Origin of the sequence: Modestobacter sp. Leaf380 (genome assembly GCF_001424485.1) — a bacterium.
In the GTDB taxonomy this organism is placed as follows: Bacteria; Actinomycetota; Actinomycetes; order Mycobacteriales; family Geodermatophilaceae; genus Klenkia.
In genome coordinates this window covers 1-57,311 of record NZ_LMQC01000023.1, presented here as the reverse complement: position 1 = coordinate 57,311, position 57,311 = coordinate 1, and the positions used below count along the sequence as shown (strand labels likewise).

General features: G+C 72.4%; 54 protein-coding genes and 2 pseudogenes (1 of these 56 running past the window's edge). 30 read left to right on the top strand and 26 right to left on the bottom strand.

Annotated elements, in window-relative coordinates; translation table 11 throughout:
* The 5 genes from ASG41_RS20675 to ASG41_RS20655 form a co-directional block, all read right to left on the bottom strand.
* A protein-coding gene (locus ASG41_RS20675; protein ID WP_055767983.1) for a DUF6153 family protein crosses the window boundary here: on the bottom strand, positions 1-357 show its 5' portion. 84 nt of this gene lie to the left of the window's left edge; the window shows 357 of its 441 coding nt (coding positions 1-357); its start codon is at positions 355-357; its stop codon lies off the left edge, out of view.
* 189 nt (positions 358-546) lie between these two features.
* The gene (locus ASG41_RS20670; protein WP_055767986.1) at positions 547-1,215 is read right to left on the bottom strand and encodes a zf-HC2 domain-containing protein; all 669 of its coding nucleotides are present in this window, start codon (positions 1,213-1,215) and stop codon (positions 547-549) included.
* Positions 1,212-1,703, bottom strand: a complete 492-nt coding sequence (locus tag ASG41_RS20665) for a sigma-70 family RNA polymerase sigma factor (protein ID WP_055767990.1) — start codon at positions 1,701-1,703, stop codon at positions 1,212-1,214. Before ASG41_RS20665 ends, ASG41_RS20670 begins: the two co-directional genes overlap by 4 nt.
* A 108-nt stretch (positions 1,704-1,811) precedes the next feature.
* Positions 1,812-2,501 carry a hypothetical protein gene (locus ASG41_RS20660; protein WP_055767993.1) on the bottom strand — a complete coding sequence of 230 codons (690 nt, stop codon included), beginning with the start codon at positions 2,499-2,501 and terminating at the stop codon, positions 1,812-1,814.
* A 720-nt stretch (positions 2,502-3,221) separates the two neighbouring features.
* A complete protein-coding gene (locus tag ASG41_RS20655; protein ID WP_255353019.1) occupies positions 3,222-3,653 on the bottom strand; it encodes a DUF305 domain-containing protein in 432 nt (143 codons plus the stop codon).
* Between the two features lie 510 nt (positions 3,654-4,163).
* Here ASG41_RS20655 and ASG41_RS20650 point away from each other — a divergent pair.
* From ASG41_RS20650 to ASG41_RS23315, 7 genes are all read left to right on the top strand, one after another.
* A complete protein-coding gene (locus tag ASG41_RS20650) occupies positions 4,164-4,430 on the top strand; it encodes a metal-sensitive transcriptional regulator (protein WP_055767999.1) in 267 nt (88 codons plus the stop codon).
* Positions 4,431-4,454: 24 nt separating this feature from the next.
* Entirely contained in the window at positions 4,455-4,754 is a 300-nt protein-coding gene (locus ASG41_RS20645) for a rhodanese-like domain-containing protein (protein WP_235495286.1), read from the top strand.
* A gap of 81 nt (positions 4,755-4,835) precedes the next feature.
* The gene (locus ASG41_RS20640) at positions 4,836-6,212 is read left to right on the top strand and encodes a rhodanese-like domain-containing protein (protein ID WP_055768002.1); all 1,377 of its coding nucleotides are present in this window, start codon (positions 4,836-4,838) and stop codon (positions 6,210-6,212) included.
* A gap of 201 nt (positions 6,213-6,413) precedes the next feature.
* Complete coding sequence (locus tag ASG41_RS20635) at positions 6,414-6,980, top strand: rhodanese-like domain-containing protein (RefSeq protein WP_055768004.1); 567 nt, start codon at positions 6,414-6,416, stop codon at positions 6,978-6,980.
* Positions 6,977-7,753, top strand: coding sequence for a sulfite exporter TauE/SafE family protein (locus ASG41_RS20630; RefSeq protein WP_235564954.1), 777 nt, complete (start codon positions 6,977-6,979; stop codon positions 7,751-7,753). Before ASG41_RS20635 ends, ASG41_RS20630 begins: the two co-directional genes overlap by 4 nt.
* Before the next feature lie 390 nt (positions 7,754-8,143).
* Positions 8,144-8,407, top strand: coding sequence for a type II toxin-antitoxin system Phd/YefM family antitoxin (locus tag ASG41_RS20625; RefSeq protein WP_056300237.1), 264 nt, complete (start codon positions 8,144-8,146; stop codon positions 8,405-8,407).
* Complete coding sequence (locus ASG41_RS23315) at positions 8,404-9,351, top strand: type II toxin-antitoxin system RelE/ParE family toxin (protein ID WP_082557182.1); 948 nt, start codon at positions 8,404-8,406, stop codon at positions 9,349-9,351. The genes ASG41_RS20625 and ASG41_RS23315 overlap by 4 nt, the downstream gene beginning before the upstream one ends.
* Here ASG41_RS23315 and ASG41_RS20620 read toward each other — a convergent pair.
* Positions 9,332-10,288, bottom strand: a complete 957-nt coding sequence (locus ASG41_RS20620; protein ID WP_056300002.1) for an alpha/beta hydrolase — start codon at positions 10,286-10,288, stop codon at positions 9,332-9,334. The two genes, ASG41_RS23315 and ASG41_RS20620, sit on opposite strands and share 20 nt — an antisense overlap.
* A gap of 305 nt (positions 10,289-10,593) precedes the next feature.
* Between ASG41_RS20620 and ASG41_RS20615 the strand changes: the two genes are divergently transcribed.
* The 3 genes from ASG41_RS20615 (at position 10,594) to ASG41_RS20605 (ending at position 13,386) form a co-directional block, all read left to right on the top strand.
* The gene (locus ASG41_RS20615) at positions 10,594-11,979 is read left to right on the top strand and encodes an MmgE/PrpD family protein (RefSeq protein ID WP_056300000.1); all 1,386 of its coding nucleotides are present in this window, start codon (positions 10,594-10,596) and stop codon (positions 11,977-11,979) included.
* Between the two features lie 163 nt (positions 11,980-12,142).
* Positions 12,143-12,976: a hypothetical protein gene (locus ASG41_RS20610; RefSeq protein WP_200939160.1), complete on the top strand. Its 834-nt coding sequence runs from the start codon at positions 12,143-12,145 to the stop codon at positions 12,974-12,976.
* Between the two features lie 104 nt (positions 12,977-13,080).
* Positions 13,081-13,386: a hypothetical protein gene (locus ASG41_RS20605; protein ID WP_056299994.1), complete on the top strand. Its 306-nt coding sequence runs from the start codon at positions 13,081-13,083 to the stop codon at positions 13,384-13,386.
* A gap of 22 nt (positions 13,387-13,408) precedes the next feature.
* Here the strand turns inward: ASG41_RS20605 and ASG41_RS20600 are convergent, their stop codons facing one another.
* From ASG41_RS20600 to ASG41_RS20585, 4 genes are read right to left on the bottom strand one after another with little or no spacing between them, the layout of a single operon-like run.
* Complete coding sequence (locus ASG41_RS20600) at positions 13,409-14,386, bottom strand: ketopantoate reductase family protein (protein ID WP_056299992.1); 978 nt, start codon at positions 14,384-14,386, stop codon at positions 13,409-13,411.
* Between the two features lie 28 nt (positions 14,387-14,414).
* Positions 14,415-15,206, bottom strand: a complete 792-nt coding sequence (locus tag ASG41_RS20595; protein ID WP_056299989.1) for an HpcH/HpaI aldolase/citrate lyase family protein — start codon at positions 15,204-15,206, stop codon at positions 14,415-14,417.
* 34 nt (positions 15,207-15,240) lie between these two features.
* Complete coding sequence (locus ASG41_RS20590; protein WP_056299986.1) at positions 15,241-16,692, bottom strand: aldehyde dehydrogenase family protein; 1,452 nt, start codon at positions 16,690-16,692, stop codon at positions 15,241-15,243.
* Positions 16,693-16,727: 35 nt separating this feature from the next.
* Positions 16,728-17,582, bottom strand: a complete 855-nt coding sequence (locus ASG41_RS20585) for an SDR family NAD(P)-dependent oxidoreductase (protein WP_056299983.1) — start codon at positions 17,580-17,582, stop codon at positions 16,728-16,730.
* Between the two features lie 213 nt (positions 17,583-17,795).
* On the opposite strand from ASG41_RS20585, the gene ASG41_RS20580 reads away from it, so the two are divergent.
* From ASG41_RS20580 to ASG41_RS20560, 5 genes are all read left to right on the top strand, one after another.
* Positions 17,796-18,824, top strand: a complete 1,029-nt coding sequence (locus ASG41_RS20580; RefSeq protein WP_056299980.1) for a zinc-binding dehydrogenase — start codon at positions 17,796-17,798, stop codon at positions 18,822-18,824.
* 37 nt (positions 18,825-18,861) lie between these two features.
* Positions 18,862-20,370 carry an aldehyde dehydrogenase gene (locus ASG41_RS20575; RefSeq protein ID WP_056299978.1) on the top strand — a complete coding sequence of 503 codons (1,509 nt, stop codon included), beginning with the start codon at positions 18,862-18,864 and terminating at the stop codon, positions 20,368-20,370.
* Between the two features lie 32 nt (positions 20,371-20,402).
* Positions 20,403-21,230, top strand: coding sequence for an IclR family transcriptional regulator (locus tag ASG41_RS20570; protein WP_056299975.1), 828 nt, complete (start codon positions 20,403-20,405; stop codon positions 21,228-21,230).
* A 155-nt stretch (positions 21,231-21,385) separates the two neighbouring features.
* The gene (locus ASG41_RS20565; protein WP_082557180.1) at positions 21,386-22,063 is read left to right on the top strand and encodes an aspartate/glutamate racemase family protein; all 678 of its coding nucleotides are present in this window, start codon (positions 21,386-21,388) and stop codon (positions 22,061-22,063) included.
* 25 nt (positions 22,064-22,088) lie between these two features.
* Positions 22,089-23,342: a four-carbon acid sugar kinase family protein gene (locus ASG41_RS20560; RefSeq protein ID WP_056299968.1), complete on the top strand. Its 1,254-nt coding sequence runs from the start codon at positions 22,089-22,091 to the stop codon at positions 23,340-23,342.
* A 92-nt stretch (positions 23,343-23,434) separates the two neighbouring features.
* Here ASG41_RS20560 and ASG41_RS20555 read toward each other — a convergent pair whose 3' ends face one another.
* A complete protein-coding gene (locus ASG41_RS20555; protein ID WP_056299964.1) occupies positions 23,435-23,962 on the bottom strand; it encodes a cupin domain-containing protein in 528 nt (175 codons plus the stop codon).
* Between the two features lie 68 nt (positions 23,963-24,030).
* Positions 24,031-24,426 carry a nuclear transport factor 2 family protein gene (locus ASG41_RS20550; protein WP_056299961.1) on the bottom strand — a complete coding sequence of 132 codons (396 nt, stop codon included), beginning with the start codon at positions 24,424-24,426 and terminating at the stop codon, positions 24,031-24,033.
* Between the two features lie 204 nt (positions 24,427-24,630).
* Between ASG41_RS20550 and ASG41_RS20545 the strand changes: the two genes are divergently transcribed.
* The 3 genes from ASG41_RS20545 to ASG41_RS20535 are packed head-to-tail and all read left to right on the top strand — an operon-like array spanning position 24,631 to position 28,556.
* Complete coding sequence (locus ASG41_RS20545) at positions 24,631-26,076, top strand: sugar porter family MFS transporter (RefSeq protein ID WP_200939159.1); 1,446 nt, start codon at positions 24,631-24,633, stop codon at positions 26,074-26,076.
* Positions 26,077-26,136: 60 nt separating this feature from the next.
* Positions 26,137-26,904, top strand: coding sequence for a glucose 1-dehydrogenase (locus tag ASG41_RS20540; protein WP_056299956.1), 768 nt, complete (start codon positions 26,137-26,139; stop codon positions 26,902-26,904).
* Between the two features lie 59 nt (positions 26,905-26,963).
* A complete protein-coding gene (locus ASG41_RS20535) occupies positions 26,964-28,556 on the top strand; it encodes an AMP-binding protein (protein WP_056299952.1) in 1,593 nt (530 codons plus the stop codon).
* 33 nt (positions 28,557-28,589) lie between these two features.
* Here the strand turns inward: ASG41_RS20535 and ASG41_RS20530 are convergent, their stop codons facing one another.
* The 5 genes from ASG41_RS20530 to ASG41_RS23825 all read right to left on the bottom strand — a co-directional run bounded on the left by ASG41_RS20530 (position 28,590) and on the right by ASG41_RS23825 (position 34,738).
* Positions 28,590-29,537: a zinc-binding dehydrogenase gene (locus ASG41_RS20530; protein WP_235564984.1), complete on the bottom strand. Its 948-nt coding sequence runs from the start codon at positions 29,535-29,537 to the stop codon at positions 28,590-28,592.
* A 67-nt stretch (positions 29,538-29,604) separates the two neighbouring features.
* Positions 29,605-30,138, bottom strand: coding sequence for a cyclophilin-like fold protein (locus ASG41_RS20525; protein WP_157519591.1), 534 nt, complete (start codon positions 30,136-30,138; stop codon positions 29,605-29,607).
* Between the two features lie 185 nt (positions 30,139-30,323).
* Complete coding sequence (locus tag ASG41_RS20520; RefSeq protein WP_082557178.1) at positions 30,324-32,345, bottom strand: transglycosylase domain-containing protein; 2,022 nt, start codon at positions 32,343-32,345, stop codon at positions 30,324-30,326.
* Between the two features lie 90 nt (positions 32,346-32,435).
* On the bottom strand, positions 32,436-34,082 hold the full coding sequence (locus ASG41_RS20515) for a hypothetical protein (RefSeq protein WP_056299939.1): 1,647 nt from the start codon (positions 34,080-34,082) through the stop codon (positions 32,436-32,438).
* The gene (locus ASG41_RS23825) at positions 34,079-34,738 is read right to left on the bottom strand and encodes a class I SAM-dependent methyltransferase (protein ID WP_200939158.1); all 660 of its coding nucleotides are present in this window, start codon (positions 34,736-34,738) and stop codon (positions 34,079-34,081) included. The genes ASG41_RS20515 and ASG41_RS23825 overlap by 4 nt, the downstream gene beginning before the upstream one ends.
* 208 nt (positions 34,739-34,946) lie before the next feature.
* Here ASG41_RS23825 and ASG41_RS25335 point away from each other — a divergent pair, with 208 nt between their 5' ends.
* From ASG41_RS25335 to ASG41_RS20495, 3 genes are all read left to right on the top strand, one after another.
* Complete coding sequence (locus ASG41_RS25335; RefSeq protein WP_056299935.1) at positions 34,947-36,191, top strand: sensor histidine kinase; 1,245 nt, start codon at positions 34,947-34,949, stop codon at positions 36,189-36,191.
* Positions 36,188-36,835, top strand: a complete 648-nt coding sequence (locus ASG41_RS20500) for a response regulator transcription factor (RefSeq protein ID WP_056299933.1) — start codon at positions 36,188-36,190, stop codon at positions 36,833-36,835. Before ASG41_RS25335 ends, ASG41_RS20500 begins: the two co-directional genes overlap by 4 nt.
* A gap of 139 nt (positions 36,836-36,974) precedes the next feature.
* A complete protein-coding gene (locus tag ASG41_RS20495; protein WP_157519589.1) occupies positions 36,975-37,550 on the top strand; it encodes a lipocalin-like domain-containing protein in 576 nt (191 codons plus the stop codon).
* Here ASG41_RS20495 and ASG41_RS20490 read toward each other — a convergent pair.
* The gene (locus tag ASG41_RS20490) at positions 37,505-38,956 is read right to left on the bottom strand and encodes an aldehyde dehydrogenase family protein (protein WP_056299930.1); all 1,452 of its coding nucleotides are present in this window, start codon (positions 38,954-38,956) and stop codon (positions 37,505-37,507) included. The two genes, ASG41_RS20495 and ASG41_RS20490, sit on opposite strands and share 46 nt — an antisense overlap.
* A 4-nt stretch (positions 38,957-38,960) precedes the next feature.
* On the bottom strand, positions 38,961-39,704 hold the full coding sequence (locus ASG41_RS20485) for an SDR family oxidoreductase (RefSeq protein WP_056299927.1): 744 nt from the start codon (positions 39,702-39,704) through the stop codon (positions 38,961-38,963).
* A gap of 875 nt (positions 39,705-40,579) precedes the next feature.
* On the opposite strand from ASG41_RS20485, the gene ASG41_RS20475 reads away from it, so the two are divergent.
* The 5 genes from ASG41_RS20475 (at position 40,580) to ASG41_RS20455 (ending at position 48,073) form a co-directional block, all read left to right on the top strand.
* Positions 40,580-41,644, top strand: coding sequence for an ABC transporter permease (locus tag ASG41_RS20475; RefSeq protein WP_056299921.1), 1,065 nt, complete (start codon positions 40,580-40,582; stop codon positions 41,642-41,644).
* 263 nt (positions 41,645-41,907) lie between these two features.
* Positions 41,908-43,014, top strand: coding sequence for a substrate-binding domain-containing protein (locus ASG41_RS20470; RefSeq protein WP_162245590.1), 1,107 nt, complete (start codon positions 41,908-41,910; stop codon positions 43,012-43,014).
* An 85-nt stretch (positions 43,015-43,099) separates the two neighbouring features.
* Positions 43,100-45,622, top strand: coding sequence for an ATP-binding cassette domain-containing protein (locus ASG41_RS20465; protein ID WP_082557174.1), 2,523 nt, complete (start codon positions 43,100-43,102; stop codon positions 45,620-45,622).
* Between the two features lie 40 nt (positions 45,623-45,662).
* Positions 45,663-46,583: an SMP-30/gluconolactonase/LRE family protein gene (locus ASG41_RS20460; RefSeq protein WP_056299916.1), complete on the top strand. Its 921-nt coding sequence runs from the start codon at positions 45,663-45,665 to the stop codon at positions 46,581-46,583.
* Entirely contained in the window at positions 46,580-48,073 is a 1,494-nt protein-coding gene (locus ASG41_RS20455; protein ID WP_200939157.1) for an aldehyde dehydrogenase, read from the top strand. Before ASG41_RS20460 ends, ASG41_RS20455 begins: the two co-directional genes overlap by 4 nt.
* Before the next feature lie 103 nt (positions 48,074-48,176).
* Here ASG41_RS20455 and ASG41_RS20450 read toward each other — a convergent pair whose 3' ends face one another.
* Positions 48,177-49,106 carry an NAD(P)-dependent oxidoreductase gene (locus ASG41_RS20450; protein WP_056299913.1) on the bottom strand — a complete coding sequence of 310 codons (930 nt, stop codon included), beginning with the start codon at positions 49,104-49,106 and terminating at the stop codon, positions 48,177-48,179.
* 264 nt (positions 49,107-49,370) lie between these two features.
* Between ASG41_RS20450 and ASG41_RS20445 the strand changes: the two genes are divergently transcribed.
* Positions 49,371-50,237 carry an NAD(P)-dependent oxidoreductase gene (locus tag ASG41_RS20445; RefSeq protein WP_056299908.1) on the top strand — a complete coding sequence of 289 codons (867 nt, stop codon included), beginning with the start codon at positions 49,371-49,373 and terminating at the stop codon, positions 50,235-50,237.
* 45 nt (positions 50,238-50,282) lie between these two features.
* On the opposite strand, the gene ASG41_RS20440 is transcribed toward ASG41_RS20445, so the two are convergent.
* On the bottom strand, positions 50,283-51,296 hold the full coding sequence (locus ASG41_RS20440; RefSeq protein WP_056300224.1) for a zinc-binding dehydrogenase: 1,014 nt from the start codon (positions 51,294-51,296) through the stop codon (positions 50,283-50,285).
* A 134-nt stretch (positions 51,297-51,430) separates the two neighbouring features.
* Between ASG41_RS20440 and ASG41_RS20435 the strand changes: the two genes are divergently transcribed.
* Positions 51,431-51,853, top strand: coding sequence for a universal stress protein (locus ASG41_RS20435; protein WP_056299907.1), 423 nt, complete (start codon positions 51,431-51,433; stop codon positions 51,851-51,853).
* Positions 51,854-51,876: 23 nt separating this feature from the next.
* On the opposite strand, the gene ASG41_RS23820 is transcribed toward ASG41_RS20435, so the two are convergent.
* The 5 genes and pseudogenes from ASG41_RS23820 to ASG41_RS25545 all read right to left on the bottom strand — a co-directional run.
* Positions 51,877-52,017: a hypothetical protein gene (locus tag ASG41_RS23820; RefSeq protein ID WP_157519587.1), complete on the bottom strand. Its 141-nt coding sequence runs from the start codon at positions 52,015-52,017 to the stop codon at positions 51,877-51,879.
* 325 nt (positions 52,018-52,342) lie between these two features.
* On the bottom strand, positions 52,343-52,651 hold the full coding sequence (locus ASG41_RS20425; RefSeq protein ID WP_056299891.1) for a hypothetical protein: 309 nt from the start codon (positions 52,649-52,651) through the stop codon (positions 52,343-52,345).
* A gap of 23 nt (positions 52,652-52,674) precedes the next feature.
* A pseudogene (locus ASG41_RS25555) lies at positions 52,675-54,066 on the bottom strand (aldehyde dehydrogenase family protein); the annotation flags it as partial.
* Between the two features lie 230 nt (positions 54,067-54,296).
* Positions 54,297-54,398, bottom strand: coding sequence for an acyl-CoA/acyl-ACP dehydrogenase (locus tag ASG41_RS25550; RefSeq protein ID WP_082557196.1), 102 nt, complete (start codon positions 54,396-54,398; stop codon positions 54,297-54,299).
* Positions 54,399-54,546: 148 nt separating this feature from the next.
* Positions 54,547-55,827: pseudogene (locus tag ASG41_RS25545) on the bottom strand (acyl-CoA dehydrogenase family protein); the annotation flags it as partial.
* 113 nt (positions 55,828-55,940) lie between these two features.
* Between ASG41_RS25545 and ASG41_RS20415 the strand changes: the two are divergent.
* Together ASG41_RS20415 and ASG41_RS25330 are read left to right on the top strand one after the other, a co-directional pair.
* Positions 55,941-56,660, top strand: a complete 720-nt coding sequence (locus tag ASG41_RS20415; RefSeq protein ID WP_056299887.1) for a hypothetical protein — start codon at positions 55,941-55,943, stop codon at positions 56,658-56,660.
* A gap of 22 nt (positions 56,661-56,682) precedes the next feature.
* Positions 56,683-57,111 carry a DUF4190 domain-containing protein gene (locus ASG41_RS25330; protein WP_056299883.1) on the top strand — a complete coding sequence of 143 codons (429 nt, stop codon included), beginning with the start codon at positions 56,683-56,685 and terminating at the stop codon, positions 57,109-57,111.
* The last annotated feature ends 200 nt before the right edge of the window (positions 57,112-57,311 follow it).

The window sequence follows — 57,311 nt, the reverse complement described above, 5'->3', positions numbered from 1 at the left end:
AGCTGCGCGGGTGTAGATCGTCCCGAGTCGACGGTGGGCCAGCCACGCGGCCAAGGCGGCCAGCACGGCACCGACACCGCCGGCCAGCACCGCCAGGCACACCATCAGCGCATGCGCTGCGGAGCTGTGCCCATCGGGCTGATCGGTGGAGTGACCGGCATCCACGTCCGGCATCGCCGCACCCGCGACGACCAGCCCCACGACGGAGCCGGCAGCCGCGGTGGGCGAGTGAGCGGTGGCCGCCGACGTGTGGGTAGACGCACCGGTCATGGCCGAGTCAGCAGCAGCGCAACTGAGGCCGTGCATGGTGAACACCGCGACCAGCAGCAGCAGCGTCCACAGCAGGCGAGCCCGCATGACACCTCCACCACTAGACCGGATACCCCACCAGGGTAGGCAGACGATCGCCCTACCCGCGTCACGACCATCAGTTGCCGCCCGTTTCGGACGGTCCGCATCGAGCTGTTCTCGGTCCTGTGCAGTCGTGACGCAGTGCGCGATGAGCTGGGTTGTCAGATACCCCCGGGGGTAATTAGGTCTGAGGCGTCAGCGGGAGGTGAGAACTCGACCCTCTGGGCCCACCACGCTGATCGTGTCGATCTCTGTGTAGGGAATCGATGAGGCGCCGCGGACTTCGATTGCTCTGGCCGGGGTGGCCGACCAGGTGGCCGCCTGCTCAGGTACTCCGCCTCCCGATCTGGTCACTTCCAGCACGAACGGCCCACCGTCGGGGAGTCCAGACACCCTCACGGTGAGGGCAGTGCCCCAGGGCATGTCGACCAGTGACACATCGCCATCCGCCTCCGAGAGCCCTGTTGCGCTCAACGACACGATGGAGGCCGGTGCCGGGGTCTCCCGGACGGCGGCGGTCCCCACCGCGGCCAGGGCAGCCACCGTCGCGGCGATGACCCCCGTACGCACCATGCTGCTGCGACGGCGGCGCCGCCGGTCCTGCCCGACACCGTCGAGCAACCGGGGGAGCAGCCCTTCCAGTCCCTCACCGGGCGGGGTGCTGGGCGCACCGTCGTCCCACGGCGCGCTTCCTGCGGGAAGGCGGCGGAGGAGGCCGGGCAGGGGCGCGGATCGACTCAGCTCTTCACGGCAGGTCTCGCAACGGCTCAGGTGGTCCTCGAGATCGCGGCGGTCGCCGGTGCCGAGACCACCCAGAACGTAGGCCCCCAGCAGCAGCCGCAATTCCTCATGGCGGTCGGTCACCGGACGACTCCCATCTCTTCGAACACCGTGCGCAGAGCCCGGACGGCGTAGTAGCTGCGGGACTTGACGGTGCCCTCGGGAACACCGAACAGCAGGGCGGTCTCAGCCACGGTGCGCCCCTCGTAGTGCAGCGCGCGGACGACGTCCCGGTGTTCAGGGGTCAACTTCGTCAGCGCGGCCGCGACCAGCCACCCATCGACGGCGGCATCGATGTCCTCGGCTGAGGGGACGGCTGCCAGGAACTCGGCATCGTCGACCAGCCGCGGGCGGCGCGAGGCCGCACGCCACTGGTCGGTGAGCACGTTACGAGCCACAGTGAGCAGGTAGGGCCGAGGATCCCCGCGCCCCACGGTCAATGCGTCCATGTGCCGCCAAGCCCGCAGCAGGGTCTCCTGCACGACGTCCTCGGCTCGCTGTTCATCGCCGTCGACGTAGCGCATCACGAACCGGTGGATCGCAGCAGCGTGATCCCGGTAGAGAGCGCTCATCAGCTGCCGTTCGGGTTCGGCACCCCGCTGGACGTCACGGTCTCTCACGGTCTCGGTGATCCGGTCGCCGGAGTGGGCGGCCGGACCACCGAAGGGCCTGAGGGGGAGTCAGGCGGGAGCACCGTTGATCCGGAACTGCACGCGCTCGACGTTGGAAGCCAAGCCGATGGCCTCCAGGTCCCGACGGTCGACGTCCCCATCCCCGTCGGCGTCCTGGACGACGCCGGGGGCGTCATCGAGAATCCCGTTGCCGTTGAGGTCCCCGACCACGGCGACCGTGAGGATCGCATCCACGTTCTGGCCGGCGATCGGGGCACCCACGATCCAGGTGTCCCGGATCTGGGCACTGCCGTCGGTGTCGCGGTCGGTCACACCGGTCAGGTTGAACAGGTTGGCCAGGTTGGTCCCGGGACCGGAGAAGCCTGGGAGGGTGCCATTGGTCGTGGACACGAGCACGACCAGGCCCGGCAGCCGATCGTCCTTGCCCGTGGAGAAGGTGCCCGGGAACGGCGGGATGTTGTTGTGCCCGGCTGGGCCCGTGAGCTGAGCGCCGGTGTAGCCGGCCTGGGCCAGACCGCCGTCGTAGTCCAATCCGAGGTCGACCATCCAGCCGGCCCCGGCGACCCCCACGTTGTCCCGGTTGGTCGGGGACTCGACGGTCAGGCGCACCTCACGCGGACCGTTGCCGTTGCCGTTGCCGTCTGCCGACGCCGCGGTCAGGCCACTGACCGCTGAAACCGCCAGCGCCGACACGGTCAAGGCGACGACAGCCGTCGTTCGGGAGGGGCGGATCTTCACGGGGTCTCCTCATGCTCGTCCGGCGGCTGATCCGCCGGTCACTCTCAGGTGCACGACAGATCCCGCCTCCTGGTTCACCCTCGGCCCAGACCAATTCCGTGTCAGTGCCTGCCGGATCACCTCGCGATCGAGGAGCCCCCTCAGAACCCAGGCGATGAACTCTGTCTCGACTGCGACGACGGTGTTGTTGTGATCGTCACCTTCCCCTCCTTCGACGGCTGTCCCAACTGGCAGCTGGTTCTCCAGCGGACCAGGGAAGCCCTCACGAGGCCGGGGACGAGGCAACCTCCTCACACCTGCAGCAGGTGACCACCCCCGAGCAGGCTGCCCCTTGTGCTTCCCGCGGCTTCCCGACGATCCTGATCGGCAGCGTGGACCCGTGCGCCGACCCCACGGCCCCCGTCGGGTTGGCCTGACGGCTGTACCTGGGCTCGGCGGTGCTCGAGCAGCTCGCCGAGCACCGACGAACCTGGCAGCTGCCTTCAGGGCGGCACGCTGACCGCGAGTCCCCTCTCGCGCTTCGCCGGGAGAACGCGCCGTTGAGAACTCGGTGGGCGCTCATCGGGCTGTCCACTGGATGGCCGCTTCCGTGACTGCGGATGTCGAAGCGCCAGGAGTTGTGGCCCTGAGGACGCGGCCGCGATGACTGCAGCACGGTGCCATGGGTGGCTGGTGTGACGGGGGCTGCACCGAGCTGGACGCAGCCCCCGCCCGGGTCAGCTACTGAGTGGACAGGCCTTCCAGCAGCTGTTCCATCTCGGTGATCTCAGCACCCTGAGACGCCGTGCTGTCCTGGGCGAGCGCGATGGCCTGCGGGTCTTCACCCTCGGAGATCTCGGTTTGGGCCATGCCCAGTGCGCCGGTGTGGTGCTCGAGCGTCATCTGCAGCCACATGCGGTCGAACTGCACACCGCTGGCCGCTTCGAGGGGGAACACGTCCTCCTCGCTCATCATCCCGCCCATGGCCGAAGCGTCCATGCCGGACATCTCGCTCTCGGCGCGGTCGGCGCCCCAGGCCTCCAGCCACCCGTTGAGGGTGTCGATCTCGGGTTCCTGAGCAGCCAGGATGCGGGCTGCGAGGTCCTGGACGTCAGGGTCGGTGGAGCGGTCGGCGACCAGGTCGGCCATCTCCACGGCCTGCTCGTGGTGCAGGACAGGGCCTGGGCGTGAAGGGTGAGGGCAGGTCGAACACGCGACGCCGGGCCCCGGACAGGGCACGGGTGTCAGGTGGTTCGGCTCAAACCCTCAACACGCACAGTCGGTTGAGCTCAGGGGTAGGTGCGCAGGCTGTAACGCGGTCGACGACGGCACGAGGCCGTGCACAGAGAACACAGCGGCCAGCAGCAGCAGCGTCCACAGCAGGCGAGCCCGCACGACACCTCCACCACCGGACCGGATACCCCAGCGGGTACCCACGGTGACACGCGGGCCGTGCGGTGCTCACGCACCAGGAGGCGCCCTGGCTCGTCGAACAACATCACCGAGGCTGCGGGTGAGGCGGCGGCCGGACACAGCCACCGTCGGACAGCACGCTCCGGGGTGACCACGAAACTCCGTTCTCGGACGGTCCGTGGCAAGTCGTGTGTGGTCCTGTGCAGTCGTGACCCACTGCACGACGAGCTGGGTTGCTAGGTACCCCCGGGGGTATCTACAGTCTGAGGCGTGAACATCCCCCAGGGCGAGCTCGCCGACGTCGTGAAGCGCCTGAACCGCATCCAGGGCCAGATCGGCGGCATCGTGAAGATGATCGAGGACGGCCGCGACTGCGCTGCCGTGGTGACTCAGCTGGCGGCGGCTTCGAAGGCGCTGAACAAGGCGAGCTTCGCCGTCGTCAGCACCGGCATGCGGTACTGCTCGGTCAACTCGGCCCCCGACGAGCGCGAGGTCGACCTGGCGCAGCTGGAGAAGCTGCTGCTGTCCCTGGCCTGAACCACCCCACAACGAGGAGGCACCGTGCAGATCGCCCAGCTCACCCCCGCCCAGGTCGCTGCTGATACCGGCAGCACCGTGGTCGACGTCCGTGAACCCGACGAGGTCGCCACCGGCGCGATCGCCGGCAGCACCGCGATCCCGCTGGGACAGCTGGCCGCCCGGGTCGGCGAGCTCGACCCGACCGCCCCGGTCATCACCGTGTGCCAGAGCGGGCGGCGCAGCCAGCAGGCCGCCGAGGCCCTGGCTGCGGCCGGTCTCCGCGTGAGCAACATGGCCGGCGGCATGAACGCCTGGCGAGACGCCGGCCTCCCCACCGCCTGAGGCGCCTCCCGCTCGTCGCCAACAGTTCCTCAGCAGAACCGTCAGATACCCCTACCCCGTACCGTATGCAAGGAGACAGCCGTGCAGATCGACGTCATCGAGACCACCAGCCTGGGCGACCGCAGCTACCTGGTCAGCGAGGCCGGCACCGGCATCGTCATCGACCCCCAGCGCGACATCGACCGCGTCCAGGACCTGGTCGCCCGACGCGGGGTGACCCTCACCCACGTGCTGGAGACCCACGTGCACAACGACTACGTGACCGGTGGCCTCGAGCTGGCCCGGGTCACTGGGGCGGCCTATCTCGTCCCGGCTGGCGACGACGTCGCCTACGAGCGGGTCCCTGCGGCCGACGGTGACGTGCACAGGGCCGGTGACCTGCAGATCACCGTTGTGCACACCCCCGGGCACACCCACCACCACGTCTCCTACGCCCTGTCCGGCGCCGATGGTGAGGTGCAGGCGGTCTTCACCGGCGGTTCCATGCTCTACGGCTCGACCGGGCGCACCGACCTGCTGGGGGCCGAGCACACCGGCACCCTCACCCATGCCCAGTTCCACTCGGTGCGGCGCCTGGCCGCCGAGCTGCCGGCAGGCACCGCGGTGTTCCCCAGTCACGGGTTCGGCAGCTTCTGCGCCGCGACCCCGACCAGCGGCACGTCGTCCACGATCGAGGAGCAGCGATCGGTGAACCCGGCGCTGACCCAGGACGAGCAGACCTTCGTCGACGAGCTGATCGCCGGGCTGGGTGCCTACCCGGCCTACTACGCCCACATGGGCCCGATCAATGCCGCTGGCCCCGCGCCGGTGGATCTGTCGACCCCCCGGGTGGTCGACGCCGAGGAGCTGGCCGGCCGGCTGGCGGCGGGGGAGTGGGTTGTCGACCTGCGCACCCGCACCGCCTTCGCCGCGGGGCACCTGCCCGGGGCGCTGAACTTCGAGCTGGGCGACAACTTCCTCACCTACCTGGGCTGGCTCTACGACTGGGACGCCCCGCTGACCCTGATCGGGGACAGCGCGGAGCAGGTCGCCACCGCCCGCCGGGAGCTGGTCCGCATCGGGGTCGACCGGATCGCCGGTGCCGCTGTGGGCACGCCCGAGGACCTCGCCGCTGATGCCGACCTGGGGTCCTACCCGGTCAGCGACTTCGCCGGCCTGGCCGCCCAGTTGGCCGAGCACCCCGACACCGTCGTCCTCGACGCCCGCCGGGACGACGAGCGGGCCAGTGGTGGGGTCCGGGGATCGGTGCATGTGCCCATCCACGAGCTGCGTGACCGGATGGGCGAGATCCCCGGCGGGGAGGTCTGGGTCTATTGCGGCTCGGGCTACCGCGCCTCGATCGCCGCGTCGCTGCTGGCCCGGGCCGGACGTCGTCCGGTGCTGGTCGACGGCGGCTACGGCGACCCCGAGACCGGATCGGCCGCTGCGGGCCTGCACACCGAGTCCGTGGCGGTCTGAGATGTGCCGCGCGACCACGTGTCGCACCTGCGGGAAGACCACCTGGGCCGGTTGCGGCCAGCACGTCGACCAGGTCATGCGCGGGGTGCCCACCGGACAGCGCTGCCCCGGCCACGCCGCCGAGCCCCGTGAGCCCGGGCGCCTGCGCCGACTCCTCAGCCGCTCCTGATCCACACCCACTGCCGAGAGGACAAACGCCCCATGACCAGCCCCACCCTGATCGCCCCTACCGAGGTCGCCGCCACCACGGCCACCGTGGTCGACGTCCGCACCCCGGCGGAGTTCGAGACCGCCCACATCCCCGGCGCAGTCAACGTGCCCCTGCCCCTGGTGCAGGCCCACGCCGACACCCTGGCCGACGCCCTGGAGGGCCCGGTCGTGCTGGTGTGCCAGGCCGGATCGAGGGCCCGCACCGCGCACGACGCGCTGGCCTCGGCCGGCGCTGAGCAGCTGGCCGTGCTCGAGGGCGGCACGAACGCCCACACCGCCGACGGCCACACCGTTCGCCGGGGGAAGCAGCGCTGGGCTCTGGAGCGTCAGGTCCGCCTGGTCGCCGGCACCATCGTCGCCGGCAGCGTGCTGGCCTCGATCCGGTTTCCCCGGGCCCGCTTCCTCGCCGGCGGCATCGGGGCCGGCCTGGCCGGGGCTGCGGTCACCGACACTTGCGCCATGGGTGCCGCCCTGTCCGCGCTGCCCTACAACCGCGGCGGGACCCCGGTGCACCTCGACGACGTGCTGCAGGTGCTGCGCACCGCCACCACCCGGTGATCGCCGCAGCGATCGGCCTCGGCCTGGTCATCGGCGCCCTCGTCGGACTCCTCGGCGGGGGCGGGTCGATCCTGGCCGTGCCCGCCCTGGTCTACGTCGTCGGACAACCGCTGCCCCAGGCCGTAGCCACGTCGCTGCTGGTCGTCGGCATCACCGCCGTCGTCGCCCTACTGCCCCGACTGCGCGCCCGCCAGATCGCGTGGCGCATCGCCATCGTGTTCGGAGCAGCCGGGGCGGCGACGGCCTTCGCCGGAGCGGCGGTCAACCGGCTGCTGCCCGACGACGTCGTCCTGACCTTGTTCGCGGCCCTGATGATCGCCGCAGGCGTGCGGATGCTGCAGGACAAGCCCGCTACCGGGGCCGCGTGCGCCACCGACCACGGGACCGTCAACTGGCGGCGCTGCCTGCCCCGCACCATCGCCGGTGGTCTCGTCGTCGGGTTCCTCACCGGCCTGCTCGGCGTCGGGGGTGGGTTCCTCATCATCCCCGTGCTGGTCATCGTGCTCGGCCTCCCGATGACCACCGCGATCGGCACCTCACTGGTCATCGTGGCCGTCAACAGCGCCGCCGGGTTCGCCGCCCACGCCGGCGAGGCCCCCATCGACGTGCCCATCACCGTCGGCTTCACCGCCGCCGCCGTAATCGCCGCACTCGTCGCCGGACGACTGGGCGCCGGCCTGGACACAGCACGACTCAAGCGCTGGTTCGCCTGGCTGGTCTTCGCCGTAGCGGTCCTGGTGCTCGGCCAAGTCGTCGTGAGCCTCGTCCGCTGACCATCTCAGCCGGCGTCCGCAGACCTGGACGTAGCGGCTCTCGGCATCGTGACACTGCGTGACCAAGAACGGGTGCCGCAACTGCGTTCCACAACCGCCGGTTTGTGAGCCGCTGGACGGACGTTCGAGCAGTCACACAAACCCGCAGGTCGAGGTCTGCGAACGCGGACCGAAACTCGTTCCGGAAAGAACGGACCGCAAGCCCCCACCCCGCAGATTCTGGATCGACGGCGGGACGGCACCGGCTTCGTCGGGTGCAGCGTGAGCGTTCGGGCGCCACTGGGTCGCGGCCCTTCGGCGTGAAGTCCGGGCCGACTCTCGACCAAGGGGCCGACGCAGCACCGCTTCCAGTCTGTGTACACAGTTGAATGTGCGGCGTACGGTGGGAGCATGGACACCATCTCCGGCGAGGTAACCACTCGCGAGCTGCGCGGTCAGCTGTCCGATGTTTTGGGTCGGGCGATGTACGGCGGGGAGCGCATCGGGGTGACCCGCAACGGCAAGTTGGCCGCGGTGGTGGTCGGGGTCGCCGACCTCGAGGCACTGGAGGCGCTGGAGATGGCTCAGGACGTGGCGGCTTACCGGTCGGCCAAGGCCGAGGACGACGGGGAGCGGGTGTCGTTGGCCGCGGTGCGTGACGAGCTCGCTGGGTGACGTACTCCGTCGAGTTCACCGCCGCGGCGGCCCGGCAGGTGCGCAAGCTCGACCGGCCGGTGCGCGCGCGGCTGGTCGCTGCCATCGGCGACTTGGCTGATGAGCCGCGGCCGTCGGGTGCCACGAAGCTGGTGGGGGAGCAGACCGCTTGGCGCATCCGGGTGGGGGACCACCGCGTCATCTACGACGTCCTCGACGACGCGCTGGTCGTGACGGTCGTCCGTGCTGGACACCGCCGGGAGGTAAACGACCGCAAGGCGCTCGCCTCCGGCAGCGGGCCGAGTACAGCAACCGGTACAGCAACGCGGTCTGGACGAGCCTGCACAGCGACGGACGGCCCCGGACGCCGAACCTGTCTGACCTGCGGAAACAGGACGTGTGTGGACCGCTGTGGACCCCCCGCTGCTGGCTGGGGGTCAAGGGGTCGCAGGTTCAAATCCTGTCAGCCCGACAGTGCAGGCCAGAGGCGGGTCGTCCCAACGGGGCGGCCCGCCTCTGGCGTGAGTACAGCCGCGAGGTGCCGCTCGGCCCCTGAGGGCGGGTGCGGCGCACGGTCACCGACGTCCGGGCCGGCGGGGTCGTTGCAGATCGACCGGCGTCAGCACAGGCGACCGAGCGTGCCGTGCGTGCCGTGCGTCCCGCGTCGGTGGCCAGGTTCCCCACCGACCGGCGTCGCGGACCGTCCGCCTCCGCGCGTCGACACCCGTGACGGTCACGGTGGCGCGCCGTTCTCCGTGGCGCGGCGCGGTACAGCCGCGGCTCCACGGGCCCGCCCCAGGCCGACCGGACACCGCTGTGAGTCGGGGGCGGTGGGGTCCCGCCTCGTCGGTGGGGAGGCGAGGGCACCGGCGCGAGCCGCTCGCCGTAGCGAGGTCGTCGCAGGCCCGGTGGGACTGCCTGGCCGCGTGGCGCCGTGGGTCGACGTCAGCTCAGGGCGCGTGTGAAGAACGTGGCCAGCTCGTCGAAGGGGATGAGGTCGGTCCGGTCGTACAGGTCGATGTGCCGGGCGCCGGGGACCACGAGGAGCTCGACGGGCTCAGCGGCCTGCTCGAGCACCGTGTCGGAGAACCAGCGGGAGTGGGCCTGGTCCCCGGTCACCAGCAGGACCGGACGCGGGGCGATGTCGGGCAGGTGGGCGAGGGCGCCGTGGTTGGTGTGCGCGGCGTTGCTGGTGATGGTGAACCCCCCGATGGACCGGGGGTGCCGGCCGCGGTCGGTGGTGTAGTACTCGTGGAACTCGGCGGTGATCGGGTCCAGGTCCTCGGGGCGGAACTCGGCGGGGAAGGTCGGGCTCAGCGCAGGCTCGCCCGCGTCGACATCGGCCCACCGCTGGGTGGCCAGGGCTGCGAGCGCCCCCCGGCGCTGCTCGTCGGTGGTGGAGTCCTGCCACCCGTCGCGGACGATCCGGCTGATGTCGTACATGGCGGCGGTGGCCACGGCCTGGATGCGGGTGTCGACCTGGGCGGCGTTGAGTGCGAACCCGCCGCTGCCGCAGATGCCGATGGCGCCGATGTGGGACCGGTCGACCGAGGGCAGGGTGCCGAGGAAGTCCACGCCGGCACTGAAGTCCTCGGCGAAGACCTCGGGGGAGGTGAGGTGGCGGGGGGTCCCGGTGCTCTCCCCGTTGTAGGAGGGGTCGAAGGCCAGGACCAGGAAGCCGCGCTGGGCAAGCGCGTTGCCGTACACCCCGGGGCCCTGCTCCTTGACCCCGCCGTGCGGGGGACCGACCACCAGGGCGGGGAGGGTGCTGGCGTCCGTCAGCCCGGCGGGGGCGTAGAGGTCGGCCGCGATCTCGATGCCGAAGCGGTTGGCGTACCGCACCGGGGTCCGGGTCACCTGCGGGCTCAGTGCGAAGGTGTAGCCGTCGTTCTCCTGTGACACGGGTGGGGCTCCTCGTCGTTGCCGGACCGGTCCCGGGGGACCGGCGTCGTCCGTCCACCGGACGGGTGGACGTCTCGACGGTAGGAGCCCGGGGGACGACGAGGCAGGGACCGTTTGTCCCCCCTCTCCCGCTGCCCGCGGCGCGGGAGGAGCAGGACCGCGGTGCTGCGGGGGTCGGGGCGGGTGGCTTGTGGCGGAGGTCGCTGCGTGTGATCCTCCGGTCTGGAGTGTCACCTGGTGGGACTTCGCTCGCACTCGGTGGTCGATCCCGTCCTCGAGCCCCCACTCCCGACGAGGACCGTCCGATGCCCACGACCACCGACGACGTCGTCCACCACTTCGCGGCCGCGGCCGCGGGGGTGCACCTGGACGACGTCCCGCCACCGGCTCGCGACGCTGCGAAGAAGAGCGTGCTGGACACCCTGGGGGTGATGCTGGCCGCCAGCGGGACCGAGCCCGCGGTCCGCTCCGCCGTCGACCTGGTCGTGGAGTCCGGCGGCAACCCGGAGGCCTCGGTCGTCGCCTTCGGGCACCGCACGTCGGCGGTGGCCGCGGCCTTCGCCAACGGGGCGCTGGCCCACAGCCTGGACTTCGACGACCAGACACCGTGGGGTCAGCACGCCTCCAGCACCGTCGTCCCGGCCGCGTTCGCCGTCGCCGAACGGCGCGGAGGGGTGTCCGGTGCGGACCTCGTCGCAGCCGTGGCCGCCGGCCAGGACCTCTTCGCCCGACTGCGCTGCACCGTGGGCTGGCGCAAGGACTGGAACCTCTCCACGGTGCTGGGGGTCTACGCCGGCACGGTCGCGGCCGGACGGGTGCTGGGTCTGTCCGCCGCGTCGATGGCCGACGCGCTGGGCATCGCGAGTCAACAGTCCAGCGGGGTCATGGAGGTCGTCTGCGGCACCGGCGGTGACCTGCGCGGCATGTACGCCGGCTTCTCGGCCCGAGGCGCCGTCACCGCGGCGCTGATGGCGCAGAAGGGCACCACGGCGGTCGGCACCCTCATGGAGGGCGAGTACGGGGTCTTCGCGACCTACTTCGGGGGCCGGTACGACCGGGCGGCGATGCTGGAGGACCTGGGCGTGGACTTCCGCGGCGCCGGCACCCTGTACAAGAGGTGGCCGGCCGTCGGCACCGCGCACAGCCACGTGCACGCCACGATCGAGGCGATGCGGGAGGGTGGTCTCGGCGTCGACGACGTGGCCCAGATCCGCGTCTTCGTCGGCGACTACCACGCCCTGATGTGCGAGCCGCTGGACACCCGGCGGGCCCCGAGCACCCTCGTGGACGCCAAGTTCAGCCTGCCCTGGCTGGTGGCCGTCGCCGCGGTGCACGGCGACATCGGGCTGCAGCACCTCACGGGAGGAGCGCTGCGGGACCCGGCGGTGCTGGCCGCGGCGCAGAAGGTCGTCCCGGTGCCCGACGCCGCCGCCGACTGGCACCTCGAGCTCCCACCGGGCCGCGTCGAGCTGGTCGGGCACGACGGGAGGCGGCACACGCGGACGGGCACCGGCGTACCGGGGAACACAGATGCGCCGTTGTCCTGGGCGGACCTGGGCGAGAAGTTCGCCGGTTGCGCGCGGGTCGCGGCCACCCCGCCCGGTGCCCTGGCCGTCGATCGCGTGGTGGACATGGTCCGGCATCTGGAGGAGGTCTCCGACGTGGCAGCCGTCGTGCGGGCCCTCGGCTGACCCCACCGACGTGCGCTCGCCGACGCGCAGGTCAAGACTGTTGAAAAGATCCCGCCATGTGGGATACCGTGGAGACTGACCCAGGACCGGCCGCAACAGGAGCCAATCGGGTCCTCAGCCCGTCCCGGGTGGGTCAACCTCGTCGAAGGAGATCGCGATGCGCGTGAGCAGGGCAGCCGAGACCGGTACCGAGCAGGTCGGGAGCATGCGAGACGGCAAGCTCGACCAGAAGCACCTGTTGTTCGGCGAGGACGGCTCGCCGAACAACTTCGACCTCAACATGGGCCTCACCGGAGGCGGTGGCTGGCGGACCCCGCGGCACCGGCACACCTTCGACCAGATCCGCTACGTCATCGCGGGCACGTTGCCCTACACCGAGACCGACGTCCTGCAGGAGGGGTGGGTCGGCTACTTCCCCGAGAGCGTCCACTACGGACCCCAGGAGCGGGCCGAGGGCCTGCGGACGATGGTCCTGCAGTGCGGGGGGGCCAGCGGCGGTGGCTACCTCAGCGTGGCCCAGCGCGAGGCCGTCAACGCCGAGCTGGCCATGACCGGTGAGTTCGCCAAGGGCATGTACACCTACACCGACGCCGAGGGGCAGACGCACACCCTCGACGGGTCGCAGGCGATCTTCGAGAAGGCGATGGGCCACGAGCTCCAGTTCGCGCCGCCCCGTTACACCGACGTCATCGCGATGGACCCCGAGGCCTACGCCTGGCTGCCCTCCGCCGACCTCGGCGTGGAGGAGAAGTGGCTGGGGTCCTTCACCGAGCGCAACCTGCGCATCGGTTTCCTGCGGCTGCAGGCCGGCGCGGTCTACCAGGCCGGCCAGCACCCCTCCATCGAGATCCTGTTCCAGATCGACGGGCAGGTGCAGGCCGGTGACGGCAAGTACGGCCCGGAGACCGGGTACGAGTTCCTGGCCGGCGAGGGGCCCGTCCCCGTCGAGGCCATCGAGCAGACCACCTTCCTCCGCACGGTGCTGCACACCTTCTGACCCCGACCGACCGACCGACCCTGACCCGCCCTGCCGAACGGTGCCGGTGTGCTGCGTGCGCACCGCCACCGGTCGGTCGGTCCGTTCCCCGACTGGAGTCCGCTGTGCCCAGCATCGACGGCGCCGCCGTCCGCACGATCGTGATCGCCTGTGACGCGGGGATGGCCAGCAGCGTGCTGATGAGCGCCCAGCTGCGCAAGCAGCTGGCCCCGCGGGTCGTCGTCCGGCACAGCCCGGTGGACGCACTGCCGGCCGAGGCCGACGTCGTCCTCACCCACGACAAGCTCGCGGGGCGCGCGCGGTCGCTCGCCGGCGACCGGCCGGTCGTCGCCTACACCCAGCTGGTGGGGGACCCGGCGGTCGCCGGGCTCGTGCACGCGATCCGCCAAGGCGGGCAGATCACCGCCTGAGCCGGGCTGCCGGCCCCGCCGGTCAGTCCCGGTAGGAGCCGGCCACCCGGGCCCGCTGCGTGGCCATCGCGACCACCGCGTCGAGGCCGGGGGTGTCGACGTCGGCCATCCGGGCCAGGTCCAGCGGGGTCCGGAAGAGCGCGTCGATCTCCATGGGCCGCCCGGCCAGCAGGTCCTGGGCGATGCTCTGGACGTGGCTGGAGCCGCCCAGTCGGGCGAGGCCGGCGTCGGTGTCACCGGGGTCGCACCCCAGGGCGCGGGCGATGGCGGCGCCCTCGCGGGCCAGGGTGCCGGCCAGGTCGGCGAGGACCGGGTCGGCCATGACCGCGCCCATCGCCGAGCCGGTGAGCGCGCCCAGCGAGCCGCCCACGAGGTTCATGACCAGCTTGGCCCACACCGCGTCGCGGACGGTCGACGTCACGTCGACCTGCACCCCGCCGGGGCGCAGCAGGTCGGCGAGTGCGTCCAGTCGCCCGTCCGGGGCGCCGTCCGGCCGACCCAGGACCAGTCGGTTGCGGGCGTTCTCGGCCCGGATGACGCCGGGCGCCACGACGGAGCCGGCCGTGTAGGCCACCGCGCCGACGGCCCGGTCCGGGTGCACGTGGCGCCAGAGCGCGTCGTCGGGGTCCAGGCGCGGCAGCCGGGTGTCCTGCAGGGGCCCACCGTGGGCGTGGAAGTACCACCACGGGACGCCGTTGGTGACGAAGACGACCTGGCTGTCGGGACCCAGCAGCGTGGACACCGGCTCGGCGATCGCCGGGAGCGCGGGTGCCTTGACCGCGACCAGGACGACGTCCTGCGGGCCCAGGTCGCCGGGGCGGTCGGTGACGGTGGGGTGGGAGACGAGCACGCCGTCCCGGGTCTCCACCCGCAGTCCGCGTTCCCGGACGGCGGCCAGGTGGTCGTTGCGGGCGATGAGCGAGACGTCGGTCCCGGCGGCGGCCAGACGGCCGGCGAGGTGACCGCCGACAGCGCCGGCCCCGAACACGCAGATCTTCACGGTGTGCTGTCTCCCTGTGCTGGGGGCATCAGTCGAACTGGGCGCGCTTGGCGGTGGCGGCCGCGCTGAGGAAGGAGATGTCGTTGCCCGTGGACACGTAGCGCGCTCCGAGCGCCAGGTACTGGCCGATCAGGTCCGGACGCCCGCCCAGGCCGCCGATGCCGACCGCGGTGCCGTGCGTGCGGCCGGCATCCAGGACGTGCAGGAACGCCTCGTGCACCTGGGGGTGGTCCATCTGGCCGGCGATGCCCAGCCCGACGCTGAGGTCGTTGGCCCCGACCAGCACCATGTCCACGCCCTCGACGGCGGCGATGGCGTGGGCGGCGTCCAGGCCGGCCTGCGACTCGATCATCGGGACGACCATCGACGTCGAGTCCAGTGCCTGGACGACGTGGTCGGCGGGGTGGGAGCGGTAGTGCAGCTGGGGCGGTGCACCGGCCAGCGAACGCTCGCCGAGCGGGGCGTGCTTCACCGCTGCCACCGCGGCCCGCGCGGCGTCCGCGGACTCGACGTCGGGGACGATGATCCCCATCGCGCCGACGTCCATGACGCGGGCGATGAAGGCGGGGTCGGGTCCGGGCACGCGGACCAGCGGGGTCACCCCGAGGTGGTTGCACGCCAGGCAGATCTGGCTGGCGGCCTCCAGCGGGAAGCTGCTGTGCTCCAGGTCGATGTAGATCGAGTCGAAGCCCGCGGCGTAGGCGATGGAGGCGATGTCCACCGTCCGGACCAGCCGGACGGTCATCGAGTAGACGGTCTCGCCACGGGACAGCTTCTCCTTGGCGTGGTTGCGCAGCAGGGGAGTGGTGTCGGGGCTCATGGGCGGGTCTCCTGGTCGGGTCGGGGGCGGGTCGTCACGGGAACGTGCTGGGCAGTGCGCGGGCCTCGTCCTGGAACCCGTAGACCGACTTGACCTCCAGGTGCTCCTCCAGCCCGAAGCGCCCCATCGACCGGCCGGTGCCGGACTGCTTGTAACCGCCCATCGGGGTGTGGGAGTCGGTGGCGGCGCCGTTGTAGCTGACCCGACCGGCCCGCAGGCCGTTCACCACCCGGCGGGCGGTCTCCCGGGAGCCGCCCCACACGTAGCCACCCAGCCCGTAGGGCGAGTCGTTGGCGATCTGCAGGGCCTCGGCCTCGTCCCGGTAGGACAGCACGGCCAGCACCGGGCCGAAGACCTCCTCGCGGGCGACCGTCATGTCCGGCGTGACGCCGGTGAACACGGTGGGCTGCACGAACCAGCCCCGGTCCAGCCCGGCCGGCCGCTCCAGGCCGCCGGTCACCAGGACCGCGCCCTCGTCCAGTGCGGTCTGCACGTGGGACCGCACGGAGGCGTACTGGGCGGCGCTGACCAGTGGCCCCATGGTGGTCCCGGGGTCCATCGGGTCGCCCAGCCGGAACCGGCCGGCCTCCTCGACGAGCACGTCGGTGACCTCGGCGAGCTGGCTCTCGTGCACCAGCAGCCGACTGGGTGCGTGGCAGGACTGCCCGGTGTTGACGAAGCAACGTCCGACGTTCCACCGGGCCGCCCGCTCCAGGTCGGCGTCGGGGAGCACGATGCTGGCCGACTTCCCACCCAGCTCCAGGCTGGTGCGCTTCACCGTCTGCGCCGCGGCGGCACCCACCGCGCGGCCCGCTGCGGTCGACCCGGTGAAGGAGACCATGTCGACGCCGGGGTGGCGGGTCAGGGCCTCACCGACGTCCCGGCCGGCCCCGTTCACCAGGTTGAACACCCCGGGCGGCAGCTGGGCCTCGTGCAGCACCTGGGCCAGCAGGGCGCCGCTGGCCGCGGACTCGACACTGGGCTTGGCGACGACGGTGCACCCGGCCGCCAGGGCGTAGACGGTCTTGATCACCCCGGTCTGGACCGGCCAGTTCCACGGCGAGATGACCGCGACGACCCCGATCGGCTCCCGCCGGACGATCGCATCGCCGATGCTGGACTCGAAGGGGTGGTCGCGCAACAGGTCGCGCGCCACCCGCATGTGCTGGGCCGGACCGGTGACCTGGGCCCGGTTGCTGACCGGGATGCCCACCTCGTGGGCGATCAGCTCGGCGAACTCCTCGAGTCGGGCCTCGTAGGCCGCGACGACCCGGTCGATCATCGCGACCCGCTCTGCGACCGTGGTGGCCGCGAACGCCGGGAACGCGCGCCGGGCCGCGGCCACGGCGAGGTCGACGTCGGCGGAGCTGCCCATCGCCACCCGGGCGAAGGGCTCCTCGCGGGTGGGGTCGAGCAGGTCGACGGTGCGTGGCTGGACCGGTTCGACCCACCGGCCCTCGACGTAGAGGTGCGGGAACTGCTGCATGACGGGGCTCCTCGGGCTGCCGGTGGCGGTGTGGGTCAGCTGCTGTGCGTGTAGCCGCCGTCGCAGGCGATGGTCTGACCGGTGATGAACGCCGAGGCCGGGGAGGCCAGGAAGAGCATGATCCCGACCAGGTCGGTGGGCACCATGCCCCGCGGGATGCACTGCAGGGAGGCTGCGCGCTCGCGCACCGCGGTGGTGGGGTTGACGGCACGGTCGACCTCGGTGGCCACGCTGCCGGGCCGGATGCAGTTGACGGTGATCCCGTGCCGCCCCAGCTCGCGGGCGAGTGAGTTGGTCATGCCGATCACCGCGGACTTCGACGTCACGTAGTGCAGGTAGTCCACCGTGCCGCGGGTGACGGCGTCGGAGGAGACGTTGACGATGCGCCCGGAGCCCGCGGCGCGCATGTGCGGCGCCACGGCCCGGGCGCACAGGTAGGCGCCGGTGATGTTCACGCGCATGACCTGCTCCCAGCGGGCCAGCGGGATCTCGTCGAAGGGCAGCTTCTCCAGGGTGGCGAAGACCGAGGCGTTGTTGATCAGGACGTCCACCCGGCCGAGCTCGGCCACGACCGTGTCGACCATGGCCTGCACCGACGTCTCCTCGCCCACGTCGACCCGTACGGCCAAGCCACGCCCGCCGGCGTCGGTGATCTCGGTGACCACGCCCTGGGCCTTGCCCAGGTCCAGGTCGGCGACGACGGCGGTCGCCCCGGCGGCGGCGAACTGCCGTGCGAGTTCCCGGCCGATGCCCTGTCCCGACCCGGTCACGATGACGACGAGCCCGGCGACGGCGAAGTCCCGGGCCGACGCCGGGACCCCGGAGTCCGACGGGGCGTGGGTGGGGAGTGTGGGGCTCGTCGGTGCAGTGCTCGACGGTGCAGTGCTCATCGGGGGTCCTCGCAGCGGTGCATCGTGGCGGACGGGGGGACCACGCGCGGGGCGCGGTCCGTCGGATGATCGGACCGCCGGCACCGGAGATCGTCTCGGGTAGTGAATATCCCATTTCATGGGATAATGTCAACGCACGGACGTCACCGGTGGGTCTCCGCCGCCGCTGTCGTCGCGCGCCGTGACCATGAGCTGCCGACCCTGGAGTACGACATGAGAGCCGTGGTCTTCCTCGGTGCAGGTGAGATCGAGCTGCAGCAGCGACCCGACCCCCGGCCCGCCCTCGACGGGGTCGTCGTCCGGATCCGGGCCTCGGGGATGTGCGGCAGCGACCTGCACCACCTCGACGGCCCCCGCCGCACCCCCGACGAGCAGGTGGTCGAGGGGCACGAACCCTGCGGCGTGGTCGAGTCCGTCGGCGCGGCCGTGCGGCCCGGAGAGGCCCGGGTGGGCGATCGCGTGATGGTGCACCACTACGACGGCTGTCGCACCTGTCGGCACTGCCGGTCGGGCTGGACCCAGTACTGCACCCGGGGGCGGGTGGTCTTCGGTGGGCTCGACGGCGACGGCGGGCACGCGGACCTGATGGCCGTCCCGGCGCACGCGCTGATCGCGCTGCCCGACGAGCTGTCCTTCAGCACCGGGGCGGCCCTCTCCTGTGGCACCGGGACCGCCTTCGCCGCCATCGAGCGCGTCGCGCTGACCGCCGACGAGACGGTGGCGGTCTTCGGCCAGGGCCCGGTCGGCCTCAGTGCCACCCTGCTGGCCAAGGCCTTCGGCGCCCGGGTGATCGCCGTCGACGTCGACCCCGCCCGACTGGCGATGGCCCGGCGGACCGGCGCCGACCACGTCGTGGACGCGCGCGAGGGGGACCCGGTCGCCGCGGTCCGGGCGCTGACCCGGGACGGCGAGGGCGTGGACAAGTCCCTGGAGTGCAGTGCGGTCCCCGTCGTCCGGCGGCAGGCCGTCGAGGCCCTCCGCCCCTGGGGCACCGCCTGCATGGTCGGGGTCTTCGGCCCCCTGGAGGTGGACAGCAACGAGCTCATCCACCACCGCAAGACCATCGTGGGGTCGCTGACCGCCAGCAAGAACCAGCTCCAGGACTGTGCCCGGTTCGTGGTCGACCGCGGGCTGGACGTCGAGTCCCTCATCACCCACCGGTTCCCCCTCGCCGCCGCCGAGCGGGCGTACCGCCTCTTCCAGCGGCAGGAGATCGGCAAGGGCGTCCTGCTCAACGACTGACGACACCGTCCCGACCGACCCGACGAGAGGCACCCCCGTGACGACGTCACCGACCCCCAGCACCCCCACCGAGCCGGGCGCGGCAGCCCGGGCCTTCCTGTCCCGGGGGCCGCTGCAGCTGCTCATCGACGGCGTGCACCGCCCGGCGTCGTCGGGTGCCACGCTCCCCACGCGGGACCCCTCGACCGGGGAGGTCCTCGCCGAACTGGCGGCCGGCGACCGGGTCGACGTCGACCTCGCCGTCGCCGCGGCCCGGGCCGCCTTCGAGGGGCCCTGGCGGACCTGGTCCCCCTACGAGCGCCAGGCACTGCTGAACCGGGTCGGCCGGGTGCTCGACGAGCACTTCGACGAGCTCGTCGAGCTGGAGTCCCTGGACATGGGGGCCCCGGTGGCCCGGCTGCTGGGCAGTCGGCCGGCGCTGCAGAAGATGCTGGCCTTCTTCGCCGCCCAGGCGCTGACCATCAGCGGCGAGACGCTGCTCAACGGGGTGCCCGGGGACGTCGCGACGATGACCCTCAAGGCCCCGGTGGGCGTCGTCGGGGGGATCATCCCGTGGAACGGACCGCTCAACGGCCAGTTCTGGATCGTCGGGGCGGTGCTGGCCAGCGGGTGCACCGCCGTCCTCAAGCCCTCCGAGGAGGCCTCCCTGACCGTGCTGCGCGTGGCCGAGCTGCTGCTGGAGGCCGGCGTCCCCGCCGGCGTGGTGAACGTGGTGACCGGGTGGGGCGCGCAGGCCGGTCAGGCCCTCGCCGACCACCCCGACGTGGACCGGATCGCCTTCACCGGTTCCACCGAGACCGGGCGCTCGATCATCCGGTCCTCCACCGGCAACATCAAGAAGCTGCAGCTGGAGCTGGGCGGCAAGTCCGCGGACATCGTGTGCGCCGACGCCGACCTGGACCGGGCCGTGCCCGGCGCGGCGATGGGCGTGTTCGCCAACTCCGGGCAGATCTGCTTCGCCGGCACCCGGGTGCTGGTGCAGCGGCCGGTCGTCGAGGAGTTCACCGAGCGCCTGCTCGCCTACGTGGACGGGCTGCGCGTCGGCCGGGGCCTGGACGCCGGGGTCGACCTGGGCCCGGTGGTGTCCCGGACGCAGCTGGACCGGGTGCTGGACTACGTCCGGATCGGCCGGGCCGAGGGCGCGCAGCTGCTGCGCGGGGGAGGTCGGGTGGGCGGGGACCTGGAGAACGGCTACTTCGTGGAGCCGTGCGTGTTCGGTGAGGTCACCAACTCCATGCGCATCGCCCGGGAGGAGGTCTTCGGACCGGTGCTGTCGATCCTGCCCTTCGACGACGTCGAGGAGGCCATCACGATCGCCAACGACAGCGACTACGGCCTGGCCGGCGCGGTGTGGTCGCAGAGCCTGTCCACCGCGCTGCAGGTCGTGCGCGGTGTGCACACCGGCACCATGTGGGTCAACTGCTACGGGCTCATCGACCCCCTGGTCGGCTTCAGCGGGACCAAGCTGAGCGGCTACGGCGCCAAGGGGACGGCTGCGCACATGGACACGTACCTCTACACCAAGAGCGTGTACCTGCAGCTGTGAGCGGAGCCCGTGGGGACCGATATCGTGCGGGGGTGCCTGCACCCGAGTCACCGGACGGTCCGGACCCCGAGGACCGGGAGTCCGTGGGCGGTGGTGCCGACGACGCCGCCGGCAGCCCGGCCAAGACCTTCCAGATCCTGGACCTCTTCAGCGCCGAGCGGCCCGTGTGGTCGACGGCGTCGATCATCGACGCCGTCCAGGCCTCCCGGTCGACCGGGTACCGCTACATCAAGACCCTGCACGACGCGGGGCTGCTGACCTCCGTTCGCAACGGCTACTACAGCCTGGGTCCGCGGATCATCGAGATGGACCTGCAGATCCGGCTCACCGACCCGTTGCTGTTGGCCAGCGACGGCGTGCTGGAGGGTCTGGTGGACACCATCGGCCACTCCGCGCTGCTGTGCACGGCGTTCCGGGAGTCCGTGCTGTGCATCGGGGAGTACCGGGCGCCGTCCAGTCCGACCAACCGGTTCCGCCGGGGGCAGCGGCGTCCGCTCTTCCAGGGGGCGGTGTCCAAGGTGATCCTGGCCCACCTCCCGCACTACCGGCTCAAGGCCATCTACGCCCAGCACGAGCAGGCCATCGCCGATGCCGGGCTCGGGCGCGACTGGGCCGAGTTCCGGGCGGCCCTGGGCACCATCAAGCGCGACGGGCACCTGGTGACGCTGGGGGAGTTCAACCCCGGGGTGTACGGCGTGGCCGCACCGGTGCTCACCCCGCAGCGCACGGCGCTGGGCAGCGTCGGGGTCGCCTGGGACGAGGTCGAACGGCGCGATGTGGAACTCGAGCAGGCGGTGCGGGCCGTCACGGAGGCCGCGGCCACCATCTCGGCGCGCCTCCAGGAGCGCCAGACCGACTGAACGCCCCTCTGCCTGTTGTGTAGTCCCACATGCCGGGATATCGTGCAGGGGTTCCTGTCTCGACCGGCAGCGGACATCGACGTCCCGGTCGCCCCGCCCCCTGGTGGACACCGGGTGCACGGCGTCCACGACGACGCCAGATGAGGGAGTGCCCCGTGCCGAAGAAGATCGCCATCCTGCACACGAGCTTCGTGTTCGTCTCCGTCGAACCCGCGATCAACGACCTCATCGCCGAGCTCATCCCCGATGCCGAGGTCCTGCACTTCGTGGACTCCGACGTGCTGGCCACGGTGGTCCGCGAGCAGGGCATCTCCACCCGGAGCGAGGAGCGGATGACCCACCTGGCCCAGGCCGCCGAGGCCGCCGGTGCCGACATCATCTTCTCCGCGTGCTCCTCGCTGGGGCCCGCGCTCGACGTCGCCGCCACCCACGTCTCCACCCCGGTGCTCAAGATCGACGAGGCGATGGCGATCCGCGCCGCCGGGGAGGGCAGCCGCATCGGGGTGCTGGCCACCGTCCCCACCACCCTGGGCCCCACCTCCGACCTCATCGCGGCCCAGGCCCGGGCGCAGGGCCGCGAGGTGTCCCTGCAGCAGCGGCTGTGCCCGGGTGCCTTCGACGTGCTGATGTCCGGTGACCGCGAGCGGCACGACGCGATGATCGCCGAGCAGGCGGTCGACCTGGCCCGCGAGGTCGACCTGATCGTGCTGGCGCAGGCGTCGATGTCGCGCCTGGCCGGCACGCTGGCCGACACCACCGGGCTCACGGTGCTCACCAGCCCGCGGATGGGTGTCGACCTGCTCGCCTCCCGCGTCGCCGCCCTGCCCGCCTGACCGCGCGCCCAGGACAGGGGACCCGATGAAGACCGTCGTCCTGGACGACGACCCGACCGGCACCCAGTCGGCGACCGGTGTCACGGTGCTGCTGGGCAGCACCGGGGAGCGACTGCTCGCCGCCCTGCGCGCGACGGACTCCGTCTACGTGCAGACCAACAGCAGGGCGCTGGACGAGGAGCAGGCCGTCGCCCTGGTCCGCCGGGTCCGGGCCGACGGCGAGGCGGCCGCAGCGGAGCTGGGGGAGCCGGTCAGGTTCGTCCTGCGCGGGGACTCCACGCTGCGCGGCCACGTGTTCGCCGAGTCCGAGGTCTTCCTCGACGGGGACGCCGTCCTGCTCTTCGTGCCGGCCTTCCCCGACGGCGGGCGCACCACCCGCGACGGCGTGCACCGGGTCCGGGTCGGGGACCAGGACCTGCCGGCCCACGAGACCGAGTACGCCCAGGACCCGGTGTTCCCCTTCGGTACCGGCGTGCTGGTCGACTACGTCGCCGAGAAGTCCGCCCGCCACGCGGTCGCGGTGCCCCTGGACCGGGTCCGGGCCGGGGGGCTGGCTGCCGTCCTCCGGGACGCACCAGGTGGGGCCGTGGTGCTCCCCGACGCCGTCGAGGCCGGTGACGTCGACCTGATCGCCCGGGCCGTGGAGGACGCGACCGCCGCGGGTCGTCGGGTCGTGGTCCGCTGTGCCGCCCCGCTGGCGGCCGCCCTCGCCGGCGTGCCGAGCACGGGACTGCTGGCCACCCCGGTGGTGCAGGCGCCCGGCCGGGTGCTGCTGGTGTGCGGTTCGCACACTCAGGGCGCCGGTGCCCAGCTCTCCCCGATCGCCGCGGCGTGGGGCGACCCGGCCGTCATCGACACCATCGCGGCGCTGGCCGACCCGGTCGCCGCCGGGCTCGCGACGGCAGCGGCAGCCCGGCAGGCCTTCGCCGGGGCGCCGGTCGTGCTCCTGGCCACGGACCGGTCGCGGTCCCCGGAGCACAACACCCTCGACCACGGCGAGCGGGTCATGCGGGCGCTCACCACGGCGGTGACGGACCTGCTCCCCGAGGTGGACGTGGTCGTCGCCAAGGGCGGCATCACCTCCGCGGAGGTCGCCAGCACCGGGATCGGGGCCACGTCCGCCCTCGTCCTGGGCCAGGTCCTGCCCGGGGTGTCGGTCTGGCAGCTGACCGCTGCCGACGGCCGGGACCTGCTCTACGTCGTCGTCCCCGGCAACGTGGGTGGACCCGACACCCTCACGCGCGTGCTGGACGCCGTGGACACCCGGGTGCCGGTGTGAGCCCGACCGGCTGACGCACGCCCCGGGCCCGGGACGACGAGGACCTCCTCGCCGTCCCGGGCCCGGGCCTGCTCGTCGGTGTGACCGGTGGCTCAGCGCCGGGCGCTCACGTGCACCGCGGAGACCACGCAGGGCTCGGTGGTGCGGTTGCGCCAGGCGTGCTTGGTGCCGCGCTGGATGATCGTGTCGCCCACCCGCATCGTGGTCTCGCCGGTGTCGAGCAGCACGCAGGCCTCACCGGAGATCACCGTCACGATGTCGATGGTGTCGGTGGTGTGCATGCCCGGGGCGTCGTCGGGGTCGACGGCGCCACCGGCCCCGGACTCGGCCAGGATGCGCGCGTAGCCACCCTCGTAGTCCCACTCGCTGTCCGGGGCGAACGCGGTGATCACGTAGTTGAGACCCGCGGGCGGCGGCGGGATGACGTCGGCGCCCCCCGGTCCGGTGGGCGCCGTCGTCGGGGTCGGCACCTCGACGGCCTGCCACAGGTGGTTGCGGGTGTAGCCGTCGGCGACCAGGCGGTCGGTCGTGGGGCCGTCGCTGACGAACGTCGACCTCCCGTCCTCGTCCAGGCCGGTGACGATCAGGCGTGACTGGACGTCGCGGTGTGCTCCGGGCATCAGAGGTCCTTCGCTGTGCGGTGGGTGGGGTGGGTGTTCAGCGGGTCAGCGGTCAGGCGGTCAGGGGGTCACGCGCCCTCGCGCTCCAGGGCGGCGAAGACCGGGGCGTTGTCGACCCAGATGCGCTGGTCGGTGAAGACGCCGTCGACGACGGTGATCGCCGTGGCGGCAGGGATCTCCAGGACCGTGCCCGCCCGGGTGGTCCACCGGCCGAGGGACTCCAGGACGACGACACCGTCCTCCTCCTCCCAGACCCGGACGAGGTCGTGGGCCAGGGACCGGACCCGGTCGAGCACGTCGCCGAAGGCCTCGACGACCGCTTCTCGGCCCTGGATCGGTGCGGCGTTCCCGAAGGTCAGGGTCATGTCCTGGGCGTAGTAGCCGGCGAGGAGGTCGCGGCGGTTGGCCTCCATCGCGGCGTAGTAGGCGGTCAGCAACTCCGTGGTCTGGGTGCTCGCGCGCATGGGATCGGCCTCTCGGGAGCGTGGGCGGCCGGACCCCGGGGGTGGCGGCCGTCGGGTGGCCCGGCTGGTGTCGATGCCCGGCCGGTTTGTTGACGATGTCCCACAGTACAGGATATCTTTCCGGCACTGTGTCTCAGGCCATACCGGCCAGGCGCTCCCTTGTCCCACGACCGCGGTCGACGTCGACCGGCGAAGAGGATGATCGTGACCCAGATCGACGCACCCACGCGTGCCCCGGCCCCCTCCGGTGGCCACGAGGACTCCCGCACGTTCCTCTTCCGGCTCACCGCCATCGCCAGCCTCGGTGGCCTGCTCTTCGGCTTCGACACCGGCGTCATCGCCGGTGCGCTGGTCTACCTGCGGGAGGACCTGGCGCTGACCACCCTCACCGAGGGCCTGCTGGTGACCTCGCTGTTGTTCCCCGGCGCCACGGCGGGGGCGCTGCTGGGTGGACCCATCGCCGACCGGCTGGGCCGCAAGCGCTCGCTGGTGATCTCCGGCGTCGTCTTCGTGGTCAGCACCGCGGCGTGTGCGCTGGCGCCGGACGTGCCGACCCTGGTCCTCTCCCGCGTCGCCCTGGGCTACGCGGTCGGCGCTGCCTCCGTCGTCGTGCCGCTGTACCTCGCGGAGATGGCGCCCGCCTCCCAGCGCGGCCGCATCGTCACGGTCAACCAGCTGATGCTGGTCATCGGGCTCTTCCTGGCCTTCGTGATGAACGCGGTGCTCGCCAACCTGATCGACAGCCAGGGCGTGTGGCGCTTCATGCTCGGCATCGCCGTCATCCCGGCGGTCGCCTTCCTGCTGGGCATGATGAGCCTGCCCGACACCCCGCGCTGGTACGCCAGCAAGCAGCGCTGGGCCGAGGCGCGGGAGACCCTGGAGCGCGCCCACCCCGCCGAGCAGGCCGCGCAGGAGTACCGCCAGATCACCGAGCTCGTGCAGGCCGACAGCAAGCAGCCCAAGACCTCGGTGCTGGCCGTGCTGAAGAGCTCGCCCTGGATGAAGCGGCTGATCCTGGTCGGCATCGTGCTGGCCGTGGCCCAGCAGACCACCGGCATCAACGTGGTCATGTACTACGCCCCGACCGTGCTGGAGACCTCGGGCTTCACCCGGTCGGCATCCCTGCTGGCCTCGGTCACCGTCGGGATCGCGATGATCGTCTTCACCGTGCTGGGGATGTGGATCCTCGGGCTCATGGGGCGGCGCCGGATGATGCTGCTGGGCTTCGGCGGCGTGGCAGCCTCGCACCTGGGCCTGCTGGCCGTCTACCTGCTGCCGTCCTCGACGCTGCGGTCCTCGCTGATCCTGGTCTTCATGCTGCTGGTCACCGCGTTCATGGTGACCTTCCTGGGCACGACCGGCTTCATCGTCTTGTCCGAGCTCTTCCCGCTGCCCATCCGCGGCTTCGCCATGGGCGCTTCCCTGGGTGGGCTCTGGGTCGCCAACGCCCTGATCTCCTTCCTGTTCCCGATCCTGGCGGAGTCGCTGGGGTCGGTCACCGTCTTCGGCGGGTTCATGGTGCTCAACGTGCTGGCTGCGCTGTTCGCCTTCCGGTACATCCCCGAGACCAAGGGCCGCACCCTCGAGGAACTCGAGGTCGACCTGCGCGAGCGCTACAGCGCCCCCTCGGCGACCCGCCCCGTCGGCTGAGCGACACCACCACGTGACCACCACCTGGACCACCCGATCCACAGAGAGCAGGAGCGTCAGATGACCCAGCCCAGGTTCACCGGCAAGGTCGCGTTCGTCACCGGTGCCGGCAGCGGCATCGGCCGCGCCACCGCCGTCGCCTTCGCCGCGGAGGGTGCCCGGCTCGCCGTGCTCGACGTCGACGCCGCGGCCAACGAGGAGACCGCCCGCCTGGTGGCCGAGCACGGGGGTGAGGTCCTCGCCCTCACCTGCGACGTCACCTCCTCCCGAGACGTCGCCGCCGCCGTCGCCGGCACGGTGGAGCGGTTCGGTCGGCTGGACGCCGCCTTCAACAACGCCGGCATCGAGCAGCCCGCGGCGCCGCTCACCGACATCGAGGAGGACGCCTGGGCCCGGTTGATCGCCGTCGACCTGACCAGCGCGTTCCTGTGCATGAAGCACCAGATCCCGGCGATGCTGGCGAACGGCGGGGGCTCGATCGTGAACACCTCCTCCGGTGCCGGGGTCGTCGGCATCGCCGGACAGGCGGCCTACGTCGCGGCCAAGCACGGGCTGATCGGCCTGACCAAGTCCGCTGCGCTGGACTACGCAGCCCAGGGCATCCGGGTCAACGCCGTCTGTCCCGGCATCATCGAGACCCCGATGATGAACCGGTTCTCCGGTGGCACCGACGAGGGCCGCGCCCGGGTGATCGGCCAGGAGCCCGTCGGTCGGATGGGCCGGCCGGAGGAGATAGCCTCCGCCGTCCTGTGGTTGTCCTCCGACCTCGGCGCGTTCGCGACCGGCATGGCGATGGTCGTGGACGGCGGGCAGACCGTGGGTCTCTGAGCCCACCGCAGCAGGTCCGTGACCCGCCCGGAGGGGTCGTCGACGAGAGGGAACCGCACGTGGCACCAGAGACATCAGCGGACACCCTCTTCGGAGGCCTCACCTCCGGGCTGCAGAGCAGGGGGCTCGACCGTCGTGCCCTGGCCGGACGACGTGAGGGCGTCGACTGGGTCGAGCTCACCGGCGCACAGCTGCTGGCGGAGGTCGCGGCGGTGAGCACCCGGCTGGCAGAGCTGGGCCTCCGCGCCGGTGACGTGCTGTGCCTGCAGTTGCCCAACGGGCTCGAGGCGGTCGTCTACACGTACGCGGCGGCTCGGATCGGAGCCGTGGTGTGCCCGCTCACCACGATCTACCGGCGCCGGGAACTCGGCCACGTCCTGCGGCGCACCCGGTGCACGATCCTGGTGGTGCCCTCCCGGCACCGGCGCTTCGACCACGCAGGTCTCGCCGCGACGTTGCTCGGGGAGGTGTCGACCCTCCAGCACGTGATCTGCGTGGGCGAGACGGCGCACGCCGGTCTGCTGGGCAGCGCGGTGCTGCGCGAGCCGCTGAGCGGGGCCCCGACCCCGGTCACGCCGACCGGCCTCGACGACCCCGCGGTCCTCGCGTTCACCTCGGGCACCACGGGTGAGCCCAAGGGCGTCATGCACTCCGCGGCCTCCATGCACGCTGCCGTCGACGGCTTCGTCGGACATGCCGGCTTCGGGGAGGGCCTGCGGTCGTTGGTCGTCTCCCCCTTCGGTCACCTCACCGGCTTCACGTGGGGCATCGTGATGCCGCTGCGGGGTGGCGGGGAGGTCGTGCTGCAGGAGTCCTGGGACGCCGAGGAGGCCCTGGACCTCACCGCGCGGTACGACGTGTCGTTCTCGATGGGCGCCACCCCGTTCCTCACCGACCTGCTCGCCGCAGCGGGGCGACCCGGTGCCCGACTGCCCGCGGTGTTCGTCTGCGCAGGGGCTCCCATCCCCCCGGTGCTCGTCGAGCGGGCGGTGGCTCGGCACGGCTGTCGGGTGGTCGCCGGCTGGGGGATGAGCGAGTACCCCATCGGGACGTCGACCGCCGTGGGCGACGACCCGTCGCTGGCCGGCACCAGCGACGGCCGCCCGGCTGGGCCCGCCCAGGTCCGCGTGGTCGACGAGCACGGCGACCCGGTGGCCGTCGGCGCCGAGGGGGACCTGCAGATCCGGGGCCCGGGCCTGACCATCGGCTACTACGAACGACCCGACCTCGATGCCGCCGCCCGCACCGTCGACGGGTTCCTGATGACCGGTGACCGGGCGAAGGTCGTCGACGCGCGTGGGCACATCCGGATCAGCGGACGGACCAAGGACATCATCATCCGGGGCGGGGAGAACATCCCGGTCGTCGACGTCGAGAACGTCCTGCTCACCCACCCCGCGGTGCGGGAGGTCGCCCTCGTGCCGGTCCCGCACGAGCGACTGGGCGAGACCGCGTGCGCCTGCCTGGTCCTGGTCCCCGGGACGGCAGCCCCGACTGTCGCCGAGCTGGGGGCGTTCCTGGCCGGCGAGGGCGTCGCCGTCCAGTTCTGGCCGGAGTCGCTGCGTGTGCTCGACGAGCTGCCCCGGACGCCCAGCGGCAAGATCCAGAAGTTCGCCCTCCGGAGGGTTGCGCCCCCCGGCGTGCCCGGTTGACCGGTCGACGGCGCCGGGAGGCGCGTCCGACCGTCAGCTCAGGACCAGGGCGACCTTCCCCTGGGCGTCGCCGCTGCGCAAGCGGTCCAGTGCGTCGCCCAACCGGCTGAAGGGGTGGGTGCTGTCCACGACCGGGGACAACCGCCCGTCGGCGACGGCGGGCAGCAGCTCGGTGCGCACCCCGTCCATCAGGTCACCGATCACCGCCGGCGGGGTGAGGCCGTAGGAGACCGACTGCAGGACCACTCGTCGCCGGGCCAGGGCGAACAGGTCCAGGTCGGCCCGGCCGCCCGCCAGGCGCCCGACGCTCACCACCGACCCGCCCGTGCGTGCCGCGGCCACCGCTGCGTCCAGGACGGCGCCGCCGATGTGGTCGAGCACCACGTCGGCACCCGCGCCCGCCGTCACCGACCGGGTGGCCTCGGCCAGGTCCTGCTCGTCGGTCACCACGACGTGGTCCAGGCCCGTGCCGAGCAGGAACGGCCGGCGCTGCGCGGAACGGGTGGTCCCGATGACCAGCCCAGCACCCAGGACCCGGGCGACCTGGGCGCCGATCAGCGCGATGCCGGACCCGGCCGCGGTGACCAGCACCGCGTCGCCCGCGGCCATGCCGGATCGGCGGACGGCGCCGTACTCGGTGCTCAGCGCGGTCGGCAGGGTCGCCGCTGCCGCCGGGTCCACACCCGCCGGCACGTCCAGGACGTGCCGGTGGTGGGCCACGACGTGCTCGGCGAAGGACCCGGCGGCGATGCCCGTGACCAACCGGCCACGCCACGCCGGGTCCACGTCGGCCCCGACGTCGGTCACCTCGCCGCAGAACTCGAAGCCGGGCACCTGGGGCGCGTTCACCGGGGCCAGGTCGCCGTTGTTCAGGGCCACCGCCTGCACCCGGACGAGGAGCTCGCCCTCCCCGGCGGTCGGGACCGGCCGGCGGACCAGGGTCGGCTGGTCGGTGCCCGGCTGGGCGAGGTAGGCGTTCATGTCGGTCACGGGAGGCAGTCCTTCGGCAGAGGGGGACGGTGCTGGGAGGTGTGGGGCGGGGCGGGACTCAGCGCAGCGCGATCGTCAGCTCGGTGTCGTCGGGCAGGTCGGCCAGCGGGGCGGGGTCGCCGTCCAGGCGGGCCAGCGGCACCAGCCCGCGGGACCAGGCGAAGTCCTGGTAGTAGACGGCGACGTTCCCCCACGGGGAGTAGTAGGCGAGGTCGCCGGCCGAGGGCTCGTACCCCTCTGGTGCGCCCTGGGTGCTCAGCTCGGCCGGTGGGTAGAAGACCTTCTCGGTGCTCGCGTGGTCGCTGATCGGGACCGTCATCGGCAACTGCGCGGCGAAGGCGTCGGCGGTGGGGCTGTCGACCAGCGTGGCGGTCAGCGAGAGGTCCCCGGCGGTGAGCTGGATCTGCACGGTGCCCTGTTGCTGCGGGTCCCCGGCCGCAGGGACCGGGGACGGGGCCTGCGCCGTCGGTGCGGCCGCGGCGTCCCCGCCGGGACCGGTCGTCGGGGCCGAGGGCGGGGCAGGGGAGGCCGCGGGTGGGTCCGTGGTGCCGCCCGAGCAGGCGGTGAGCGCCAGTGCCGCGACCAGTGACACGGCCCGTGCGGTGGCCCGTGCGGGGAGGGGACGGCGGCGGGCGGTGCGGGTCACGGGAGTGCCTCTCGGTCGGGGTGCGTCGAGACCAGTGCACCTGGTCGAGGTCGGATCGGGGAGGGGGACGTGGTGGGGGGAGGGGTGCTCCCCCCCATCGGGCCCCCCGCCCCGTCCTCCTGACCGGGAGATCACCGGCCGGCTGCACCGGCTGCCGGGAAGGGCGCGACGGGCGCGGCCTCCAGCACCGGGGTCAGGGCGTCGTTCCAGATGACGGCGGGCCGGTTGCCCCCGTAGCCACCCACGTCCTCGTTCTCCTTGGGGTTGAGCACCATCACGCTGGCTGCGTACTCCGGCGTGTATCCCACGAAGGTGGCGGAGAGGGCGTTCTGCGACGTGCCGGTCTTGCCGGCGATCTGGTGACCGGGCACGTAGGCCCGTGCGCCGGTCTGCCCCGGGTTGCCCGGCTCGACGTCTCGCCGCAGGACCTCGGTCAGCGTGTCGGCCACCGCGGGGGACAGCGCCCCCTCGACGCAGCGGGGGCCGGTGTCCACCGGGGTCCCGTCGAGGAGGGTGGCGGGGACACCCTCGCGGTCCACCACCGAGACCACGGGTGTCGGATCGCACTGGGTGCCCCGCGCGGCCAGCGTCGCGTAGGCGCCGGCCAGGTCCAGCGGACTGGTGGGCTCGGCGCCGAAGGTGAACGAGCCGCGGTCTTCCGCGACGATCTGCTGTGCGCTGGTCTGGTTGGGCCGGTCGAAGTCCATCCCCATGGCCTCGGCAGCGGCGACCGGGCCCTCGACACTGCCCAGCGCGTCCTCCAGGGCCAGGAAGTAGGTGTTGGAGGAGAAGACGAGCGCGTCGGCCATGGTCAGCGTGTCGGGGTAGGAGCCGGCGTTGCCGACGTCGTAGCGGCCCGACCCGTCCCGGAAGACCTGCGAGACGTAGGGGTCGGTGGTGGTGATGGTGTGCTGGGGGGAGAAGCCCCGCGCGAGTGCTGCCGCGGCGGTGAAGACCTTGTAGGTGGACCCCGACCCCTGGCTGGCGGCGTCGTTGAGCACCACGGACTCGCAGGAGGCGTCCACCGCGGCGTCGCAGCCGTAGGTGCGGTTCACGGCCATCGCGAGCACGTGCCCGGTCCCGGGCTGGACGGCGGTGAACATCCCCGCCAGGGAGTCGCCCATCGGCACGGACTCGACCACCGCCCGGTCGCCGGCGGTCTGCACGTCCGGGCGCAGCGTGGTCTGGATCGTGTAGCCGCCGTCGTCGAGCTGCTGCTGGGTCATCCCCAGCTCTTCGGTCAGGTGCTGGAGCAGGTAGGCGCAGAAGAAGCCGCCGACGGAGGCGTCGATGCAGCCGTTGGGCGGGTTCTGGGAGGGCACGGTGACCACCGGGGCCGAGGTGGCTTCCACCCGTTGCTGCTCGCTGATCGTGCCCAGGTCGGTCATCCGCTGCAGCACCTGGTCGCGGCGGGCCTGTGCGTTCTCCGGCGACGCCAGCGGGCTGTCCACCGCCGGGCTGCGCATGAGGCCGGTCAGCGTCGCTGCCTGGGGCAGCGTGAGAGCGGCCGCGTCCACGGAGAAGTAGCGCTGTGCTGCGGCCTGGATGCCGTAGGCACCCGCCCCGAAGTAGGCGATGTTGAGGTAGCGGGTGAGGATCTCCTCCTTGGAGTACGTCTCCTCCAGGGCCAACGCCAGACGTGCCTCCACGAGCTTGCGCCCGACGGACTCCTCGGTGGCCGCGGCGGCTTCCTCGGGGGTGTCGGCGGTCTGCAGGAGGGTCTGCTTGACCAGCTGCTGGGTCAGCGTCGAACCGCCCTCCACGACCCCTCCGGCGGCGAGGTTGGTGGCCAGCGCGCGCAGGGTGCCCTGGGCGTCGACCCCGCCGTGCTCGTAGAACCGGTTGTCCTCGATGGCGATCAACGCCTGCCGGACGACGTCGGGGATCTGCTCGGCCGTCACCGGCGTCCGGTTCTCCTCGTAGAACTGGGTGATCACCGACCCGTCGGCGGCCAGCACGGTGGTGTTCCCGTGGGGTGTCTGGTCGGTGAGCTCCACCGGCAGCGCCTCGAGCAGCGAGGCGGACTCGCGGGCGGCCAGGCCGGTGGCCCCGACCACCGGCAGGAGCATGCCTGCGGTGAGCGCACCGGCGACCACGACCGAGGCCGCGAGCCGGGTGAGGGTGCCGAGCGTGGTCCTCCGTCGTTCGGTCATGAGCCCCATGGTCGGTCGGTCCCCGGCCCGCGCACTCCTCCTCCGGGAGGAGAGCGGGCCGCGTGCGGAGGACCGTGCGCGCCCCACCGGTCAGCCCACCACCAGGGCGCGGGCGGCGGCGTCCAGGGCGGCGCGCTGCACGGCCGGGTCGGCGGCGGCCGGCGCCTCGGACAGCAGCACGACGACCCGGCCCTCGACCAGCCCGACGGAGTGCAGGGACCGCATCCCCTGCACGCAGCACATCCAGCCCTGCTTCACCGCGGTACCCGCCGGCGCGGCCCCGTCGACGGCGAGGCCGAACCGCTGGTCGAAGCCGTCGGCGCCCGCGGGGGTGATCGCCGACAGCGCACCGGTGAGCACGGCGGTGTCCTCGGGGGACGCGGTGGTGGGCACCAGCTCCAGGAAGCGGCCCAGGTCGTCGGCCGTGGTGACCGTCTGGCCCCACTGGCCCGGCTGCGCCGGGGCGCGGGTGCCCGTGAGCCCGTACCGGGCGACGACGTCGGCGAGCACCGAGGGCCCGTCGTAGGCGACCCACAGTCGGGAGGCGGCGTCGTCGTCGGAGGCACTGAGCATCGCCTGCAGGGAGGCGAGGTCGTCCGCAGGCAGCAGGGTGCCGGCGCTCCGGTGGGAGTGCAGCACCCCCTCGGCCAGGTAGAGCTTGACCAGCGACGCGGTGTGGAAGGGGCGGGTCGGTGACCAGGAGGCCTGTGCCCGGGCCTGCCCACGGTCGGTGGCGTCCGCGGTGGTGGAGGTGGCCGGGGGAGCGCCGCCGCTGACGAGGACGGCGAGCGTCCCGGCCGCGCCGAAGGCCTCGCGCGCGGCCGACACCGCGTCCCGGGGTGTCCACGCAGGAGCGGCGGCCACAGCGGGCTGCTCGCCCCCGGGCAGTTCCGGCACGACCGGGCTCGGGGTCGGGGTGTCCGGGGTCGGGGTGTTCGGGGTCGGGGTGCCCGAGGGAGCGGTGACGGTCGAGGTCGCCGAGGCGATCGCGATGCCGGTGTCCGCGACGACCCCGGTCAGCGCCACCGTCACGACGGTCGCGGCTGCCCCGGCGGAGCACAGCAGGCCCCAGCCCGGGGCGCTGCGACGTGACCGGACGGCGAACCCGGTCCGGTCCGGGCGACGCCGGCGGTCGCGCACCCACAGGACGACGCCGGCGGCCAGCAACAGGGGCAGGCCCAGCAGCGTGAGCGCCAGCCTCGGCCCCTCGGGGGCAGCACCCACGAGGGCACCGACGAGCACGAGCCCTCCGGCCCACGCGGTCGCGGCGGGCACCGCCCCGGTCAGCACGGACCGCAGCGGGATGCCGTCCCGGCCGGCCAGGCGCGGGCTCAGGGTGCGACCGCCGGCCACGAGCTGCGCACCCGCGGACGTCAGCACCGGACGGTGGGCGAGCCGGGCGGACCAGCTGTCGCCCAGCCGGTCGACGAGGTCGGTGAGCCGGCGGGGTGGCACCCGGCCCAGGACGCTGGCCGCCTGCAACGTGCGCAAGGGGTCGCGACGGGCCCGGCGGTGGCCCCACGCCACCCCGCAGGAGGTGGCGGCCACGCACACGGCGACGGTGACCGGCACCGACAGCGCACCGGACCCGGCCACCCAGCCCAGACCGACCACCGGGGTGGCCGTCGGGAGCAGCACCCCGATGCGGGAACCCGACTCCAGGACCAGCAGGACGGCCACCGCCAGCAGGCCGGCCAGTGGGGCGGCGGACAGCGCCGCGCTCAGTGCCTCGGTCACGCCGGCACCTCACGGCGGGGCCGTGTCGCGGTGTAGACCACGGCCGGGGGGACGTTCCGCCACACGACCGACGAGCGGTCGACCTGGCCGAAACCGGCCTCCAGGTCGGCGCGCTGACGACGGGCGGGCGGGGCCCAGAGGGTCCAGCCGTAGGTGAACTGGGTGAACGCCCCGGTGGGGGAGAGGGCGGCGGCGACGGAGGAGACCAGGTCGTGTCCGGCCCGCCCGGCCCACGCCTGCCAGGGCAGCCCGCTCACCACCAGGTCCGCGTCGGCCAGCTCCCGGGCCGCCAGGGCCGCGCCGAGCTCACTGGCCGGCGCCTGGACGACGTCGAGGTCGCCGAACCGGCGGTGCAGGTGCCCGATCATGGCGCCGTCCAGCTCGAGCCCGAGGTAGCGGATCTCCGGACCGGCGGTGAGCAGCGCCTGCGTGACGACACCGGTCCCGGGGCCCAGCTCGACGACCACCGGGCGGCGGCCCCGCGCGTGCGCCGCGGCCAGCGGTCGGACCATGCGCTCGGCGAGCAGCCGGGAGCTGGGGACCAGCGAGGCAGTCCGCAGCGGGTCCCGGAGGAAGGACCGGACGAAGACCGACAGCTCGGCGATCCGGGCGTCGACCTGCCCCGGTCGCGGCAGGGGGGCAGGGGTCGGTGTCACGGTGGGGTCCTCCGTCTCGGGTGGCGCCGGGCAGCGCCGCGACGTGTGGGTCGAGGTCCGCAGCCCGGGGCGCGTGACCTGTCCCCAGCGTGTCCCTCGACCCGGCCCGCGTACTCCCTCCTTCCGTCGGTGACCGCGGCCGGACGGCCGGTCCGGCTCCTCCGGAAGGAGGAGCCCGCCGAGCTCCGGCGTCCCTAGGCTGACCGTCGTGGATCCCGTCCGGCTCGCTGCGCTGCTGTCCCGTCCGTGGGCTGCCGTCCGGCTGGCGCTGCCGGCCGTGTCGATCGGCTATCTCCTCCTGCTCACCGGCGGCAGCCCGGGCCTGGTCGCCGGCCTGCTGGCGGTGCTGGTCGGCGGCGTGGCGCTGGTCGGTGCCCGCGCTCCGGTGTCGGTGGCCGTGGCGCAGGTGCTGGTGCTGGTCGTCGCCGAGTTCGCGGCCCAGGACGCGCTGCCCATGTTCAAGTTGATGGCCAGCATCGCCGTGCTCGACGTCGCGGTCCGTCGCCCGCTGCGGTCGGCCCTGACCTGCGCCGGTCTGCTGGCCGGCGTCATCGTGGTCGCCTTCGTGGCCGCCTCCGGCCAGCTCGACGTGCTGGGGTTGGCCCACCGGGCGACCTTCACCGTGGTCGCGCCGCTGCTGTTGGGCCTGTGGCTCCGCTCGGCCGCCGATGCGATCGAGCAGTCACGGTCCGCGGCCCGGGCGGCCGAGGAGGGTCGCCAGGAGGGTGTGCGCGCGGCCCGGTTGGCCGAGCGGACCGGGATCGCCCGGGAGGTGCACGACCTGGTCGCCCACCACGTCGCGTCCATCGCACTGCGCACCGCGGTCGCCCGCGAGGTGCTCACCGTGCCCGACCCCCGAGTGCGTGCGGTCCTCGACGAGGTGCACGACGCTGCGATCGTGGCGTTGGGGGACCTGCGGCAGCTGGTCTCGGTACTGAGGGACCCGGCCGCCGTGCAGGGCTCGGAGCCGTTGGGGCCGGGCCTGGTGGACCCCGCCGACCTGCCGGCGCTGGTGCAGACCGCGGTCGACCGGTCCAACGCCTCGGGCGTGCGGACGACGGCGCACACCGGCCCCGACACCGGACGGCTCGACGCCGTCCGCGGCCTCACCGTCCTGCGGGTGGTGCAGGAGGGCCTGACCAACGTGGCCAAGCACGCCGGGCCGGGCGCCGCCGCCGACGTGCACGTCGACGTCGACGACCACGTGGTCCGGGTCCGGGTGCGCGACACCCCGTCGTCGACGGGCCGCGCCGGGCGAGTCCACACGGCCGCCTTCGAACCCTCCGGACTGGGGCTGGCCGGCCTGCGCGAGCGGGCCGCGCTCCTGGGCGGCTCGCTCGTCGCCGGCCCCGCGGGCGCCGGCTGGGAGACTGCCGTGACCCTGCCCCTCGAACTCACCGCCCCGCAGTCGGAGTCCCGGGAGACCCTCGTGGCCGACGGGACCGCTCCGTGATCACGGTGCTGCTGGTCGACGACCAGGACCTGATCCGCTCCGGTCTCCGGATGCTGTGCGACGCCCAGGACGACCTCCTCGTGGTGGGGGAGGCGCGCACCGGGACCGAGGCCGTCCGGCTGGCCGAGCAGCACCGGCCCGACGTGGTGCTGATGGACCTGCGCATGCCGGGCATGGACGGCATCACCGCGACCGAGCGGATCCTGGCGCTGCGGCCGAGCACCAGGGTCGTCGTGGTCACCACCTTCGACGACGACGACCACCTGTACCCGGCGCTGGCCGCCGGTGCGTGCGGCTTCCTGACCAAGGACAGCTCACCCGGTGAGTTGTTGGCTGCCGTGCGCACCGCCTCGGCCGGCGACAGCAGCTACAGCCCCGCCGTGCTGCAGCGACTGGTCGGCGTCGCCGTCCGGGCCAGGACGACCGGTGCCGTCGCCGTCCCGCTGCCCGACCTCAGCGAGCGCGAGCGGGAGGTGCTGGCCTGCCTGGGTCTGGGGGCGAGCAACCAGGAGATCGCCACCCGGCTGCACATCGGCGTCACCACGGTCAAGACCCACGTGGCCAACCTCATGGACCGCACCGGCAGCCCCAACCGGGTGCACCTGGCCATCCTCGCCATCCGGCACGACGTCACCCCGCGATGAGGCGCTGACGCCGGGGCTGCGCCGCACCCCTCCAGACGAGTCCGCCGACCCCGGTCCCCCCGGGGCCGCTGGCCTGCACGACGCACGGTCCCGGGTCCCCGGGACCGTCATCCACCGATCCACGGAAGTGAGCAGTCCCATGACCGCGAAGAAGCTCCTCGTCCCCGGCGCCCTCGGGCTCGCCCTCGTCCTCACCGCGTGCTCGGGTGGCTCCGCCTCGGACACCGAGGGCGCCGCAGCCAGCTCCGCCGCCGCTCCGTCCACCGCGGCGTCCCCGCTCGAGGGCGTGTGGTCCCTGCAGGAACTCACCGCGTCCGGGGACCCCGTCCCCTACGCCGGACAGATCGCCTTCTCCGCCGGGGTGGTCTCGGTACAGGCGAGCAACCCCGACCCGGCCGCACCGGACTCGGCGTACACCGTGCAGGGGTACGAGGCGTTCTACGGCGACGTGACCGTCGACGAGGACGCCGGCACCTTCTCGGTGGTGGTGGAGTCGGCCGTGGCCCGCGACCTGGTCGGGCAGACGCTGACCCGCAACTTCGAGGTCACCGACGACCAGCTGGTCCTCACCCCCGTCGACGCGAGCGAGGGCTGGCGGGTGCCCCCCCCCCCCCCCACGACGACGAGGGCCCCACGGTGCACCGCGGGGCCCTCGTCCTCTCGGGTGGTTCAGCGGCGTTCGGGGAGCGCCTCCGCCCGGTCGGGGAAGCCGTAGACCGACTTGACCTCGAGGTACTCCTCCAGGCCGAACACCCCCATCGACCGACCGATGCCCGACTGCTTGTAGCCACCCATCGGCGAGAACGAGTCGGTGGCCGCGCCGTTGAAGGAGACCCGCCCCGCCTGCAGCCCGGACGCGAACGCGTACCCGCGAGCCGGGTCCTCGCTGAACACGTACCCGCCCAGTCCGAAGACCGAGTCGTTGGCGATCTCCAACGCCTCGGCCTCGGTCCGGTAGGCCATCACGACCAGGACCGGGCCGAAGACCTCCTCCTGGGCCAGGGTCATCCCCGGAGTGACGTCGGCGATGACGGTCGGCCGGCAGAAGAAGCCCCGGTCGAAGCCCTCGATGCGACCTGGCCCGCCGGTGATCAGCTGGCCACCCTCGGCGAGGCCGATCTCGATGTGCCGTTGGACGCTGGCGTACTGCTGGGCGTGGATGAGCGGCCCGTGCGTGGTGGCCGGGTCGCGAGGGTCGCCCACCCGCAGCCGCTCGACCTCCTCGACCAGGAAGGGCAGCACGTCGGACACCTGGTACTCATGGACCAGCATCCGGCTCGGGGCGTGGCAGGACTGCCCGGAGTTGGAGAAGCCGCGCTGCACGTTCCAGCGAGCCGCCTTCTCCAGGTCCCCGTCGGGCAGGACGACGTTGGCCGACTTCCCGCCCAGTTCCAAGCAGACCCGCTTGACCGTGCGGGCCGCGGACTCGCCCACCTTGACCCCGGCGCCGGTGGAGCCGGTGAAGGACACCATGTCCACGCCGGGGTGCGAGGACAGGGCGTCACCGACCACGCTGCCGCGACCGATGACCAGGTTGACGACGCCGGGCGGGACACCGGCCTCGTCCATGATCTCGGCGAGCGCCACCCCCGAGGCGGGGGCGGCGTCGGAGGGCTTGAGCACCATCGTGCAGCCGGCTGCGATGCCGTAGACGACCTTGATCACCGACGTCTGGAGCGGCCAGTTCCACGGTGAGATGAGTGCGCACACGCCGATGGGTTCCCGCCGCACGACCACGTCGCCGATGCGCTGCTCGAACGCGTAGTCGGCGATGAGGTCACGGGCGACCCGCATGTGGCCGGCGGGTCCGGTCACCTGCGCCGAGAACGAGACCGGGACGCCGACCTCCTGGGCGATGAGGGCGGACAGCTCGGGGGCACGCCGTTCGTAGGCGGCGATGACCCGGTCGATCAGCGCGATCCGCTCCTGCACCGTGGTGCGGGAGAAGGTGACGAAGGCGCGCCGGGCCGCAGCCACGGCCCGGTCGACGTCGGGCACCCCTCCACCGGAGGCCACCGTCGCCCACGGCTCCTCGCTGGTCGGGTCGACCAGCGAGCGGGTGCCCTCCGTGGACGGTGCGACCCACTGCCCGTCGATGTAGAGCTCGCCGAAGTGCCTCACCTGGTCACCAGCCGCCGTCGACCTGGATGTTCTGGCCGGTGATCAGGTCGGCCCGGGCACTGGACAGGAAGACCGCGAGGTCGGCGATGTTCACGGCCTCGATGCGGCGCTTCATGCTCTGCTGCTTGAGCACCCACTGGTGGTACTCCTCGCGCGCGTCGCCGCGGTCGCGGAACTCGGCCTCGGACACGACGGCGCCGGGGGAGATGCCGTTGACGTTGATCAGGTGCTCGCCGAGCTCGCGGGCCATGCCCTTGATCAGGCCGTACATCGCCCCCTTGGAGGCGATGTAGGGGACGTAGCCCTCCCACTGCCCGGTCAGGGTCAGCGAGGTGATGTTGACGATCTTGCCCTGCTTCTTGGCCTTCATCGCCTCCGAGCAGACCCGCGACAGCACGAAGACCGCGGAGGAGTTGACGCGGACCTGGTCCTCGTACTCCTGGATCGTGAACTGCTCGTGCGGCTTGAAGATGACCAGGGCGGCGTTGTTGACCAGGACGTCGATGCCGCCCACCTCGGCGGAGAGGTCGGTGGCCTGTCGCTCCAGACCCGCCAGGTCGTTGAGGTCGCAGCCGACGTAGCGGACGCCGTCCGCGATGCCGTCCAGGGTCTGCTGGGCGTTGGGTGCGTCCGGCAGGTCCAGGGCGATCACACTGGCGCCCTCCTCGGCGTACCGGGCGACCAGCGCCTGTCCGATCGTGCCCAGGGCCCCGGTGATGAGGACCTTCTTGCCCGCGAGTTCCGGCATGGGAGCTGCTTCCTTCCAGGTGTGCGGGCGCTGGGGGTCAGCGGCCTCGCGTCGACAGTGGCTGCGCAGCGTCCGTGGGCCTCGGCGCGGCCGCGGACCGCCTGTCGGGGGTCGTCTCGTCGGACTGGTGCTCTCGGACCTGACAAGCGCGCAATTGTCAGACTAAGTCTCGGACCGAGGGTGCCGCAAGGCCGCCACGGGTCGCGGTCGTGTCGGTGAGCGGCCGCCCGCGTGCAGGGTCGTCAGGCGCGCCGTGCCCGTCGTCCGTGGCGTGCGCGTCGTCCCGTGGCAGCGGCGGAGTCCCGCGTCCTCGCCATCGGCACCGGCACCGGCATCGGCGTCCTCACCATCCTCGTCGTCGTCGTCGTCGCGATCCTCGCCGGTGTCGTCGTGGCCCGGTGGGCAGACCTGACTCCCACCAGGGCGGAGGCAGGATGCGGCGTACGTCGCACCTTGCCACCATCATTGCGAGATGTCACCCAGCGGGACTCCGTCCACGACGATCCACGGTCCAGCGCTCGACGCGCTCCGGTCGGCGAGGAGGCGCGGATGTCCACGACCACCCGGGACGGCGCCCATCGCTTCGTCTCCCGCGACCGCCAGGGCGCGTGCAGCCATCGCCTCACAGGGATGCCCTGGCGACCTCCGGGCAGGCGGGCGGAGGTCACGGCACGGTCGGTGATCCACCGTCCGAGGTGCTCGGACACGCTTGTGAGCCAGTTCACCGAAGGCCCTTGACTTGTCTGATCAGGCCTGGGTTGAATGCAGCGCATCACACGGTCAAAAGTCAAACATTTGACCGAAATGACCGCCCGCCGGCCGACCGGCAGCGCGTGGCGACCACCGTCGAACGACGTCCCGAGGAGGTGTCTGCGATGAGCACGTCCACGACGACGGCCGTCACCGCACCGGCGCAGCACAAGACGCGAGCACAGCGGACGACCGACTGGAAGTACCGGTGGCCCGCTCGGTACCGCGCCAGCTGGGCCGCGCTGGCCGCCCTGCTCGTCGTGGTGGTGCCGTTGGCTCCCCGCGCCTACAGCGGCGCGTCCGTCGAGCTCGTCTCCGCGTTGGCCGGTGTGCTGGCGATCGCCGCGCTGGGCCAGACGCTGATCATCATGATCGGCGCCCTGGACCTGTCCATCGGGGCGATCGTCTCGGTCTCGGCGGGCATGGTCGTGCACTACGGCACCGACGGTTCCAACACGGTCCTGGTGGTGCTGGCCGCGATAGTCGTGCCGGTCCTGCTCAGCCTGGTCAACGGCGTGCTCATCAGCGTGCTGCGGCTCAATCCCCTCATCGTCACGCTGGCCACCTTCGGCATCATCACCGGGGGCATCCGGCTGTGGACCGGGGTGTCGCTGTCCCTCACCGGACGGGCGCCGGAGTCGTTGAGCGCGATCACCCAGGGCGCCGTCGGGGCGATCAGCGCGGTCTTCCTCTACGGGCTGGTCATCGCCGTCCTGGTGGCCCTGCTGTTGGGCAAGACCCGGTACGGCCGCCAGATCGCCAGCGTCGGGTCCAACCGCCGGGCCGCCCGGGTGCTGGGCATGGGGGTGACCCGCACCGAGCTGTCCACCTTCGCGCTCGCCGGGCTGCTGTACGGCCTGGCCGGGGTCCTGCTGGCCGGCTTCCTGGGCACCCCCGACGTCCAGTCCGGTGCGGTCTTCCAGCTGACCACCATCACCGTCGCCGGCATCGCCGGGGTGACCTTCGGCGGCGGTCCGGCCAGCGTGGCCAGCGTCGTCAGTGGAGCCGTCTTCCTGCAGCTGCTCGACCAGGCACTCGCGATCAACGGACTCGGTGCCGGCTCCCGCGTGATGATCCAGGGTTTCGTGCTGGTCATCGCCGTGGGCGCCATCACGTTGGGCCGCTTCAGCGCATCGGGCCTCAGTCGCGGTTCGAGGCTGCGCCGGCGCGCCCCGGTCCCCTCGGAGTAGCAGCACCTGCGCGGCCGCTCGCACGGGCGCGCACACCAGTGCCGGACCCGACCGTCGGGCCGGACGCACAACCCCTCCCTCCCCGAACTGGAGAACCCATGTCAAGCACCACGCGGTCCCGCCCGCCCTTCGCCAGGGCGAGCCGGGACCTCCGTCTCGCGGGCTGTGCCGTGGCCGCCACGGTCCTGCTGGCAGCGTGCGCCTCGGACCCCACGGGGACGTCCGCTGGGGCTGGTTCCGGGGACGGCGCGGCACCGGTCGAGGTGAGCGACGAGGCCCTGCAGGACGTCATCAACCGCGCATTCCTCACCGACATCCCGGCCGACGACCTCGACCCGACCATCCGCCAGACGATGGAGGTCGCCGCCCAGGAGTGGACCCCGGAGAACCAGGACCTGCTGGAGACCTGCCTGGCGGAGAACGTCTGCGAGACCGGCCGGGGCACCCTGACCGTCGCCTTCCCCAACGACAACATCAACCCGTGGCGCCAGACCTTCCGGGCCGAGCTCACCGCGCAGGCCATCGCCTCGCCCGACGTCGCCCGGATCATCTACAGCCTGGGCACCGACACCACCAGCTGGCTGGCCAACTTCAACAGCCTGGTCGCCCAGCAGCCCGACGTGATCGTGATGAACTCGATCTACGGCTCGGCGATCGCCCCGGCCGTCCAGCGCGCGAAGTCCGCCGGGATCATCGTGGTGGAGGCCGAGACGCCGCTGCCCTCCGAGGTCGAGTCCCTGGTCGACGTCCAGGCCACGTCGGACCTGTGCGGTGCCTACAGCCAGGGTGTGGACCAGGTCGTCGAGGACCTCCCCGACCCCGCGGGCTTCGCGCTCTACACCGGCATCCCCGGCAACGCGAGTGCCACCAACTGGCAGCCCTGCCTCGTCGACGGGCTCGAGTCCGCAGGATGGGAGCAGGTCAGCCAGGGCTTCACCCAGTGGTCGCCCCAGGGTCAGGCGCAGGAGGCCAATGCGCTCTTCGCCTCCGGCACGAACCCGGCGCTGGTGGCCTACGACTACACGATGGAGGACTTCGCCGCGCCGTTCCTGGACGCCGGCCAGACGCCGCCGATCATGATGTCCGACGTCGTCAACTACTCCTACCTGCAGCAGCTGGCCGACGCACAGAGCCAGGGGATCGACGCCCGGGCCTTCGTGGCCAACAGCCGTGTCTGGTACGGGCGCATCGGCGTGACCGCAGGCATCGAACTCGCCCTCGGTGGAGACGTCGAGCACCTGATCGACATCCCCTACCCGATGGTCGACGCCGCCACCCTCAGCGAGGTCTTCGACCCGGCCATGCCGGCGAACGCCCCGGTGCCGACGCTGTTCACCCCCGACCAGATGACCGGGATCCTGGCTTCCTGACCCGGCACGCCCTCCAGGCCCCGGCCCGCCGCACCCGCGGCGGGCCGGGGCTCGGAGGCGGACCACCCATCCCCCTGGACGTGACGTGACGGAGGCCAACGTGTCGCTGGCAAGCAGGACCCCCGAGGCAGCGGGAGCACGGTCGGTCGACGACGGTGTCCGCCTGCGCGGGGTCACCAAGACCTTCCCGGGCGTCCGTGCCCTGGACGACGTGGACTTCGACTGCGTCCCGGGGGAGGTGCACGCCCTGGTCGGTGAGAACGGCTCGGGGAAGTCGACCTTGATCAAGGTCGCCTCCGGTGTCCTGGCCGCAGACTCGGGCACCGTGCACATCGGCGGCCGGCTGCTCACCGAGGCCAGCGTCAAGCGCTCCCGCGGGCTCGGCCTGGTCACCGCCTACCAGGACACCTCCCTGGTGCAGGACCTGACGGTGGGGGACAACGTCTCCCTCTCCCTCAACGCGATCGGCATGAAGCGCCCGGCTGACCTGAACGCCACGCTGGCCGGGTTCGGGCTGCCCTTCCGTCAGACCGACCTGGTGTCCAGCCTGGGACCCGGCGCCCGCCAGCTGCTCGAGGTGGCGCGGGCGATGATCACCAAGCCCCGGGTGCTGATGCTCGACGAGCCCACCGCGGCCCTGGACCTCAGCCTCGCCGACCACCTCGAGGGCCTGGTGAAGAAGGCGCGTGACGAGGGCATGGCCATCGTCTACGTCAGCCACCGCCTCGCCGAGATCCGGCGCCTGGCCGACCGCTTGACCGTGATCCGCGACGGTGTCGTGCAGGGCACCTTCAGCTCCGACAGCTGGCAGGTCCAGGACATCGTCGAACTCATGGTGGGTGCGCCCACCGACCTGGAGTTCCCCACCCGCACGACCCCCGTGGACAGCGCCGTGCGCCTGGAGGCCCGCGAGCTGCGCGGGCGCGGCTTCGGACCGGTCTCCTTGACCGTCCGCGCCGGGGAGATCGTCGGGGTGGCCGGTGCCGAGGGCAACGGCCAGCGCGCGCTGTTGCGCGGCATGATCGGCATCGACGGGCAGGGCGGCGAGCTCACCGTCGACGGCCGGACGCTCCAGCGGCTCACCCCGGTCAAGGCGCTCTCCTCGGGCATCAGCTTCCAGAGCGGCGACCGCGCAGCCGAGTCGGTGTTCGCCCCGATGTCGGTGATGGACAACGCCACCGCCCAGGTGGGATCGCGCTCCGGCCCTGCCGGTACCGCCCTGCTGGGGCGTCTGCTGCCCTCCTTCGGTGCGGCCAAGAAGGAGTTGGGGATCGTCAGCGCCTCCCCGTTCCAGCCGATCGGGGCGCTGTCGGGTGGGAACCAGCAGAAGGCCGTGCTGGCCCGACCGGCGTTGCGGCGGCCCAAGGTCCTCATCGTCGACGAGCCGACCCAGGGCGTCGACGCCCGCGCCCGGATGGACATCTACCGCGTGCTCAGCGACGCCGCCGACGAGGGGCTGGGCGTCCTGGTCAACTCCTCGGACTCCGCCGAGCTGGCCGGCCTGTGCGACCGCGTCTACGTGATGTCACGCGGCAAGGTGGTGACCGAGCTGCCTCGGGGCGCCTCGGAGAGCGAGATCGTCAAGAGCTTCGTCAGCGCCGCCGACGTCGAGGACCCCCAGGCAGCCGGGCAGGGGACCAGCGGGTTCCTGCGACGCCTGCTGACCCGGAACTCCGCGCACGTCCCGATCGCGGTGCTGCTGGTCCTGATCGCCGCCGTCGCGCTGTACACCAACAGCCAGTCCGACGTGTTCTGGACCCCGTTCAACCTGTCGAACTGGCTGGTGCTCACCCTGCCGCTGGCCTTCGTCGCCCTGGGGCAGCAGTTCAACATGGTGGCCAGGCTGTTCGACCTGTCCATCGGGTCGGTGATGAGCCTGACCGTCGTGGTGGTGTCCTTCACGCTGCCCGATCTCGGCATCACCTCGGTGGCCACCACGCTGCTGTACCTGCTGGGGGTCGTCCTGGCGGTCGGGGGGTTCAACGCCCTGTTGATCGTCGTCCTGCGGGTGCCGGCAATCGTGGCGACCGTGGCCACGCTGGGCATCGTGCAGGGCATCGCCATCCTGCTGCGCCCCGAGCCCGGCGGTGTGATCGCCGCGGACTGGGTCCTCGGGGTGTCCCAGGGCATCGGGTACGTCCCCTACGCCTTCGTCGTCCTGGTGGTGCTGACCATCGCCATGGAGTACTGGCTGTACCGCCGCGGACGCGGGCTGGCGCTGCGGGCCGTGGGCTACGACGACGAGTCGGCCCTGCGGGTGGGCGAACGCGTGCGGCTGATCCAGACCGGAGCGCTGCTCACCTGCACCCTGGGTGCGGTGATCGGCGGGGTCTTCCTGGCCTCGCAGACCGGCATGGGCTCCAACGCGGTCGGAGCCGGCTTCTCGCTGCCGGTCTTCGCCGCGGTCTTCCTGGGCGGCGCGGTGCTCTCCGGCGGTCGGGGCTCCTTCATCGGAGCGATGCTCGGTGCGATGTTCCTGGCGCTGCTGGACAACGTGACACCGCTGCTGAACATCGACGACGCCTGGCGCCAGATCATCTACGGCGGCATCCTCCTGCTCGCCATCGCCGCCTACGCATCCCTGGCCCGCGTCCGTGCCAGCCGCTGACGCCGCCGTGACCCCGCCCCCTGCAGAGAGCGAGCCGGTAGTGACCGACACCCCCGCGACCCTGGTCGCCCAGCGGGCCTTCGCCGAGGCGCCTCGGTGGCACGAGGGCCGCCTGTGGTTCTCCGACGTGATCAGCCTGCAGGTCTTCTCGGCTGCCGAGGACGGTTCGGACCTCCGGCTGGAGGCCACCGTCCCGGGTGAGCCCGCAGGCATCGACTGGCTGCCCGACGGGCGTCTGGTCGTGGTGTCCCGGCAGGAGCGCAGGCTGATGCGTCGGGAACACGACGGCACGTTGGTCGTCCACGGTGACCTGCAGGGGCACGCGATCGGCTTCTGCAACGAGGTCCTGGTCGACCGGCAGGGACGGGCCTACGTCGGCAACTTCGGTTTCGACCTGGACCAGCGCGGGCCCCTCGGGCCATCGGTGATCCACCGCGTCGACCTCGACGGGACCGTCACCCAGGTGGCGGAGGACCTCTGGTTCCCCAACGGGTGCGTGCTCACCCCGGACGGGGTCTTCCTGGTGGCCGAGACCTTCGGCAACCGGGTGTCGGCCTTCGACCTCACCGAGGACGGCCGCCTCGTCGGGCGGCGGACGTGGGCTGCGTGGGGCGCGCTGCCCACCGCCACGACCCTGGACGAGGCGCTGTCGGAGTTCGTCGTCGAGCCCGACGGCATGTGCATGGACGCCGAGGGGGCCTTGTGGATCGCCGACCTGGCCTCCGCCCGGCTGCTCCGCGTCCTCGAGGGCGGCCGGGTCGTGGACAGCGTCGACGCCGGCATGACCCCGTTCTCCGCTGCGCTCGGTGGCGCCGACGGCCACACCATGTTCATCTGTGCCGCCCCCTACTTCGACGACCTCGAACGGCGAGGCCGGCTCCTGTCGGAGGTCCTCTCCGTCCGGGTCCCCGTGCCCGTGGCCGGCGCGTCGTCGCCCACCCTCGTGGGTGATGGGGCGTGAAGGCGCCGGAGGCCACCGGCACCGCGGTGCCCTCGTGGATGGTCGCCCACGACCGGCTGTTCATCGGCGGCCGGTGGGTCCCGGGAACCGGCGAGGTCATCGAGGTGGTGTCACCGACCACCGAGCAGGTCATCGCACGGGTGCCCTCGGCGTCGGTCGCGGACATGGCCCTGGCGGTCCAGGCCGCTCGCCATGCCCTGGACACCGGCCCCTGGCCGCAGCTGGAGCTGGCGGAGCGGCTGGCCCTGGTCGCCGAGCTGGCCCGGCTCATGCGGGCGGAGCAGGAGGCGATCGCACAGCTGATCACCGCCGAGATGGGGTGCCCCATCACCCAGTCCCGGACCATCCAGGCGGTCACCCCGGTCCGGGTGGTCGAGTCCTACCTGCAGATCGCCCGACAGCACCCCTTCCGGGAGATCCGGCGCTCGAGCACGGGGGCTGCCCTGGTCACCCGGGAGCCGGTCGGCGTGGTCGCCGCCGTCACGCCGTGGAACGTGCCCCTGGGCATCAGCACCCAGAAGGTGGTCCCTGCGCTGATCGCTGGCTGCACGGTGGTGCTCAAGCCCGCGCCCCAGACCCCGCTCGTGGGCTACCTGCTGGCCCAGCTGGTGGAGCGGGCCGGGTTCCCGCCCGGTGTGCTGAACGTGGTCCCTGCCGATCGTGCGGCGAGCGAGAGACTGGTGTCACACCCGGGCGTGGACAAGGTGACCTTCACCGGGTCGACCGCTGCCGGCCGCAGGATCGCCGCCCTCTGCGGCAACGACCTCCGCCGGGTCAGCCTCGAGCTCGGGGGCAAGTCCGCAGCCGTGGTGCTCGACGACGCCGACCTGGAGCAGGCGGTCGCCGCGCTGCAGATGGGTGCGTTCCGGAACAACGGCCAGGTGTGCACCCTCAAGACCCGGATCCTGGTCTCTCCCCGCCGTGAGGCCGAGCTGGTGGAGCGGTTGGCGGCGATGGTCGGTGGTCTGGCCGTCGGCGACCCACGCCAGGACGCCACGGACATAGGGCCCGTCGTGAGCGCCGACCAGCGCGCCCGGGTCGAGGGCTACATCGCCTCCGGTCGGGACGAGGGAGCGACGCTGGTGACCGGAGGCGGGCGACCCGCAGGCCAGGACCGTGGCTGGTTCGTGGAGCCGACGGTGTTCAGCGACGTGTCCCCGGACATGCTGGTCTCCCGTGAGGAGATCTTCGGCCCCGTGGTCGCCGTGACCCGCTACCGGGACGAAGCAGAGGCCGTCGCGCTGGCCAACGACACCCCGTACGGGCTCAGCGGCGCGGTGTTCACGGCCGACCTCGAGCGCGGTCTGCGTGTCGCCGGGCGGATGCGGACCGGGGTCGTGGAGCTCAACGGCGCCCCGATAGGACTGGGTGCGCCCTTCGGCGGTTTCAAGGACAGCGGACTCGGCCGGGAGAACGGCCCGGAGGGGCTCGACGCCTTCACGGAGCTGCGGTCGATCGGCTTGCCGGGGGACTTCCGTCCCACCCTCTGAGCAGGTTCGCGACGGCATGGCGACGCCCGGGCCGGGGGTGGTGGACCTCCCCGGCCCGAGCGCCTGTCGACGGGGCCCCGATCCGGCTCGGCCGGGGCCGGGGTCAGGGGCGGGACCGGTGCCAGTCGATGAGCGACTGCAGACCCTCGTCCAGGGTGGTGGCGGGCAGGAACCCGAGGACCTCCACCATGCGGTCCTGGCTGACCCGCTGGTACCGGTTGCGCTCCTCGGTCCAGTCCAGCAACGCAGGGTCGTACCCGTAGAGCTCGGCGGTGCGTGAGCACAGCTGCTCGGTCGTGGCGGGTGTCCCCACGACGTTGACCGCCAGCCCGGTGGTCGTGCACGTGAGCGCGGCGATCACCGCACGGGCGACGTCGTCCACGTGCACGAAGGAGTGCACGGCGTGCCGGGCCCAGCGCACGACGGGCCGCTCGCCGCGGTCGAGGGCCTCCAGGACGTCCAGGGCCATCGCGCTGTTGGACCCCGGGCTGACCCGGGGGCCGTAGACGGGGCCGATCCGCAGGGCCAGGTACTCGGGGCCACCGAGGCCGGCGAAGGCCTCCAGGTAGCCCTCGCACGCCAGTTTGGTGGCCGCGTACAGGTTGATGCCGCGGCAGACCCAGGGCTGGTCCTCACGGGAGGGTTCGGCGTGGGGGTCCTGGTAGGGCCCGTACACCGTGTTGGTCGACCCGAAGACGAAGCGCCCGGTGCCGTGCTCGGTGGCCAGCGCGAGCAGGTCGTACGTCGTCCCCACGTTGACGTCGTGGGCGTCTCGGGGTCGGGACCGGGCATCCTGCGTGCGGACGGCGGCCAGGTGCACGACGGCGTCGGTGCGGGCCACTGCGAGGGCAGTGGCGGCGGTGTCCCGCAGGTCCAGTGCGGCGAACTCCACGCGGGGCAGCGCGGCCAGCTCCCGCGCTCGAGGCCCGTCGACGACGTCGACCGCCACCACCGTGTGCGGTGTGGTCTCCGAGAGCAGCTCGACGACGCGGGACCCGACGAACCCGGCGGCGCCCGTCACCAGCACGTTCATCGGAGGAGGCGCTTCCTGGGGCACGGTCGACACGGCGGTCGGTCCTCTCGCGGGTGCGGCTGGGGGTTCGAGCTGCCGGGTGGTTGGAGTGGCGCCACCGTGCTCTGTCTGATCTGGTCTTCACAGCAGATCAACTGTCTGACACTCTAGGGCGTGGTCGGTCCGGCGTCCATCCCCTGACGAGGCCCCTGGGCCGGCCGACCCCACCCACGTCCGGCCCGGGCCGTGGTCGAGACGGCACCCCAGCACGCAGAGGCGGCACGGATGGACACCATCGGATTCATCGGCACGGGGGCCATGGGCGCCTCGATCGCGTCCCGCCTCGTGGCCGGGCACGAGCTGTTGGTCAACGACCGCAACCCGATCGCGACCCAGGAACTCGTGCGCGCCGGCGCCCGGTTCGCGGAGCCGGCCGAGATCGCCGATCGGGCCCGACTGGTCTTCCTGTGCCTGCCAGGCCCCGACCAGGTGGAGGACCTGCTCTTCGGCACGACCGCGCTGGCCGGTGCGCTGGCCCCTGGAACGATCGTCATCGACACCACCACCGGCACGCCGGGACGGGACGAGTCGGTCGTGGCCCAGCTCGGGGCTCGGTCGGTCACCTACGTCGACGCACCGATCGCCGGCGGCGTCCGCCGGGCTCGTGAGGGCACCGCCACCCTCATGGTGGGTGCCACCCCGGAGGTCTTCGCACGGGTCGAGCCGGTGCTGCGGGAGGTCACGGCCGGGGCGGTCAACGTCGGCCCGGTGGGTACCGGCCACGCGATGAAGCTGGTCAACAACCTCCTCAACGCCTGCAACCGCTTCGCCGCGCTCGAGGCCGTCCGGCTCGGCGTGGCCGCTGGCATGGCCCAGGACGTGGTCGTCGACCTGCTGAACCGGGGCAGCGGCCGCAACTACGCCACCGAGTACACCTACCCGCAGCTGTTGAGCGGCGATGCGTACCTGCCCCAGGGCTTCACGGTCGAGCTCATGCTCAAGGACGTCCGGCTGGCCCTCGAGCTGGCCGACACCCTCGACCACGAGACGCCGGTCGGCGACCTGGCGCAGCGCCTGACGCAGCAGGCGGTCCAGCGGTTCGGTGGGGGAGCCGACCAGAGCCAGATGATGGCGGAGTGGTACCGGCCCTGAACGCCAGACCCCCACCTGCCCCCCCCGGAGGGACGATGGATCAGGTCAGCGGACGAAGGCGGCCTTGCCCGAGGACTGCCGGTCGAAGAGCTCGTAGGCCGCCGCGTAGTCGGTCAGGGCCCACCGCTCGGTGAACAGTGCGTCGACGTCGATGCCGCGTTCGACGACGAACCGGGCGCAGCGCGCCATCGCCGAGACCGACATCGTCCAGGAGGTCATCGCGGTGATCTGCTTGTAGAGGTGGTCGGTGACGTCGAAGTGCACCGTGGACCCGACGCCGACCCAGCAGGCGGCGCCCCAGGTGTCCAGCACGTCCAGGGCGCCGGTGGCGGCCGACGAGGCCCCGGAGGTCTCCAGGCTCTTGCTCACCCCGCGGCCCCCGGTCAGGTCCCGGACGGCCTGCTCGACGGAGTCCACCTGGCTGGGGTCGACGGTCTCCCAGGCGCCGAACTCCCGGGACCGCTCCAGGCGGGCCGGGGCGATGTCCAGGGCGATCACCCGGGCGCCCATCGCCGAGGCGAGCTGCGTGGCGGCGAGGCCGACCGGTCCCTGGCCGAAGACGGCGATCGTGTCCGCGCCGGTCAGCGACAGTCGCTCCAGGGCGCCCCACGCCGTCCCGGTGCCGCAGCTGATCGCGGCGGCCGCCAGGTCGGTGAGGCCAGGTGGGGCCGCCAGGATCGTGGAGACCGGTGCCCTCATGAGGTCGGCGTGCGAGCCGTCGGTGGTGTTGCCCATGGGGGACGTGCCCTCCCGGCAGAGCTGGGTCCACCCCTGGTGGCACTGGTCGCACCGACCGCAGCCGACGTAGTGGTGGACCAGGACGGACTCGCCCATCCAGCTCGGGTCGACGCCGGCGCCGACGGCCACCACCGTGCCCGCGGGTTCGTGGCCACCGATCTCGGGACGAGCGGTCGCTCGCGGACCCCGGTACTTGTGCAGGTCCGAGCCGCACAGCCCGGACGCGGTGATGGCCAGGACCACCTCGCCGGGGCCCGGGGTCGGGTCGGGCACCGTCGTGAGCTCGAGTTCCCGCTCTCCGTGGAAGACCAGTCCGCGCATCCAGCTCACCTCTTCGTCGACGACTGTCCGACATTAACCCAGCGGCGCACATGATGGACAGGGGTTCGATGTTGTAGCAGCATGACCAGGAGTCGTCACCGCGACGAGCTGGTTCGGACGCAGAGCAGGGTGAGATGGCGAAGATCATCGTCGTGGGTGTCGACGGCGGTGAGCCCTCGATGCGGGCTGCCCGCCGGGCTGCCGAGCTGGCCGCCCAGAGCGGGTCGACACTGCACGTGCTGACTGCCGTGGACCAGGGACGGGTCGAGGAGTACGCCGGCCGCCCGGGCACGGTGCAGGTCACCTCGGGCGAGGTCGCCGAGGGCGTCGCCTCCGACGCGGCGCGCGAGATGCGCACGATCGTGGACCGGGTGACCAGTTCGGTGGCCCAGGGCAAACCGGCGAGCGTGCTCGTGGACGAGGCCGTCCGCCTGGAGGCCGACCTCATCGTGGTGGGCAACCGCCGGGTCCAGGGGCTCACCCGGGTGCTGGGCAGCGTGGCCTCGGCCGTCGCTGCACACGCGCCCTGCGACGTCTACATCGTCCGCACCGTCTGACACCTCGCGCCACGGCTCGCGGCTCAGGCCCCGGTCGCCGTCCCCGGGCCGTGGGCCTCGGGCAGCCAGACCCTGCCGGTCAGCAGGTCCAGGTGGACCAGGCCGGCACGTTCTGCACCGGCGACCAGTCGCAGCGAGAAGCGACCTCGACGCAGCGCAGCCACCGTGCAGTGACCGCGCGTGCCCAGGTGCTCGACGAGCTCCTGCTCCGTGCGCGGTGCCGGGCGCCGACCGTGCCGTGTCGTCCGTCCGGTGACAGCCTGGGCAACGGGGCAGTGCCCGTGTCGGCGACAGGGGACGACGTCCCCGACGACCGGGACCAGGTCGGGCGCGTCGTACTCCAAGACCCGGCCGCACTCGAGCGCAGCCGTCCATCGGCGTCCAGCCGCACGCGCTGATCCACGCGCTGCACCAGCGGTGGGACCGCGGCCCCCGTGGGGCTGCGGGGTCGGTGTGTGGGTCATCGTCGCCCTCCTCCGGAGCCGGTCGTCAGCCGAGGACGGACGAGCCGTCCCGGATCGCCGTGAGCAGTCGCTGCAGGTCTTCGCCGCTGGCACCGCTGTCGTAGGCGACCACGGGGACGTCGTGGCGCAGGTGACTCCGCAACCGGCCCTCGTGGCTGCGCTGCACCAGCACCACGCTGGCTGCCGCCGGGATGGCGTCGACTGCGTGGTGGGCGACGTGGACGTCCCGGGGCAGGCGTCGGGTGAGCTGGGCCGCGAGGAGCCGGTCGGTGGACAGGCCGGCGTCGCAGGCGATCACCACGGTGCGGACGTCGGGTCCGGAGGTGTCGGGCATGGGTCCCTCGGGTCGTGTCGTGGTCAGAGGGCGGCGGGGTACCGCGAGTGCTCGGGGAAGTTGCCGTACAGCAGTTCGCCGGCCGGACCCTGGGTGACCGCCTGGACCAGGAGCTCGCCGCCGACGAAGCAGCCCAGCCAGGACGCGCCCCGCCCCCCGAAGGGCTCGGACCGGTCTCCCCGGGAGCGGGGCTTGTTCACCCCGACCTTGAACGCCTGGACCTCGCGGGCGAGGCGGTGCGCCCGGTCCTCGTCGTCACAGGCGATCGAGGCGACCAGGGCGCCGTTGGAGGCGTTCATCTGGGCCAGCAGCTCGGCCTCGCTGTCGACCACGACGATGGTGTCCACCGGGCCGAAGGGCTCCGAGTGCATGAGCGCCGACGCACCGCCGGGGGACAGCAGCGCTGCGGGCGCGACGTAGGCCGAGGTGTCCTGCCCGGCGATGAACCGTCCGTCGCTCAGCGAGCCGCGCCAGAGTGGGACGGCGCCGCGGTGCATGGCGTCGGCGACCCGGTCCCTGAGTTCGGTGGCCTTGCCGGCGCTGATCACCGGACCGAAGTCCAGGGTGGGCAGCTCGTCGTCGTCCTGCTCGACGGCCAGCGGGTGGCCGAAGCACAACGACTGCACGACGGGCAGGTAGGTGGCCAGGAACTGGTCGACGAGCTCGCGTTGGACGACGTAGCGCGGGTAGGCGGTGCACCGCTGCTTGCCGTACTCGAAGCCCTTCCTCAGGTGTGCGGCGAGGTCGTCCCAGTCGGAGAAGTCCCAGATGCCCCAGGCGTTCAAGCCCTCCTGCTCGAGCATGTGGCGCTTGCCGGTGTCCAGCAGTCCGGCCGCCACCTTGCCGCCGTTGGACCGGCCGCCGACGAAGGCCAGCGCGCCGATCTCGGGGGAGCGGACCAGCACGCTGGACAGCTCCGCGCCGCTGCCGGACAGCAGTGTCACCGGCAGGCCCTCTCGGGCCATCAGTGCATGGGCCAGCGTCAAGCAGGTCGCCCCGCCCTGGGACGGTGTCTTGGCGATGACGGCGTTGCCGGCCAGCAACTGCACCAGCTCGGCGTGCACGAGCACCGACATCGGGTAGTTCCAGCTGGCGATGTTGGAGACCGGGCCCTCCAGCGGGGTCCGGTCCCCGAGCATCGCGTCGATCTCCTCGACGTACCAGCGGACGCCGTCCAGGGCGCGGTCGACGTCGGCGCAGGCCAGCTTCCAGGGCTTGCCGATCTCCCAGGCCAGCAGCAGCGCCAGGTCGTCGCGGGCGTCGGCCATCGCCTCGACGGCCGCGGTCACCCGGGCCTTGCGTTCGGCCACCGGGGTGCCCGCCCACTCCCGGTGCGCGGCGGCGGAGGCCAGGACGGCGTGCTGCGCCTCACCGGCGGAGATCTTCGGCAGCCCGGTCAGCCGCGAGCCGTCCACGGGGGACACCAGCGTCTCCGGGTCGCCGATCGGGCGCCAGGTGCCGTCCACCAGGTTGTGCAGTCGCTCGGTGCCGAAGGCCTCCGGCGTCCGGTCGGCCGCCCGGCCCAGGACCGCCGCCCACTCGGTGCCCGGCTTCACGTGCAGTGCCACGGGTGTCCCCTCGTCCTGATCGGGTCGTCGTGCCTCCCTCGGGGGGAGCGGGCCGGGTGGCCCTGGGTGCGGTGCCCTCAGCGCTTGCTGGCGTAGGTCTTGAGCAGACCCCGGCTGATGATCGTCTTCTGGATCTCGCTGGTGCCCTCGCCGATGAGCAGGAACGGCGCCTCGCGCATCAGGCGCTCGATCTCGTACTCCCAGCAGACCCCGGCTGATGATCGTCTTCTGGATCTCGCTGGTGCCCTCGCCGATGAGCAGGAACGGCGCCTCGCGCATCAGGCGCTCGATCTCGTACTCCTTGGAGTAGCCGTAGCCGCCGTGGATCCGGAAGGACTGGGTGGTGACCTCGGCGCAGTACTCGCTGGCCAGCAGCTTGGCCATGCCGGCCTCGACGTCGTTGCGCGCCCCGGCGTCCTTGAGCTTGGCGGCGTTGACCATCATCAGGTGGCTGGCCTCGACCTTGGTGGCCATCTCGGCSAGSKRGAAGGCGATGGCCTGGTGCTGGGCGATCTTCTTGCCGAAGGTCTCCCGCTGCTGGGCGTACTCCACGGCCAGCTCGAAGGCCCGGATGGAGATGCCGCAGGCGCGGGCGGCGACGTTGACCCGGCCGACCTCGACGCCGTCCATCATGTGGGCGAAGCCCCTGCCGGGGACGCCGCCCAGGATGTCGCCGGCCTTGGCCTGGTAGCCGTCGAACACCATGCTGGTGGTGTCGACGCCCTTGTAGCCCATCTTGTCGATCTTCCCCGGGATGGTCAGCCCGGGCACGACCTCACCGAACCCGGTGGGCTTCTCCACCAGGAACGTGGTCAGGTTCTGGTGCGGCTTCTCCGCGCCCTCCTCGGTGCGGACCAGCGCGGCGACCAGGGTCGAGGACCCGCCGTTGGTCAGCCACATCTTCTCCCCGTCGATGACGTAGTCACCGTTGGCGTCCTGCTTGGCGCGGGTCCGGATCGCCGCGACGTCGGACCCCAGGCCGGGCTCGGACATGGAGAACGCGCCCCGCACCTCGCCGGTGGCCATCCGCGGCAGGTAGCGCTGCCTCTGCTCGGGCGTGCCGTGCTGGATGAGCATGTGGGCGACGATGAAGTGGGTGTTGATGACACCGGAGACGCTCATCCAGCCGCGGGCGATCTCCTCCACGACCAGCACGTAGGTCAGCAGGGACTCACCCAGCCCGCCGTACTCCTCGGGGATCATGAGGCCGAAGAGCCCCATCTCCTTCATCCCGTCGACGATCTCCTGCGGGTACGTGTCGGAGTGCTCGAGCTCCTGGGCGCGCGGGATGATCTCCCGGTCCACGAACCTCCGGACCGTGGACAGGATCTCGGTCTGGATCTCGGTCAGGTCGGCGGTCTGCGCCAGGCGGGTCATCGCTCTGCACTCCGGGAGGTCACCAAGCCCCAGCCCGCCGTACTCCTCGGGGATCATGAGGCCGAAGAGCCCCATCTCCTTCATCCCGTCGACGATCTCGGCCGGGTACGTGTCGGAGTGCTCGAGCTCCTGGGCGCGCGGGATGATCTCCCGGTCCACGAACCTCCGGACCGTGGACAGGATCTCGGTCTGGATCTCGGTCAGGTCGGCGGTCTGCGCCAGGCGGGTCATCGCTCTGCACTCCTTCGGGACGACGGTGTCCGTGTTACCGGCGAGTATGGGCCAGCGCACCGACACCCACGGCGTGGCCTCGACCACACCCCGGGCCGACTACCGTCGCCCGGGTGACGACCCGCCGCACCCGCCTGCTCGCCCCCCTCGTCCTGGCCACCGTGCTGCTCGCGGCCGGGTGCGGGGGCACCGACGGCGACGCCACCCCGGCCACCTCCGCGGCCACCAGCAGCGCAACAGGGACGTCGACCGAGCCCGCCCCGGCCGAGGCGGAGGCGTCGGCCGCCGCGGCGCTGGACCCGGCCGCGGTGACCTCGGCGCAGGAGGCGGCGCTGGCCACCGCGCTGCGGGTGGTCGACCTGCCCGAGGGCTGGAGCGTGCAGGCCAACCCGGTGCCCGACGGCGACCTGTCGGACAACCCCAGCTTCCAGGGCCTGTGCGACGCCGACTTCCCCTCCGAGGGCCGGCGCACGGCCAAGTTCCCGGTCGTCGGCGTCGACCCCGCGGGCACGTCGCTGCTGACCAGCGAGGCCCTCGCCTACGACGCACCGGAGGCCGCGGCGCAGGCCCTGGTCGAGCTGCGGGCGGCGTTCGCCGGCTGCGAGGGCCCCGAGCGCACGTTCGGCACCCCGCCGTCCGCGGAGGGGCTGGCCACCGACTCGGTGGTCGTGCAGTACCAGCTGACCACCGGCACCGACCAGGTGATCGTGGCCCAGGCGCGCGGTTCCGTCGTGTCCGTGGTGATCGGGGACGACCCGGCTGCCACGCTGGCGGCCGCACAGTCGATCGCCACCCGGGTGGCAGCGTTGCCCGCCGCGGTGATCGGCGCCTGAGGCACCCCGCGAGGAGGACCACGTGAGCCAGCCCGACGACGGCTTCTACCGGGGAGACCCGCCCGGCCACGGCCCCCCGGCCGCCTACGGCCCGCCGCCCGGGTACGGCCCGCCGCCCGGGTACGGCCCTCCCTCGCCCTACGGCCCGCCCGGGTACCCGCCGCCGCCCGGGTACGGCCCTCCCCCGGGCCACTTCCCGGGTCAGCCGGTCTTCGTCGTCCGGCGGCCCACGAACACCACGGCGATCCTGGCGCTGGTCTTCGCCTTCGTCTTCGCCCCGGTGGGCCTGGTGCTGGGCCTGGTGGCCCGCAAGCAGATCGCCCGGACCGGCGAGGAGGGCGCGGGCATGGCGCTGGCCGGGATCATCATCGGCGGCATCGCGGTGGCGTTCTACGTGGTGCTGATCGTCATCTGGGTCGTCGCGCTGGCGTCGATCACCAGCACGTACTGACGTCGTCGTCCCCCGCGCACCGCGGGGGACGACGAGCGCTCACTCCTCCGGCGGGGTGAAGGACGACGTCCGCGACATGGCGGCGGCACGGCCCTTGCCGGCGATGACCAGGGCCATCTTGCGGCTGGCCTCGTCGATCATCTCCTCGCCCAGCATCGCCGAGCCCTTCTTGCCGCCGGCCTCGCTCCGCCGGCCTCGCT

Bases quoted from the DNA above. Each gene is read 5' to 3' on its own strand.
- ASG41_RS20665 (WP_055767990.1), bottom strand. From the start codon at position 1,703: ATGAGCGCTCTCTACCGGGATCACGCTGCTGCGATCCACCGGTTCGTG.
- ASG41_RS20635 (WP_055768004.1), top strand. From the start codon at position 6,414: ATGACCAGCCCCACCCTGATCGCCCCTACCGAGGTCGCCGCCACCACG.
- ASG41_RS20625 (WP_056300237.1), top strand. From the start codon at position 8,144: ATGGACACCATCTCCGGCGAGGTAACCACTCGCGAGCTGCGCGGTCAG.
- ASG41_RS20615 (WP_056300000.1), top strand. From the start codon at position 10,594: ATGCCCACGACCACCGACGACGTCGTCCACCACTTCGCGGCCGCGGCC.
- ASG41_RS20595 (WP_056299989.1), bottom strand. From the start codon at position 15,206: ATGAGCCCCGACACCACTCCCCTGCTGCGCAACCACGCCAAGGAGAAG.
- ASG41_RS20590 (WP_056299986.1), bottom strand. From the start codon at position 16,692: ATGCAGCAGTTCCCGCACCTCTACGTCGAGGGCCGGTGGGTCGAACCG.
- ASG41_RS20585 (WP_056299983.1), bottom strand. From the start codon at position 17,582: ATGAGCACTGCACCGTCGAGCACTGCACCGACGAGCCCCACACTCCCC.
- ASG41_RS20580 (WP_056299980.1), top strand. From the start codon at position 17,796: ATGAGAGCCGTGGTCTTCCTCGGTGCAGGTGAGATCGAGCTGCAGCAG.
- ASG41_RS20560 (WP_056299968.1), top strand. From the start codon at position 22,089: ATGAAGACCGTCGTCCTGGACGACGACCCGACCGGCACCCAGTCGGCG.
- ASG41_RS20555 (WP_056299964.1), bottom strand. From the start codon at position 23,962: ATGCCCGGAGCACACCGCGACGTCCAGTCACGCCTGATCGTCACCGGC.
- ASG41_RS20550 (WP_056299961.1), bottom strand. From the start codon at position 24,426: ATGCGCGCGAGCACCCAGACCACGGAGTTGCTGACCGCCTACTACGCC.
- ASG41_RS20540 (WP_056299956.1), top strand. From the start codon at position 26,137: ATGACCCAGCCCAGGTTCACCGGCAAGGTCGCGTTCGTCACCGGTGCC.
- ASG41_RS20530 (WP_235564984.1), bottom strand. From the start codon at position 29,537: ATGAACGCCTACCTCGCCCAGCCGGGCACCGACCAGCCGACCCTGGTC.
- ASG41_RS20520 (WP_082557178.1), bottom strand. From the start codon at position 32,345: ATGACCGAACGACGGAGGACCACGCTCGGCACCCTCACCCGGCTCGCG.
- ASG41_RS20495 (WP_157519589.1), top strand. From the start codon at position 36,975: ATGACCGCGAAGAAGCTCCTCGTCCCCGGCGCCCTCGGGCTCGCCCTC.
- ASG41_RS20485 (WP_056299927.1), bottom strand. From the start codon at position 39,704: ATGCCGGAACTCGCGGGCAAGAAGGTCCTCATCACCGGGGCCCTGGGC.
- ASG41_RS20475 (WP_056299921.1), top strand. From the start codon at position 40,580: ATGAGCACGTCCACGACGACGGCCGTCACCGCACCGGCGCAGCACAAG.
- ASG41_RS20450 (WP_056299913.1), bottom strand. From the start codon at position 49,106: ATGAACGTGCTGGTGACGGGCGCCGCCGGGTTCGTCGGGTCCCGCGTC.
- ASG41_RS20445 (WP_056299908.1), top strand. From the start codon at position 49,371: ATGGACACCATCGGATTCATCGGCACGGGGGCCATGGGCGCCTCGATC.
- ASG41_RS20440 (WP_056300224.1), bottom strand. From the start codon at position 51,296: ATGCGCGGACTGGTCTTCCACGGAGAGCGGGAACTCGAGCTCACGACG.
- ASG41_RS20435 (WP_056299907.1), top strand. From the start codon at position 51,431: ATGGCGAAGATCATCGTCGTGGGTGTCGACGGCGGTGAGCCCTCGATG.
- ASG41_RS20425 (WP_056299891.1), bottom strand. From the start codon at position 52,651: ATGCCCGACACCTCCGGACCCGACGTCCGCACCGTGGTGATCGCCTGC.
- ASG41_RS25550 (WP_082557196.1), bottom strand. From the start codon at position 54,398: ATGCGCGAGGCGCCGTTCCTGCTCATCGGCGAGGGCACCAGCGAGATC.